General features: G+C 74.0%; 50 protein-coding genes and 1 riboswitch (2 of these 51 only partly in view). Of the genes, 8 read left to right on the top strand and 42 right to left on the bottom strand.

Annotated features, from left to right (window positions below; translation table 11 throughout):
* The 19 genes from PIR53_12440 to PIR53_12530 all read right to left on the bottom strand — a co-directional run.
* Positions 1-713, bottom strand: the 5' portion of a protein-coding gene (locus tag PIR53_12440; GenBank protein ID WZH50831.1) for an MmgE/PrpD family protein. Its footprint begins 670 nt before the window's first position; 713 of the gene's 1,383 nt are visible here — the first part of the coding sequence; it begins with the start codon at positions 711-713; its stop codon lies beyond the left edge, outside the window.
* Entirely contained in the window at positions 710-2,077 is a 1,368-nt protein-coding gene (locus PIR53_12445; protein ID WZH50832.1) for an MmgE/PrpD family protein, read from the bottom strand. Before PIR53_12445 ends, PIR53_12440 begins: the two co-directional genes overlap by 4 nt.
* Complete coding sequence (locus PIR53_12450) at positions 2,074-3,450, bottom strand: FAD-dependent oxidoreductase (GenBank protein WZH50833.1); 1,377 nt, start codon at positions 3,448-3,450, stop codon at positions 2,074-2,076. Before PIR53_12450 ends, PIR53_12445 begins: the two co-directional genes overlap by 4 nt.
* A complete protein-coding gene (locus PIR53_12455) occupies positions 3,447-4,130 on the bottom strand; it encodes an isochorismatase family protein (GenBank protein ID WZH50834.1) in 684 nt (227 codons plus the stop codon). The genes PIR53_12450 and PIR53_12455 overlap by 4 nt, the downstream gene beginning before the upstream one ends.
* Positions 4,127-5,551: an amidohydrolase family protein gene (locus tag PIR53_12460; GenBank protein WZH50835.1), complete on the bottom strand. Its 1,425-nt coding sequence runs from the start codon at positions 5,549-5,551 to the stop codon at positions 4,127-4,129. The genes PIR53_12455 and PIR53_12460 overlap by 4 nt, the downstream gene beginning before the upstream one ends.
* Positions 5,548-6,465, bottom strand: a complete 918-nt coding sequence (locus tag PIR53_12465; protein ID WZH54447.1) for an oxaloacetate decarboxylase — start codon at positions 6,463-6,465, stop codon at positions 5,548-5,550. The genes PIR53_12460 and PIR53_12465 overlap by 4 nt, the downstream gene beginning before the upstream one ends.
* Positions 6,466-6,537: 72 nt before the next feature.
* On the bottom strand, positions 6,538-7,230 hold the full coding sequence (locus PIR53_12470; GenBank protein WZH50836.1) for a GntR family transcriptional regulator: 693 nt from the start codon (positions 7,228-7,230) through the stop codon (positions 6,538-6,540).
* 56 nt (positions 7,231-7,286) lie between these two features.
* The gene (locus PIR53_12475) at positions 7,287-8,618 is read right to left on the bottom strand and encodes an MFS transporter (GenBank protein ID WZH50837.1); all 1,332 of its coding nucleotides are present in this window, start codon (positions 8,616-8,618) and stop codon (positions 7,287-7,289) included.
* 144 nt (positions 8,619-8,762) lie between these two features.
* Positions 8,763-9,530, bottom strand: coding sequence for an SDR family NAD(P)-dependent oxidoreductase (locus PIR53_12480; GenBank protein ID WZH50838.1), 768 nt, complete (start codon positions 9,528-9,530; stop codon positions 8,763-8,765).
* Positions 9,527-10,282 (bottom strand): SDR family NAD(P)-dependent oxidoreductase, encoded by a 756-nt coding sequence (locus PIR53_12485; GenBank protein WZH50839.1) that lies wholly within the window; start codon positions 10,280-10,282, stop codon positions 9,527-9,529. The genes PIR53_12480 and PIR53_12485 overlap by 4 nt, the downstream gene beginning before the upstream one ends.
* Positions 10,279-11,433 (bottom strand): alkene reductase, encoded by a 1,155-nt coding sequence (locus PIR53_12490; GenBank protein ID WZH50840.1) that lies wholly within the window; start codon positions 11,431-11,433, stop codon positions 10,279-10,281. Before PIR53_12490 ends, PIR53_12485 begins: the two co-directional genes overlap by 4 nt.
* Positions 11,430-12,125, bottom strand: a complete 696-nt coding sequence (locus PIR53_12495) for a GntR family transcriptional regulator (GenBank protein ID WZH50841.1) — start codon at positions 12,123-12,125, stop codon at positions 11,430-11,432. The genes PIR53_12490 and PIR53_12495 overlap by 4 nt, the downstream gene beginning before the upstream one ends.
* Positions 12,126-12,133: 8 nt before the next feature.
* The gene (locus tag PIR53_12500; protein WZH50842.1) at positions 12,134-13,621 is read right to left on the bottom strand and encodes an aldehyde dehydrogenase family protein; all 1,488 of its coding nucleotides are present in this window, start codon (positions 13,619-13,621) and stop codon (positions 12,134-12,136) included.
* Positions 13,622-13,680: 59 nt separating this feature from the next.
* Positions 13,681-14,790, bottom strand: a complete 1,110-nt coding sequence (locus tag PIR53_12505; protein ID WZH50843.1) for an NDMA-dependent alcohol dehydrogenase — start codon at positions 14,788-14,790, stop codon at positions 13,681-13,683.
* Positions 14,791-14,859: 69 nt separating this feature from the next.
* Entirely contained in the window at positions 14,860-15,909 is a 1,050-nt protein-coding gene (locus PIR53_12510; GenBank protein WZH50844.1) for an ABC transporter permease, read from the bottom strand.
* Complete coding sequence (locus tag PIR53_12515; GenBank protein ID WZH50845.1) at positions 15,906-17,432, bottom strand: sugar ABC transporter ATP-binding protein; 1,527 nt, start codon at positions 17,430-17,432, stop codon at positions 15,906-15,908. The genes PIR53_12510 and PIR53_12515 overlap by 4 nt, the downstream gene beginning before the upstream one ends.
* A gap of 1 nt (position 17,433) precedes the next feature.
* On the bottom strand, positions 17,434-18,570 hold the full coding sequence (locus PIR53_12520) for a sugar ABC transporter substrate-binding protein (GenBank protein ID WZH50846.1): 1,137 nt from the start codon (positions 18,568-18,570) through the stop codon (positions 17,434-17,436).
* 86 nt (positions 18,571-18,656) lie between these two features.
* Positions 18,657-19,520 (bottom strand): MBL fold metallo-hydrolase, encoded by an 864-nt coding sequence (locus tag PIR53_12525; protein ID WZH50847.1) that lies wholly within the window; start codon positions 19,518-19,520, stop codon positions 18,657-18,659.
* Entirely contained in the window at positions 19,517-19,936 is a 420-nt protein-coding gene (locus PIR53_12530; protein ID WZH50848.1) for a cupin domain-containing protein, read from the bottom strand. The genes PIR53_12525 and PIR53_12530 overlap by 4 nt, the downstream gene beginning before the upstream one ends.
* A gap of 399 nt (positions 19,937-20,335) precedes the next feature.
* On the opposite strand from PIR53_12530, the gene PIR53_12535 reads away from it, so the two are divergent.
* On the top strand, positions 20,336-21,211 hold the full coding sequence (locus tag PIR53_12535; protein WZH50849.1) for a hypothetical protein: 876 nt from the start codon (positions 20,336-20,338) through the stop codon (positions 21,209-21,211).
* A gap of 146 nt (positions 21,212-21,357) precedes the next feature.
* A complete protein-coding gene (locus PIR53_12540) occupies positions 21,358-23,637 on the top strand; it encodes a SpoIIE family protein phosphatase (protein WZH50850.1) in 2,280 nt (759 codons plus the stop codon).
* 12 nt (positions 23,638-23,649) lie between these two features.
* Here PIR53_12540 and PIR53_12545 read toward each other — a convergent pair whose 3' ends face one another.
* From PIR53_12545 to PIR53_12640, 20 genes are all read right to left on the bottom strand, one after another.
* On the bottom strand, positions 23,650-23,964 hold the full coding sequence (locus tag PIR53_12545) for a multidrug efflux SMR transporter (GenBank protein ID WZH50851.1): 315 nt from the start codon (positions 23,962-23,964) through the stop codon (positions 23,650-23,652).
* Positions 23,965-23,973: 9 nt separating this feature from the next.
* Positions 23,974-24,039, bottom strand: a riboswitch (guanidine-III (ykkC-III) riboswitch).
* A 41-nt stretch (positions 24,040-24,080) separates the two neighbouring features.
* Positions 24,081-25,733: a SpoIIE family protein phosphatase gene (locus PIR53_12550; protein ID WZH50852.1), complete on the bottom strand. Its 1,653-nt coding sequence runs from the start codon at positions 25,731-25,733 to the stop codon at positions 24,081-24,083.
* Positions 25,734-25,785: 52 nt separating this feature from the next.
* Positions 25,786-26,496 (bottom strand): YoaK family protein, encoded by a 711-nt coding sequence (locus tag PIR53_12555; GenBank protein ID WZH50853.1) that lies wholly within the window; start codon positions 26,494-26,496, stop codon positions 25,786-25,788.
* Between the two features lie 7 nt (positions 26,497-26,503).
* Entirely contained in the window at positions 26,504-28,360 is a 1,857-nt protein-coding gene (locus tag PIR53_12560; protein ID WZH50854.1) for a gamma-glutamyltransferase, read from the bottom strand.
* A 111-nt stretch (positions 28,361-28,471) separates the two neighbouring features.
* A complete protein-coding gene (locus tag PIR53_12565) occupies positions 28,472-29,824 on the bottom strand; it encodes an ammonium transporter (GenBank protein WZH50855.1) in 1,353 nt (450 codons plus the stop codon).
* A 34-nt stretch (positions 29,825-29,858) separates the two neighbouring features.
* The gene (locus PIR53_12570; GenBank protein ID WZH50856.1) at positions 29,859-30,899 is read right to left on the bottom strand and encodes a DUF3445 domain-containing protein; all 1,041 of its coding nucleotides are present in this window, start codon (positions 30,897-30,899) and stop codon (positions 29,859-29,861) included.
* Positions 30,896-31,888, bottom strand: coding sequence for a PDR/VanB family oxidoreductase (locus PIR53_12575; protein ID WZH50857.1), 993 nt, complete (start codon positions 31,886-31,888; stop codon positions 30,896-30,898). Before PIR53_12575 ends, PIR53_12570 begins: the two co-directional genes overlap by 4 nt.
* A complete protein-coding gene (locus tag PIR53_12580) occupies positions 31,885-32,412 on the bottom strand; it encodes a dimethylamine monooxygenase subunit DmmA family protein (GenBank protein ID WZH50858.1) in 528 nt (175 codons plus the stop codon). The genes PIR53_12575 and PIR53_12580 overlap by 4 nt, the downstream gene beginning before the upstream one ends.
* 151 nt (positions 32,413-32,563) lie before the next feature.
* A complete protein-coding gene (locus tag PIR53_12585; protein WZH50859.1) occupies positions 32,564-33,598 on the bottom strand; it encodes a DUF3445 domain-containing protein in 1,035 nt (344 codons plus the stop codon).
* Positions 33,595-34,617: a PDR/VanB family oxidoreductase gene (locus tag PIR53_12590; protein WZH50860.1), complete on the bottom strand. Its 1,023-nt coding sequence runs from the start codon at positions 34,615-34,617 to the stop codon at positions 33,595-33,597. The genes PIR53_12585 and PIR53_12590 overlap by 4 nt, the downstream gene beginning before the upstream one ends.
* Complete coding sequence (locus PIR53_12595; protein WZH50861.1) at positions 34,614-35,216, bottom strand: dimethylamine monooxygenase subunit DmmA family protein; 603 nt, start codon at positions 35,214-35,216, stop codon at positions 34,614-34,616. Before PIR53_12595 ends, PIR53_12590 begins: the two co-directional genes overlap by 4 nt.
* A gap of 10 nt (positions 35,217-35,226) precedes the next feature.
* Positions 35,227-35,610, bottom strand: coding sequence for a hypothetical protein (locus PIR53_12600; protein ID WZH50862.1), 384 nt, complete (start codon positions 35,608-35,610; stop codon positions 35,227-35,229).
* Positions 35,611-36,071: 461 nt separating this feature from the next.
* Entirely contained in the window at positions 36,072-36,902 is an 831-nt protein-coding gene (locus tag PIR53_12605) for an ATP-binding cassette domain-containing protein (protein WZH50863.1), read from the bottom strand.
* 4 nt (positions 36,903-36,906) lie between these two features.
* Positions 36,907-37,824, bottom strand: coding sequence for a carbon-nitrogen hydrolase family protein (locus tag PIR53_12610; protein ID WZH50864.1), 918 nt, complete (start codon positions 37,822-37,824; stop codon positions 36,907-36,909).
* Positions 37,824-38,528 (bottom strand): carbon monoxide dehydrogenase subunit G, encoded by a 705-nt coding sequence (locus PIR53_12615; protein ID WZH50865.1) that lies wholly within the window; start codon positions 38,526-38,528, stop codon positions 37,824-37,826. The genes PIR53_12610 and PIR53_12615 overlap by 1 nt, the downstream gene beginning before the upstream one ends.
* Entirely contained in the window at positions 38,525-41,035 is a 2,511-nt protein-coding gene (gene cutA / locus PIR53_12620; protein WZH50866.1) for an aerobic carbon-monoxide dehydrogenase large subunit, read from the bottom strand. The genes PIR53_12615 and cutA overlap by 4 nt, the downstream gene beginning before the upstream one ends.
* On the bottom strand, positions 41,032-41,568 hold the full coding sequence (locus PIR53_12625) for a (2Fe-2S)-binding protein (GenBank protein ID WZH50867.1): 537 nt from the start codon (positions 41,566-41,568) through the stop codon (positions 41,032-41,034). Before PIR53_12625 ends, cutA begins: the two co-directional genes overlap by 4 nt.
* Positions 41,565-42,455: an FAD binding domain-containing protein gene (locus PIR53_12630; GenBank protein ID WZH50868.1), complete on the bottom strand. Its 891-nt coding sequence runs from the start codon at positions 42,453-42,455 to the stop codon at positions 41,565-41,567. Before PIR53_12630 ends, PIR53_12625 begins: the two co-directional genes overlap by 4 nt.
* 88 nt (positions 42,456-42,543) lie before the next feature.
* A complete protein-coding gene (locus PIR53_12635; protein ID WZH50869.1) occupies positions 42,544-43,962 on the bottom strand; it encodes a solute carrier family 23 protein in 1,419 nt (472 codons plus the stop codon).
* A gap of 126 nt (positions 43,963-44,088) precedes the next feature.
* Positions 44,089-45,840 (bottom strand): PucR family transcriptional regulator ligand-binding domain-containing protein, encoded by a 1,752-nt coding sequence (locus PIR53_12640; GenBank protein WZH50870.1) that lies wholly within the window; start codon positions 45,838-45,840, stop codon positions 44,089-44,091.
* An 84-nt stretch (positions 45,841-45,924) separates the two neighbouring features.
* Here PIR53_12640 and PIR53_12645 point away from each other — a divergent pair, with 84 nt between their 5' ends.
* Genes PIR53_12645 through PIR53_12660 form a run of 4 tightly spaced genes read left to right on the top strand, consistent with a single transcriptional unit; the run spans position 45,925 to position 50,910 of the window.
* On the top strand, positions 45,925-46,818 hold the full coding sequence (locus PIR53_12645) for a DUF2877 domain-containing protein (protein WZH50871.1): 894 nt from the start codon (positions 45,925-45,927) through the stop codon (positions 46,816-46,818).
* Positions 46,815-48,329, top strand: a complete 1,515-nt coding sequence (locus PIR53_12650; protein WZH50872.1) for an FdrA family protein — start codon at positions 46,815-46,817, stop codon at positions 48,327-48,329. The genes PIR53_12645 and PIR53_12650 overlap by 4 nt, the downstream gene beginning before the upstream one ends.
* Complete coding sequence (locus tag PIR53_12655; GenBank protein ID WZH50873.1) at positions 48,326-49,744, top strand: DUF1116 domain-containing protein; 1,419 nt, start codon at positions 48,326-48,328, stop codon at positions 49,742-49,744. Before PIR53_12650 ends, PIR53_12655 begins: the two co-directional genes overlap by 4 nt.
* Positions 49,741-50,910 (top strand): MFS transporter, encoded by a 1,170-nt coding sequence (locus PIR53_12660; GenBank protein ID WZH50874.1) that lies wholly within the window; start codon positions 49,741-49,743, stop codon positions 50,908-50,910. The genes PIR53_12655 and PIR53_12660 overlap by 4 nt, the downstream gene beginning before the upstream one ends.
* A gap of 416 nt (positions 50,911-51,326) precedes the next feature.
* Here the strand turns inward: PIR53_12660 and PIR53_12665 are convergent, their stop codons facing one another.
* The 3 genes from PIR53_12665 to PIR53_12675 are packed head-to-tail and all read right to left on the bottom strand — an operon-like array spanning position 51,327 to position 54,476.
* Positions 51,327-52,454 carry an XdhC family protein gene (locus PIR53_12665; protein WZH50875.1) on the bottom strand — a complete coding sequence of 376 codons (1,128 nt, stop codon included), beginning with the start codon at positions 52,452-52,454 and terminating at the stop codon, positions 51,327-51,329.
* Positions 52,447-53,631 carry a VWA domain-containing protein gene (locus tag PIR53_12670; GenBank protein ID WZH50876.1) on the bottom strand — a complete coding sequence of 395 codons (1,185 nt, stop codon included), beginning with the start codon at positions 53,629-53,631 and terminating at the stop codon, positions 52,447-52,449. The genes PIR53_12665 and PIR53_12670 overlap by 8 nt, the downstream gene beginning before the upstream one ends.
* A complete protein-coding gene (locus PIR53_12675) occupies positions 53,628-54,476 on the bottom strand; it encodes a MoxR family ATPase (GenBank protein ID WZH54448.1) in 849 nt (282 codons plus the stop codon). The genes PIR53_12670 and PIR53_12675 overlap by 4 nt, the downstream gene beginning before the upstream one ends.
* 368 nt (positions 54,477-54,844) lie before the next feature.
* Here PIR53_12675 and PIR53_12680 point away from each other — a divergent pair, with 368 nt between their 5' ends.
* The gene (locus PIR53_12680) at positions 54,845-56,962 is read left to right on the top strand and encodes a hydantoinase/oxoprolinase family protein (GenBank protein WZH50877.1); all 2,118 of its coding nucleotides are present in this window, start codon (positions 54,845-54,847) and stop codon (positions 56,960-56,962) included.
* Positions 56,959-57,671 carry the 5' end (the start) of a hydantoinase B/oxoprolinase family protein gene (locus PIR53_12685; protein ID WZH50878.1) on the top strand. It continues 1,273 nt past the right edge of the window, so only the first 713 of its 1,986 coding nucleotides appear in the window; its start codon is at positions 56,959-56,961; its stop codon lies beyond the right edge, outside the window. The genes PIR53_12680 and PIR53_12685 overlap by 4 nt, the downstream gene beginning before the upstream one ends.

Raw genomic sequence — 57,671 nt, forward strand, 5'->3', positions numbered from 1 at the left:
TAGAACCCGTGCGGCCCGTCCAGCACCGCCGCGGGGCCCGTCACGCCGGCCCGCGCGAGCGCGGCCGCCCACAGCCCGGAGTGGGCCGCCCAGGCGGGCTGCGCCGCCTTGACGGTGTCGCCGTCGGCGAGGAACGCGAACGTCCCGCCCGGTTGGCTCCCGGCGATCCCGAGCGCGTCGACCCCGTGCCCGACCCCGTGCCCGACCGCACCCTGGAGCAGCACCGCGACGAGCGCGGCCGCGAACGGGCCTGCGGCGCTCGTCGTCTGGAACCCCCGCGCCTGGAGCGTGCCGGGGCTGGCGAGGCCCATCCGCACGAGCACCTCCCACCCGACGGCGTACGCGGCCACCAGGTCCGCTCCCCGCGCCCCGGACTCCTCCGCCGCGGCCAGGGCGGCCGGGGTGAGGGTGGCGCTGCCGTGCATGACGGAGGCGACGTGGGTGTCGTCGTACTCGAGCGAGTGCACGAACGTGCCGTTGACGAGCGCGGCCACCTCGGGTGCGGCGCCCTCGGCACGGCCGAGCACGGTGGCCGGACCGGGGCGGCCGACGGCCAGTCGCTCGAGGCCCTGCAGCGGTCCCCGGTGGGCGGCGAGCAGTCCGACGCCCAGGCTGTCGAGGAGGTGAAGCCGCGCCGATCGGTCGACCTCGGCGGGCAGGCCCGCCGCGGCCGCGGCGCAGGCGGCGTCCACGAGACGCTGGGTCAGGCTCATCGGTCGTTCCCGTCGTCGAGGAGGGCGGTGAGGACGTCGGCCCAGGACTCCTGCCCGTGGCCGCCGTCGACGAGCCGGGCGGCAACGGACGCGAACCCCGGGGCGCTCGACTGCGTGAGGTCGGCCGCCTTGGCGAGCACCTCGTCGGGGCCCAGCGGACGGTCGGGACCGCCCACGGCGCTCAGCACCTCGCGCGTGTGCTCGCTGCCGTCGCTCAGCCGCACGGTCACCCGTGCGGGGCGGTCGTGCGGGGCGGGCGGGAGGTCGCCGTACGGCGCGAGCACGACCCGCTCCCGCAGCCGGGCCACCGTCGGCTCCGTGAGCCCGGGCGCGGCGTAGACGTCGGCGTCGGCCCGCCCCGCCGCCAACGTGGCGGCGACGACGTGCGGCACGGAGAACTTGCCCCCGAGGGCCGTGCGGGGCGCCGTGCCGTCGAGGGCGAGCGCCAGCGGGTGGGTGGCGACGGTGATCGCCTCCACCCGGGCGAGCGCGTCGCCGGTGACGCCGTCCGCGCCGAGCGCGAGGGCGCACTCGAGCGCGGCGTGCGTGTACTGGCAGGCCGCGTAGCGCTTGTGGTAGCCCTCGAGCACCGCCCAGTCCGTCGCCGGGTCGGCGAGGAAGGCCTCGTCGGGCACCTGGCCGTAGGCGTCCCGCAGCACGTCGAGGAGCGTCGTGGCGTCCGCCCCCAGCCCGCTCGCGGCCGCGTCGGCGGCGAGGAAGCCGAGCACCGCACCGCCCGCCGCCCAGGCGTTGCGGGCCTGCAGGCCGTCGGTGGCGTGCCGGAACGGCCCCACCATGCTCATCGAGGCGGCGACGTCGGCCGCGGCGAGCACGGCGGACGGCGACGACGTGCGCAACCAGGTGACCGCGGCGGCCGCACCGATGGGCGACAGCGTGGCATGGGGGTGCAGGCGCAGCGGCCGGGGCGCGGGGACCGCCCGCGCGACCTGCGTCGCGACCTCGTAGCCCACGACCACCGCGCGCAGCAGCGCGTCGGTGCTCGCACCGGTCGCCTCCGCCTCGGCGATCGCGGCCGGCACGGCGTAGAGGCCGCCGTGGCAGGTGGCCGGACGGAACCCCTCGTCCAGCTCGTCCCAGCCGGCCGCGACCGCGTTGGCCGCCGCCGCGCGCTCGCGCGGGGCGGAGCCGCCGGCCAGCACGCGCGACTCCCCCGAGCCGCCGCGCACCTGGAGACCGGCGAACGCGGCGACCTCGGCGTGGCGCCCCCCGAGCACCGTCGCGGCGAGGTCGTCGACGAGCACGAGGGCGGCGCGGCGGCGTACGGCGGGGTCGGCGAGCGGGTCGGCGGCGAGGCGCCGCTCCAGCCCGTCGCGCCACCCCGCCCAGCCGACGGGCACGCTCACGGGCGCTCCGCGGCGGCCGCCGCACCGGCCAGCCGGCCGAGGCCCACCGCGGTGAGCAGACCGTTGCCCGAGGAGTAGCCCCGGCCACCCGTCTGGCCGGACACGCCCGCGGCGACGCCGCCGACGGCGTACAGCCCCGGCACCGGACCGGCGTCGGTGAGCACCCGGCCGTCGACGTCCACGTCGAGCCCGCCCTGCGTGTGGAAGAGGCCCGGCGTCACGCGGGAGACGACGTAGGGCGCCTGGAGCGGCGCGTGCGCGAAGTCGGTGCGCCCGTGCTCGTCGGCGCGCTCGCCCCGGGCGGCGGCGTCGTACGCCGCGAGCGTGGCCCGCAGGGCCTCGAGGGGCGCGCCGGTGACGGCGGCGACCTCCTCCACGTCGGCGCACTCCTTCGCGCCGCCCATGTCGACGAGGTCGCGGTACTCGTCCTCCTTGAGCGTGATGTCGCGGATGCGCGCGTCGTAGACCGCCCAGATCGGGCCCTCGCCCGCGACGACGGAGGTCGTGAAGCCCGAGTAGCCGACGATCTCGTCGCCCAGTCGCGCACCGGTGGCGTCCACCAGCACGCCGCCCATCTCGACCGTGGTCCAGGACAGGATGCTGCCGTGGGGGTAGGCGACGGCGGCGTACCCCTGGAAGGCCTCCTGGTTGCGCAGCCGCCCGCCGAGCTCGACGCCCCACGCGAGGGCCTCGCCGGTGGAGCCGTGGGCACCGAAGTACTCCAGCCCGGCCAGCCCGGGGGCCCAGCGCTCGACGAGCTCGCGGTTGGCGGCGAAGCCGTTCGCCGCCAGCACGACGGCGTGGGCGCGGATCGTGTAGGGCTCGATGCGGTCGCCCGCGACCTCGACGCCCCGCACGACGCCGTCCTCGACGACGAGGCGGGCGACGGGGTTGCCGAGCACGATCTCGACGCCCGCGCGCTCGACGGCCGCGACCAGGTCGGCGGTGAGGTCGTGGCCGCGGCGCGACGCCGGGGCGTGCAGCCGGTTGACCGAGTGCCCGACGTGCTTGTAGTCCATGATGAGCTTCAGGCCGACCTGGTGGCTCTCGACGAGCCAGTCGACGAGCTCGCCGGACGTCTCCGCCAGGCGGCGCGTCAGGTGCTCCGCCTCGTGCGGGCCGCTCTGGCGCAGGAGGTCCGCCGTCATCCGGTCCGGGTCGTCGTCGACGCCCTGCTCGCGCTGCTGGCGGGTGCCCGCGCCGGGGATGGAGCCGGTCGAGAGCGACGTGTTGCCGCCGACGCGGTCGAGCTTCTCGAGCACGACGACGCTGGCCCCGGCGTCCGCGGCCGCCAGGGCGGCGACGAGGCCGCCACCGCCGGCCCCGACCACCACGACGTCGACGTCGACCTCGGGGACGATCTGCTCGGTCATGCTGCTCCTCCCTCGGGCAGCGCGGCGAGGCGCTGCAGCAGGCTGTCGGTGGTGTCGACGTCGGCGTACTTCTGGCCCATGTCGAAGAGGTTGACCTCGTGCACGAGCGGGCTGCGGTCGTAGACCGCGTCGCTCGGCACCGCCACCTTGTAGTTGTAGGAGAACGCGTCGACGGCGCTGCCGCGCACGCAGCCGGACGTCGAGCAGCCGGTGACGACGAGCGAGTCGACGCCGGCCTGCACGAGGTAGCTGAGCAGCGGGGTGCCGAAGAAGGCGCTCGGGTGCCGCTTGGGCAGCAGGATCTCCCCGTCGAGCGGCGCGATGTCGGGGTGGAACTCGTAGCCCTTCTCGGGGATGGCCATGATCCCGGGCACCTTGGCGCCGAGCGCACCGGCGTCGAAGGCCTGCTTGGGCGCGACGTAGGGGTACAGCACGGGCCATCCCTGGGAGCGGAAGAGCTCGAGCAGTCGCTTGATGTTGGCGACCGCGTCCCAGGCGACCTCGCCGCAGCTGGTGGTGAACTCCTCGAGGGCCTCGTCGAACGGCACCGGCTGCGTGCCCGTGGTGCGGTACTGCACGTCGATGATGAGGAGCCCCGGGCGCTTGCCGAGGCCGACGGGGCGGCCGAAGCCGGCCGCGTCGTACCTCTGCCGCGTCAGGTCGTCGATGATCTCGGTCATGCGGGGGTCCCCTTCTGCTCGGGAGCGGTGTCGATCGCAGCCAGGGCGGCGGCGCCGCTCTTCTCGCGGCGCAGGTAGCGACCGGTCGTGCGGTCGGCGAGCACGCCGTCGCGCAGCGCGAACTCGCCCCGCACGATGGTGTGGACGACGCGCAACGGGACCTCGGTGCCCTCCCACGGGGTGTAGTCGGCGCCCGAGTGCTGGGTCGCGGCGTTGATCGTGTAGCTGCCGTCGAGGTCGACGACCGCCAGGTCGGCGTCGGACCCGACGCGGATGGTGCCCTTCTGCGGATACATCCCGAACAGCTGCGCCGACCGCGTCGACGTGGCGTCGACGAGCCGCTCCAGCGGTACGCCGCGGCGCAGCCCCTCGCTGAGGGTCAGGGGCAGCACGCCCCCGGTGCCGGGGAAGCCGGCGGAGGCCGACCAGACGTCCTTCTCCTTGAAGGAGCGGTGCCGGGCGTTGTGGTCGGAGCCGACGGTGTCGACCCGGCCCTCGGCGAGGCCCACCCACAGCGCCTCGAGGTCCGCCCGCTCGCGGATGGGCGGGTTCACCTTGCCGTAGGTGCCGCAGCCCGCCTCGGTGGTGAGCGTCAGGTACTGCGTGCAGGTCTCCACGAACAGGTTCTCGTAGGACCGGCGCTGGCGCTCCATGGCGTCCAGCGCGAGCTGGCTGGAGGTGTGCACCGCGTAGACCGACGCGCCGGTGATCTGGGCCATGTAGGCCACGCGCTGCACGGCCTCGGCCTCCACGAAGGAGGGCCGCGAGGCGTTCCAGGCGTGGAGGGGGCCGCGGGACTCGTCGATCGGCCGGTTCTTCAGCTTCCAGACCAGCTCGATGTTCTCCGGGTGCGGGTTGATCATCGCGCCGGAGTCGGCGGCCATCCCCAGCACGTCGTACATGTAGCCGTCGTCGTTGCCGGGCAGGCCGAGGTAGGCACCCTCCTCGCCCTTGAAGTTCATGAAGAACTTGAAGCTGGAGACGCCGAAGTCGCGGATGTAGGCCGGGATGTCGTGCACGTGGTCGTCGGTGCCCACGCAGATGTGGAAGCCGAAGTCGACGTAGGAGTCCTGCTCCATCACGGCCTGCGCGCCCGGGACGATGTTCTCGTAGCCCTCGCCGCTCATGAGGTAGACGAGCATCGAGGTGATGCCGCCGGCGGCGGCCGACGCCGTCTCGAGGCGGGCGTCGTCGGGGTCCCGCGGGATGCGGATGTCCTTGCCGAGGTGCACGTGCGGGTCGATCGCACCCGGCAGCACGAGCTTCCCGCCGAGCTGCACGACCTCGCGGGCCTCGGCCGGCGCGCCGCGGTCGACGATCCCCGCGATGCGGCCGTCCGTGACCAGCAGGTCCACCGGGGTGACGCCCGTCCCGTGGAGGTAGACCTCCCCGCCGGCGAGCCTGAGGTCGTAGGTCGTCATGCCACGTCTCCGTCCTGCTCGGAGCCGTCCGCCCCGGGCGTGTTGGCCTCGGCGGCGTAGCGCCGCTCGAGCTCGTCGTAGTCCGGCTTGCGCACGAGCGACTGGCGGTCCTGCCAGCTGATCATCAGCTCGCTCGCCCGGGTGGTGTCGCCGTGCTCCGCGAGGTGGTCGAGCACCTCGCGCATCCCGGCGACGGCGCCGCGCATCGCGGCGTTGGCGTAGAGCGCGACGGCGTAGCCGATCTCGCCGAGCTCCTCGCGGGACGTCAGGGGGGTCAGCCCGCCCTCGACCATGTTGGCCATGTGGACGCCGGGCACGCTCCGCACGACGTGACGCATCTGCTCCGCGCTGCGGGGGGCCTCGACGAACAGGATGTCGGCGCCGGCGTCGCGGTAGCGACCGATGCGGTCGACCGCCTGCTCGAGGCCCTCGGTGGCCAGCGCGTCGGTGCGGGCCACGATCGCGAAGTCGTCGTCGATGCGGGCGTCGACCGCGGCGCGGACCTTCCCGACCATCTCGTCGGCGGAGATCACGTCCTTGCCCGAGAAGTGGCCGCACTTCTTGGGGCTGACCTGGTCCTCGAGCTGGAGGCCGGCGGCGCCGGCCCGCTCGAGCACCCGCACCGTGCGCTGCACGTTGATGGCGTTGCCGAAGCCGGTGTCGGCGTCGACGATGGCGGGCAGCGCGACGGCGTCGGCGATGGCCCGCACGTGGTCGGCGAGCTCGTTGAGCGTGAGGAGGCCGAGGTCGGGAGCGCCCAGGAACGTGTTCGTCACGCCCGCGCCGGACACGTAGACGGCCTCGTAGCCCGCCTCCTCGACGACGCGCGCCGTGAGAGCGTTCGGTGCGCCCGGCAGCATCAGCGGCGGACCGCTCCGCGCGATCAGGTCGCGCAGTCGCCTCGGGCTCGACATCTCGTTCACGTTCACTCCCGTTCAGGTGTCTGGTTGCATCACGGCCCGCCGCAGGGGACGGACCGCTCGGGATCAGCTGTCGTCGATCCCCAGGGCCTCGACGGCGCTGCGACGCGCCCGGTCGAGGTGACGGCGCATGGCCGCCGCGGCGGCGTCCTCGTCGCGGCGCTCGAAGGCCGCGACGAGCTCTTCGTGCTCGCCCTGCGCCTCGCGGGCGCGTGCCGGCACCTGGGCCGACATCCGACGGGCGAGCGAGATCTGGCGCTGGGCCTCCACCGTCGCCCGGCCGAGCGTCGCGTTGCCCGCCAGGTCGATGAGGCGCGAGTGCAGGTCCGCGTCGGAGGGGTACGGCGCGTCCGGCGCGCTCGACATCTCCGCAGCCGCTGCGTCCACCAAGGCTCGGAGCTCGGCGACCTCGGCGTCCGAGGCCCGCTGGCAGACCAGGCGCGCGACGTACATCTCGAGCGCGGAGCGCATCTCGTAGAGCTCCTCCACCTCGCGCCGCGCGAAGGTGCGCACGAAGGCGCCGCGGTGGCTGATCACGGTGACGAGGCCCTCGCCCACGAGGCGCTGGATGGCCTCGCGGAGGGGCCCGCGGCTGATGCCGAGCGACTGGGCGATGAGCACCTCGTTGAGCCGCTCGCCCGGGGAGAGGGTGCCGTCGAGGATCATCGACCGCACCGCCTCCTCCGTGCGGCGGGAGAACGTAGCGTCGCGCTCGAGCGGTGTCGAGCTGGGACGGTCGCTCCTGGGGGCCTTCGGCATGGACGTGTTCCTCTCGCGGTCCGTGCCGGCGGCGCGAGCGGGGAGGGTCGTCGTGCTCATCGCCGCGCCACCGGCATGTCAACTGTCGACACAGTCTCACGAACCGCGCGCTCGTGGCGACGCATTGCCAGGCCCGCGCAGGTGGCCGCCACGAGGCAGAGCACCACGATGTAGCCCGCCATCGGCAGGTTCGACCCGGTGCGGTCGTAGAGGTAGGTCGCGATGAGCGGCGCCGTGCCGCCGACCACCGTCGTCGGTAGGGCGTAGCTGAGCGAGGCGCCGGTGTAGCGGGTGCGGGCCGGGAACAGCTCGCTGTAGACGGCCGGCTGGGGTGCGTAGGCCGCGGACTGCACGACGGCGAGGCCGACGACCATCGCGACGAGGATGACGAGCGAGCTGCCGGTCTCGATGAGGAGGAAGTACGGCACGGTGAACCCGGCAGCGGCGAGGGCGGCCAGCATGACCTGGCGCCGCAGGCCGACCCGGTCGGACAGCCAGCCGAAGAGCGGGATCGAGACGAGGTAGCAGAGCGAGACGATCGTCAGGTGGTTGAGCACCTGGCCCTCGGTCACGTCCGTCTGGGTGGTGACGTAGGCCAGCGTGTAGGTCGCCACCGTGTAGTAGAGCGCGTTGTTGGCCGCACCCAGCCCGGCACCGAGGAGCACCTCGCGCCACTGGTGGCGGAGCACCTCGACGACCGGCACGTTCGTCGTCTCGTCGTGGGCCTGGGCCGCGGCGAAGTCGTGGGACTCGGCGAGGCCGCGACGGATCCAGAACCCGACGAGCACGATGACCGCGGAGATCCAGAACGGGACGCGCCAGCCCCAGCTGTCGAAGGCGTCGCCGCTGAGGCCGGCCGCCGCAGCGACGACGAGGCTGGCGAGCAGCAGGCCCGCCGGCGAGCCGACCTGGGTGGAGGAGCCGAAGAGGCCCTTGCGGCCCTCGGGGGCGTTCTCGACGGAGAGCAGCGCGGCACCGCCCCACTCGCCGCCCAGGGCGACGCCCTGGCCGATGCGGCAGAGCACGAGGAGCGCCGGCGCCCAGGCGCCGATGGCGTCGTAGGAGGGGATGCAGCCGATGAGGACGGTGGAGACCCCCATGAGCAGGAGCGTCGTCATGAGGACGTTGCGGCGGCCCAGCTTGTCGCCGTAGTGACCGAAGAGGATCGAGCCGATCGGGCGGGCCGCGAAGCCGACCGCGAAGGTCGCGAAGGCGGCGAGGGTGCCGACGACGCCCTCCTGGGTCGGGAAGAAGACATCACCGAAGACCAGGGCGGCGGCCGTGCCGTAGATGAAGAAGTCGTACCACTCCAGCGTCGTGCCGGCGAAGCTGCCGAGTGCCGCGCGCCGCTGCTGACCCACCGAGGGGCCGGCGTTCGTCGTGGACATGCGGGGCTCCTTTCGTGGGCGAGGGGAGGGAGGGAGAGGAGCAGGGTCGGGCGCGGGACCCGCTCGGGGGGCCGGACGACCGACCCCCCGAGCATCCGCCTTCAACTGTCGATTGTCAACAGTTAGCAGTTGACGGCTACAAGATCACGCCGTGGGTACCTTCGCCATGAGGCCGCCGTCGACCAGCACGGACGTCCCCGTCACGAACGCGGCGTCGTCGGAGACGAGGAACGCGATCGTGCCCGCCACGTCGGCGGGGCTGCCCATGCGACCGAGCGGCGCCGCGGCGGCCGAGCCGGCAGCCGCCCCCGCGGGGTCGGCCTGGGCGTCGAAGTACCCCTGCAGGTTCGGCGTCAGGATGAAGCCCGGGCACACCGCGTTGACACGGATGCCGTGCGGTGCCCCGTCGAGCGCCATGGCCTTGGTCAGGGCGAGCACCGCCCCCTTGGTGGCGACGTACGCCGCGTCCTGGGGGAACGCCGCGAACGAGGCCGTCGAGGCGACGAGCACGATCGCCCCGCCGCCCGGGACCATCGCCGGCCACAGGTGCCGGTTGAGCGAGTAGATGCTCGTCAGGTTCACGTCGAGCTGCCGGTGCCACTCCTCGGGCGTCAGCGCGTCAAGCGCGCCGACGACCGTCTGCCCGGCGTTGTGCACGACCACCGACGGCGCGCCGTGCTCGGCGATGACGCCGGGCAGCACCGCCTCCACCGCGGCGGCGTCCGTCACGTCGAACGCGGCGTACCGCGCGTCCGGGCCGCACGCGGCGGCCGCCTCCGCGAGCCGGCCCTCGTCGCGGCCCAGGAGCACGACCCGCGCCCCGTCGGCCGCGAGCCGCTCCGCCGCGCCGCGGCCGATCCCCGAGCTCGCGCCCGTCACGTAGGCGACGCGCGGTGCTCCCCCGGCGCTCACGCGTCGCCGCCCATCGGGAGCGCAGGCTCGCCCGCGGTCCAACCGCCGTCGACGGGCATGACGACGCCCGTGACCGCGGAGGCCGCGTCGGAGGCGAGGAACGCGATGACCGACGCGATCTCGTCGGGCTGGAACATCCGGCCCAGCGGGACGCGGCGCGAGACCGCGGCGTCGAGCTCGGGCGTCATCTGCTGCACGGCCATCGGCGTCAGGGTGAAACCGGGGCACACCGCGTTGACGCGGACGCCCGCCTCGGCCCAGTCGACCGCCATCGCGCGGGTGAGCGCGGCGACCGCGCCCTTGGAGGCCGTGTACGCCGACTGGTGCGGCAGGCTGACGAGGGCGGCCTGGCTCGCCACGTTGACGATGGCGCCCTTCGACTCCACCAGCGCGGCGTGCACGGACTGGCTGGCGTTGACGAGGCCGACGACGTTGACGTCGAAGCACTTCCGGAAGTCGGCCGCGTCCGTCTGCTCGAGCGGCAGGTTGGGCGTGATGACGCCCGCGCAGTTGACCAGCGCGTGGACCGCGCCGTGCTCGGCCACCACCGCGGCGCCGGCCGCGCGGACCGCCTCCCCGTCGGTGAGGTCGAGCGGGCCGGCCTCCGGCGTGCCGCTGATGTCCCAGCCGACCACCGTCGCGCCCTGGCGACGCAGGAAGTCGACGGTGGCGGCGCCGATGCCGGACGCCGCGCCGGTCACGACGACCACGCGGTCGCCGAGGGGCGCGGGGACGGTTGCTGCGGTGCTCATGCGGGTGCTCCTCTGCGGGTGGGTGCGCTCGACTCGTCCGAGCCGTCGGGCTCGTGCCAGGCGGGGTAGTCGGTGTAGCCGCGCTCCCCGCCCGTGTAGAAGGTCTCCTCGTCCCACGCCGCTCGCGGGCGGCCGTGCCGCCAGCGCTCGACGAGGTCCGGGTTCGAGATGAAGAGGCGGCCGACGCTGACGAGGTGGGCCGCGCCCTCCGCGACGATGGGCGCGACGTCGTCGAGCTCGCTGCCGCCGTTGTAGCCGGTGTTGAGGACGTACGTCGTGGGCCAGGTCTCCCGCAGCGTGCGGTGCAACGGGGTGCTGCGGCGACGCAGGGTGTGGAGGTACGCCGGACGCAGCTCGCCGATCTCCGCGGCCAGCCGCACGTAGGTGTCGTCGTTGTCCTGGTCGTCCATGTCGTTGAACTGGCCGCCGGGCGAGATGCGGATGCCGACGCGGTCCGCCCCGATCCGCTCCGCGACCGCGCGCGTGACCTCGACGACGAAGCGGGCCCGCCCGGCCGGGGTGCCGCCGTACGCGTCGGTGCGGTGGTTGGTGCCGGGGGCGAGGAACTGGTGGAGCAGGTAGCCGTTGGCCGCGTGCAGCTCGACGCCGTCGAGCCCGGCGGCGACCGCGCGGGCGGCGGACGAGGCGAACCCCTCGACCACCTCGGCGATGTCGTCGGGGGTCATCTCCGCCGGCTCGGGGGCCGGGACGCTGCGGCCGTCGGCGGTCTGCACCTCGAGGTCGGCGCGGACGGCGCTGGGCGCGACGATCCGGGCACCGGGCGGGATGAGGCTCTCGTGGCTGATCCGGCCCGTGTGCATGAGCTGGCAGAAGATGCGCCCGCCACGGGCGTGCACGGCATCGGCGACCTGCGCCCACACGGCTTGCTGGACGTCGGTGTGCAGCCCCGGCGTGCCGGGGTAGCCCTGGGCGGCCGCGGTCGGCTGCGTGCCCTCGGTGACGATGAGACCGGCACCGGCCCGCTGCGCGTAGTAGTCGATCGCCACCTCGGGCAGCACCCCGTGCTCGTCCGCGCGGTTGCGCGTCATGGGCGCCATGACGACCCGGTTCGCCAGCTCGATCCGGCCGAGCTGCCAGGGGTCGAGCACGGAGGGGCTGGTGGTGGGGCTGGTGGCGGGACTGGCCGTCACGTTCGGTCCTCCTCGGTCGGGCCCTGCAGCGTCTGCAGGGTGTTGAACAGCGCGGCCGACAGGTGCTCGCGCATGGCCGCCCGCGCGCCGGTGGCGTCACCGGCGACGAGGCAGCGGATGAGGCGGCGGTGCTCCTCGCGGGCCTCCGCCGCGCGGTGGCCGCCCGCGCCGGACCGGGAGCGGGCGAGCCGCAGCTCGACGTTGACCTGGCGGACCATGCGGGCCAGCTGGTCGTTGGCCGCGTGCAGCACGATCAGGTCGTGCAGGTCGTGGTCGTCGAACACGGCGGTGAGACCGGAGTCGGCCTCGCCGTCCGCGAGCCGCTCCAGGTCGATGAGCCCGGCCCGGCCCGCGTCGTCGATCCGGCGGGCCGCCAGGGCGGCGGCCTCGCACTCGAGCGCGATGCGCACCTCGAAGAGCTGGCGCACGTCGCTGAGGTCCAGGTGGCGCACCGAGGCGCCACGGTGGGACTCGACGACGACGAGCCCCCGGTGCGCGAGGCGCCGCAGCGCCTCGCGCACCGGTCCCCGACTGACGCCGAAGGAGCTCGCGATCTCGCTCTCGCTCAGCCGCGCCCCCGCCTCGAGGGCTCCGCTCACGATCTGCTCGTGGAGCAGGGCCTCGACCCGGTCCGCCAGGGTGAGGCTGGTGCGGTCGAAGGGCACCAGCCCGGGAGGTGCGGTGTCGGTCATCGGGGAGGTCAGTCCGCGATGTTGACGCACACGGTCTTGAGGTCCGTGTAGTCGTGGAGCACCTCGTGGCCCATCTCGCGGCCCCAGCCCGACTCCTTCATGCCGCCGAACGGCATGCTCGGGTCGAAGACGCCGTAGGCGTTCACCCAGACCGTGCCCGCCTGCAGCCGCCCGGCGACGCGGTGCGCCCGCGCCACGTCGCGGGTCCAGACGCCCGCCGCGAGGCCGTAGCGGGTGTCGTTGGCCGCCCGCACGACCTCGTCCTCGTCGGTGAATCGCGTCGCGACGACGACCGGTCCGAAGATCTCCTCCTTCACCACGCGGGCGTCCGCAGCGGTGTCGGCGAAGACGGTGGGCTCGATGAAGAAACCCTCCTCGCCCTTGCGGACGCCGCCCGTGAGCACGGAGCCCTCCGCGCGACCCACCTCGAGGTAGGACCGCACGCGGTCGAACTGGGCCTCGTTGGCCACGGGGCCGATCTCGCTCGACGCGTCGAAGCCGTCCCCGACCTTGATCTGCTCCGCCTTCTTCACCAGGCCGGCCACGACCTCGTCGTACACGCTGTCGTGCACGTAGAGCCGCGAGCCCGCCGCGCACGCCTGGCCGGCGTTGTAGAAGATCGCGTTGCTGGCGCCGTCGATCGCGGCCTCCAGGTCGGCGTCGCCGAAGATGATGTTGGCGCTCTTGCCGCCCAGCTCCAGCGTGACGCGCTTGAGGTTGCCGCCGGCCGCGTCGAGGATGCGGCGGCCCGTGGCCGTCGAGCCCGTGAACGAGACCTTGTCGACGTCCGGGTGGGACGCGAGCGCGGCGCCCGTGGTGTGGCCGAAACCGTTGACCACGTTGAGCACGCCGGGCGGGATGCCCGCCTCGAGCGCCAGGTGGGCCAGGCGCAGCGCGGAGAGCGGCGTCGACTCGGCGGGCTTCAGCACCACGGTGTTGCCGGCCGCCAGGGCGGGCGCCACCTTCCACGCCGTGATGACGAGCGGGAAGTTCCACGGGACGATGAGGCCGACGACGCCGAGGGGCTCGCGGCGGGTGTAGGTGTGGTACTCCCCCGGGGCCGAGATCGGGATCGTCTCGCCCTCGATCTTCGTCGCGTAGCCCGACATGTAGTGGAACAGGCCGGCAGCGGTGGGGACGTCGCCGTCCCGCGCGCCCAGGTAGGGCTTGCCCATGTCGAGCGTCTCGACGCGACCCATCTCGGCGGCGTCCGCCACGATGAGGTCACCGAGCCGCCACAGGGCCGCCGCCCGGTCCTTCGGCTTCATGCGCGCCCACGGTCCGTCCTCGAACGCCGCGCGGGCGGCGGCGACGGCCTTGTCGACGTCGGCCGCCGACGCCTCGGCGACCTTCGCGAAGGCGCGCCCGGTGGACGGGTTGATCGTGTCGAACTCCTTGCCGCCCTCACCGTCGACCCACTCGCCGCCGATGTGGAGGCGGGTGTGCTCGATGGGGCGGTCGGCGTCGACGTCGAGCGCCTGCTGGGTGGTGGTCACGTGTCGTGTCCTCTGCTCTCGTGCTCGGGTTCTGGGTGCGCGGGCCGGCTCGGCGCGGCTCAGTGCTCGTGGACGACGACGCCGCGGATGTTGCGACCGGCGTGCATGTCCTCGACCGCCTGGTTGATCTCGTCGAGGCCGTAGCGGCGGGTGACGAGCTCGTCGAGCTTGATCGAGCCGCGGCGGTACATCTCGAGCAGCCGCGGGATGTCGCCCACGGGGCTGCAGTTGCCGTACATGACGCCCTGGATGGACTTCGCGAAGTTGGTGAGGTCCTGCGGGCTCACGGCGATCGACATCTCCGAGGAGCCGACCGAGACCAGCACGCACGTGCCGGCCTTGCCGACGGCGGCGAAGGCCTCGCCGATGATGTCGCCGTCGACGCGACCGACCGTGATGATCGCGACGTCGACGCCCTGGCCGTTGGTCAGCTGGTCGATGAGCGGACGCGCCTCGCCGATGGAGGCGAAGGAGGCGGTGGCGCCGAAGTCGGCGGCCCGCTCCTGCTTGTAGTCGACGGGGTCGACCACGATGACGTGGTCCGCACCCGCGTGGCGGGCCCCCTGCACCGCGTTGGCGCCCACCCCGCCGAGGCCCAGCACGAGCACGACGTCGCCCGGCTTCACGCCGCCGTTGACGGCCGCGCCGTACCCGGTCGCGACGCCGCAGGAGACGAGGCACGCCAGGTCGAAGGGGATGTCCTCGGGCAGCTGCACCGTCTGCGACTCGTGGCAGACGAGGTAGTTGGAGAACGTGCCCAGGCGCGTGACGCCGCCGACGGGGTTGCCGTCGGTGTCGTGGAACCGGTAGGTGCCGTCCATCGCGCGGCCCGTCTCCATGCCGGCGCCGTTGTTGCAGATGTAGCTCTGGCCCTTGGCGCAGTAGCGGCAGGTGCCGCAGGCGGGGATGAAGAGCGTGGCGACGTGGTCGCCGGGCTTCACCCGGGTGACCTTGGCGCCGACCTTCTCGACGATGCCCGCGCCCTCGTGGCCCCCCACCATCGGCAGGGGCACGTCGAGGTCGCCGGTGACGAAGTGGTCGTCGGAGTGGCACAGCCCGGAGGCCATGACCTTGACGAGCACCTCGTTCTCACCGGGCTCGGCGACCTCGAGGTCCTGGACCTGCCACTTGCCGTTGACCTCGTGGATGACGGCTCCGCGTGCCTGCATGGTCGTGCTCCTTCGTGCCGGGGTGGTGCTGGGTGGATGGATGTCTGGATCGGGCTCGGTCTGGCCGGGTCAGGCGGTGGCGGCCATGCGCCGGCGCTTGCGCTCGCCGCGGGTGCGCACCAGCTTGGAGAGCACGACGGCGATCACGAGGGCGCCGCCGTAGAACAGCTCCTGGACGTACTGCTGCGCGCCCATGAGCTGGAGGCCGGTGATGCCGGTGACCAGGAAGTAGACGGCGATCAGGGTGCCCCACGGGTTGAACCGACCGATGCGCAGGACGGTCGAGCCGAGGAAGCAGGCGGCGAACGCCGGCAGCAGGAACGACGCACCCGAGACGGGGTCGGCGCTGGCGGTCGTGCCCGCGTAGACCACGCCGGCGAGGCCCGCGAAGCCGGCGGAGATGACGAGCGACGTCCAGCGCATCCGCGCCACGTTGACGCCGTTGAGGCGGGCCACGTCGCGGCTCTGGCCGACGAACAGCAGGCGCTGGCCGAAGGCCGAGTGGTCGAAGACGTACCAGACGAGCACGCACAGGGCGATCGCGTAGTAGAAGCCGAGCGAGATGACGATCCCCGGCTGGGTCAGCACGGCGTCGGTCAGCGTGCGGTCCACGCCGCTGATCGTCATCGAGCTCGAGATCAGGAAGATCAGGCCCTGCACCACCGTGCCGACACCGAGGGTGACGATGAACGGGTCGATGTCGAAGACGGTGACGATGAAGCCGTTGAGGAGGCCGACGCCGAGGCTGACCACGATGGCCGCGACGACCGCGAGCCAGATGTTCCACCCGTGGTTGACGTTCAGCAGCGCCACGGTCATCGCCGAGAGCCCGAGGGTGTTGGCCACCGACAGGTCGTAGTCCCCGGCGCGCAGCGGCACCAGCAGGCCGAGCGCGAGGATCAGCAGCACGACCTGGGTCGAGAGCATGTTGGAGACGTTCGCCGTGGTCGGGAACGTGTCCGGCACGATGAGGCTGAAGGCGACGATGAGGGCGGCCCACACCCCCAGCAGCGCGAAGCGCTCGGGCTCGGCGGGCTTGCGCACGACGTCGGCGCGGGCCCCGCGGCCCTTCCCGTCGTCCCCGGGCGTCACCGGGCGCTCCTGGTCGATGGCAGTCATGAGGCTTCCTCCGCGTAGACGGCGGACGCGAGCGCGTCCTTGGTGATGTCGTCGCCGTGCAGCTCGGTGCGCGCGCGACCGGCGTCGAGGACGACCACGCGGTCGGCCATCTCCACCAGCTGCTCGTAGTCCGAGGTCGCGCAGAGCACGGCCATGCCGTCGGCGACCGCCGAACGGATGAGCTTGAAGATCTCGCGCCGGGCGCCGATGTCGACGCCCTGCGTGGGCTCGTTGAGCAGGAGGACGGTCGGTCCGGTGTCCATCCACTTGCCGATGAGCGCCTTCTGCTGGTTGCCGCCCGACAGGTGCCCGAAGAGGGCCCGCGGGTTGGGCGGCACGACGTTGAGGCGCTCGCACGTGTCCTGCGCCTGGCTCTCGAGGCCCTTCCAGTCGACCTTCGCGCCGCGTGCGCTGCGGTCGAGGAAGGGCAGGGAGACGTTCTCGAGCACCGTGAGCCCGAGCGCGCCGCCCTGGCCCTTGCGGTCCGCCGGGATGAGCACGACGCCCGCGTCCATGGACCGGGCCGGCGTCGGCCGGCGCACCTCCTGGCCCCCGTGCACCAGCGTCCCGCTCGAGGCGGCGCGCGAGCCGAAGAGCAGGTCGGGCAGCTCCTCGAACCCGGAGCCGGCCAGGCCGGTGACCCCGACGACCTCCCCCGGGTAGAGGTCGAGGTCGAGGCCTTTCACGCGGGCGCCGGACAGCGCCCGCGTGGAGAGCAGCGGCTCCTGGTCGTGCCGGACCGTCGCCGCCCCACGGGCCACGTGCTCGTCGCGGGCGCCGAGGATGAGCTGCACCAGGTCGTCGCGGGTCGAGCCCTGCGTCTCCCGCGTGCCGGCGAGCACGCCGTTGCGGAAGACGGTGACCCGGTCGGTCACCTGCAGGATCTCGTCGAGGTCGTGGGAGACGAGCAGCACCGCGTCGCCGCGCTCGCGCAGCCGGCGCAGCACGCCGAACAGCAGGTCGACCTCGTTGCGGGGCAGGAACACCGTCGGCTCGTCGAGGACGAGGATCTGTCCCCCGTCGACGCCGCCGGCCTCCTGGGCGCCGACCGCACGGACGACGGCGACCATCGCCCGCTGCACCGGCGAGAGCATGTCGATCGTGGCTTCGGGGCTGACCCCGATGCCGAACCGCTCCAGCAGCTCGGTCACCCGGGCCCGCTCGGCGCGCCAGCCCACCCGGCGCCAGCCCGGTGCGCTGCCCTCGTGGTCGAGGGCCATGTGCTCGAGCACGGTGCCCGCGGGCGCGAGGCCGAGGTCCTGGTGCACGAAGCCCAGGCCCTCGTCCCGCAGCCCCCGGGGGCCGAACGGCGTGGAGATCTCGCGCCCGCGGACGGTCACCGAGCCGCCGTCGGCGTCGTGGACGCCGGCGAGCACCTTGATGAGCGTCGACTTGCCGCAGCCGTTGGCGCCGAGCAGGCCGTGGATCTCGCCGGGCCGCACGTCGAGGTCGACCCCGCGGAGCGCGGGGACCCCGTTGAACGACTTGCGCAGGTCGCGGACCTGGAGCAGGGAGGTGCTCATGTCAGGACAGGCCCCACAGCTCGAGGTACGCCGCGGCGTACTCGTCGCCGAAGCCCTTGCCGCTCTCCGGCGGGTTGCCGGTCTCGGCCACGTTCGACTCGTCGATGAGGCGGATCGGGCCGGACTCGCCGGGGATGGGCTCCTCGCCGAGGATGGCCCGGAACGCGACGTCCATGTTGACGTAGGCGACCCAGTCGGGGTTCTCCGCGATGTTCACGGCCACCTCGCCGTCCTGCACCATCCGCAGGATCGAGGGCGTGCCGTTGAAGGTGTAGATGGGGACCTCGCGGCTGCCGGCGGCCTGGCGGATGCCGGGCGAGGCGTACAGGGCCATGGAGTCGTAGATCGGGAGCACGGCGTTGATGTCCTGCTCGCGCACCAGCGCCGACTGCACCTGGCTCTGGATCTGGGTCGACCACTGCGGGACGGCCACGTTGATGACGGTGGCCTCCGAGCCCTCGGGGCCCGACTCCTCCAGCGTCTCCTCGATCGTCTCGACCATGCCGGCCGCCGGGCCGGTCTCGGAGGACTGGATGACGAGGGCGTGGACCGGCACGCCGTCGGCGTCCGCGATGGCGGCGAGGGCCATCAGGCGGGCGGCCTGGTTGAAGGGGGCATAGGCCTCGTACTCGAGGCCCGGGGTGCCCTCGCCCTCGCTGTCGCTGATGTGGAGCGGGATCACGGGGATCCCGGCGTCCTTCGCCGCGTCGATCGACGGGCCGAGCGTCTCCGCCAGGGGGCCGTTGAGCAGGATGGCCGACGCGCCGGCGTTGATGGCCTGCGCGATGCCCTGCTGGTAGGAGGTCTGCGTGCCGTCCGAGGGGAAGGTCACGTAGTCGATGCCCGCCTGCTCCGCGACCGCGGCCATGGCGCGCTCCCCCGCGGTGTAGAACTCCGCAGTGCTGTCGATCGGGATGCTGTAGATCGTCTCGCCCGCGAGCGAGCTGACGTCGATGGGGTCACCGAGGTCGTCGGTCGTCGGGACAGCCTTCGCCTCGTCGACGAGCTCGGCGGCCGCGTCGGCGCGCTCGCGGCCCTCGTCGGTGGACTCCCCACCGGACTCGAGCGAGCTGGTGCACGCGGTCAGGGCGGTCAGGGCGAGGGCGGCCACGCCGACCTTGAAGGTGGTTGTGCGCATGTGGGACTCCGTTTGCGGGTGCGGGTTCGGGACGTCCGAGACGGGGTGCTGCGGTGGTGCCGGGAGGTGTGGGCGGCGGAGCCGGCTCAGCGCTGGGCGAGCTCCGGGCGGAGGTCGAGGTCCTCGTAGATGCGGGCGATCGAGCGCCGCTGGAAGACCTCGACGAGGGAGTCGGGGTAGCCGACGTAGTCCTCGGTGTCGACGTGGATGTTGTCGGGGAAGCGGATCTCGTCGCAGGCCTGCTCGAGGCTGTGCCCGGCGCTCTTGGCAGCGGCCACCTCGCCGACGACCTCGCGGCCCCACTGGCGGTACTGCTCCAGCACCGCCCGGTCGGCGACCTCGCCGTGGCCGGGGACGAGCACGGTGAAGTCGTAGGCGGCCACCGCGTCGATCGCGTCGAACCAGTTCCAGATGCGCGAGTCCTGGAACGAGGGCAGGCCGGCCTCGCAGACGATGTCGCCGGTGAACACGACGCCGTCCTCGGGCAGGTAGGCGATCAGGCTGTTGGCCGTGTGGCCGGGCTGGAAGGTGAGCTCGAGGTGGAGCTCACCGAAGTGGAGGTCGAGCGCGTCGTTGAAAACGACCTCGGGCACGCGCACGGCGTACTCGTCGAGCATCGCCACAGCGTCGGGGTCGATCCGGGCGAAGAGGTCCTTGAGGTAGTCGTAGGTCGGCGCGTCGTGGAGCAGCCGTTCCCGGGTGCCCCGGTGCGCGACGACCTCGCCGCCCATCCAGAAGTTGCCGATCGTGTGGTCGGGGTGGTGGTCGGTGTTGACCACGAAGCGCGTGCGGCCGAACCCGTCGACCACCTTCCGCCACGCGATCGCGTCCGTCGGCCGGTGCGGGGTGTCGACCAGGGCCACGCCGTCGGCGCCCACGATGATCGAGTTGTTCGAGCCCAGGTTGGCGGTCTCGACGTGGACGTGCTTGCTGACCTGCTGCAGGGTCACTGCTGCTCCTCACGGGTGGACGGGCGGGCGGTGGCGGTCTCGGGAGTGCTCTCGGGGACCGGCATGGAGGCCCCGCCGAGGAAGCCGACGAGGTTCTCGATGCGGGTCGGGGCGAAGATCTCGACGAAGGTCGCCTCGCCCTCGATCGACCGGCCGCCGTGCACGACGTCGCGAGGGACGACGAGCACGTCGCCGACCGACAGCTCCATCTCCTCGCCGCCGACGGTGAAGGCGATCCGGCCGCTCGTCATGACGACGGCCTGCTCCGCGTCGGGGTGCGTGTGCATCGGCAGCACCGTCGGGTGCACCCAGCGGATCCGGTTGATCCCCATCTCCTTGCCGGTGACGGCGGTACGGAAGTTGCCGGGCAGCACCTCGCGCTCCGGCAGGTCCGACCAGGCAGACACGAACGACATCGGGGGCTCCTCCTCGGGGTGCCGGGACCGCTGGTGAGCGGGTGACGCAGACCACGTCACGGGCATGCCGACGAACCTAGGTTGCCAACTGACAACTGTCAACAGTTTGCTGATCGGGGATGTGTAACGGCTCTGTGAACGGGCCCGAAAGCGTCCTCCACACCCACTCGCACGCGGCGCGGACCGCGAACGGTCGACTGCCGACCGTCGACCGATGAGCCGCGTGGCGTGCGGGGCGCGACCAAGGGTGGCGGAGGTGTACGGCTGGGGCAGGTCCGGCCTCGACCCCGGCCGCACCCAACGCACCATTCCCCATCCAGCGGCGGGTCCGGATCACCCAGCGCCCCAGGTACGGCGCGGGGCTCGCCAGCGGCGTACCGCTCCCCTAGCGTGCGAGGGGTGAGCATCGACCTCCCCGCCGCCGTGACGTTCATCGAGGCCAACGCCCGCCTGCTGGACCGGCGCCGCGCGGAGCTGCTGCTGGGCACCGGTACGAAGGAGCGGGTGGTGGCGGCGCTACGGCCCTACGCCAATGCCGACGGGGGATTCGGCAGCGCGCTGGAGCCCGACGTGCGCGGACCGCACAGCGAGCCGACCGCCGCCCTGGCCGCGCTCGAGGTGCTCGCGGAGGTCGGGATGCTCGATGCGCCGGCCACGGCCGACCTCGTGCGCGACGTCGCGGCGTGGGTCGCGGGGGTCGCGGAGGCGGGCGGCGGGGTTCCCTTCGTGGTGGCGGCGACGGCGCGGCACCCGCACGGCCCCTGGATGCAGCCGACGCCCGGTGGCTCGCACCTCACGTTCGGGCTCGCCGGCGCCCTCCACGGCCGCGACCTGCCGTGGGTCGGCGTGGGGACGGCCTGGTGCTGGTCACGGCTGGAGGCGGAGGAGCCGCTCGACGCCTACAGCGTGAAGTTCGCCCTCGACCTCCTCGACGCCGTGCCCGACGACCACCCCGACGCGGCGCGCGCGGACGCCGCGGTCGAGCGTCTGCGCCCGCTCGTCGGCGCGGACGGGACGATCCCGGTCCCGGGCGGCACCGACGGTGAGCGGCTGCACCTGCTCGACGTGGCGCCCCGCCCGCGGGGCCGCAGCCGCAGCCTGTTCACGCCGGAGCAGGTGGCCGCCGACCTCGACCGCCTCGAGGCGGGCCAGCAGGACGACGGCGGCTGGACCTTCGACTGGCTCGCCTGGTCGCCGGGGCAGAGCGCCGAGTGGCGCGGCCTCGTGACCCTGCGGGCGCTGCACGTGCTCGCGGCGCACGGGCGGCTGGGCTGACCGCCTGCCGCGAACGACTCACCCCCACGGGTGAGTGTCACCCGCTCGCGTGGCGCCGTCCGCTGCTCGCACCCTAGGGTCGAGCGGACTGATCGCCGGCCCGGACCTCCCGGGGCGCCAGGTGCGCTCGGGGAAGGAGCAACGCCGTGGACCCCGTGCCCCAGCCGGTGGTGCGTCCCCACGGCGTGGCCCACACCCCGGCCTACCCCGAGGCCGACCTCACCAACTGCGACCGCGAGCCGATCCACGTGCCCGGCGCCATCCAGCCGCACGGCATCCTGCTCGCCCTCGACGAGCACCTCGGCTCGGTCGTGATCGCGTCGGCCAACGCGGGCGAGCTCCTCGGCGTGCCCGCCGACGCGGTCGTCGGCGCCACCCCCGCCGACCTCCTCGGCTCCGACGCCACGGCCACCATCGCTGCGCGCGTGGCCGCCGGCCTGCCCACCGAGCCGCTGGTGCTGGTGCTGCCGGAGGGCCCCGGCGCCCTCCGCGGCACGGAGCTCGACGTCCACGTCGTGCGCAGCGGGGACCGCGTCGTGGTCGAGCTCGAGCCGGTCGTCGGCACGGGCAGCCTGTCGTTGTCCTACGGCTCGGCCCGCGGCGCCATGGCCCGCCTGAGCGGCACGGAGTCGATCGCCGACCTCGCCGACCACCTCGCCCGCGAGGTGCGGGAGCTGCTCGGCTTCGACCGCGTGATGGTCTACCGCTTCGACCCGCAGTGGAACGGCGAGGTGATCGCCGAGCAGCGGCGCCCCGACCTCAACCCGTTCCTGGGGCTGCACTACCCCGCGACCGACATCCCCGCCCAGGCGCGGCGGCTCTACACGGTCAACTGGACGCGGCTGATCGCCGACATCGGCTACACCCCCGTGCCGCTCGACCCCATCTTCGACCCGGCCACCGACGCGCCCCTCGACCTGTCGTTCTCGCGGCTGCGCAGCGTCTCGCCGATCCACGTCGAGTACCTCGGCAACATGGGCGTCAGCGCCTCCATGTCGATCTCGCTCGTCGTCGACGACCAGCTGTGGGGCCTCATCGCCTGCCACCACTACTCCGGTCCGCACCGACCGGCGCAGGACGCCCGCGGCGCCGCCGAGTTCCTCGCCCAGGTCGCCTCGCAGCTCGTCGGCGAGCGGGAGCGCGCCGAGGGCCGGGAGGCCGCCCTGCGCGCCCGCACGATGCTCGCCGGCATGGTCACCCGCATCACCACCAGCCCCGAGAACCCCCTCGAGACGCTCATCGCCGACCCCGAGCTGCTGACGCTCATGGGGGCGACCGGCGCGGCGCTCGCCCACGACGACCTCCTCGCCACGGCGGGCGACGTCCCCGGCGAGGACGAGCTCCGGGCCATCGCGCGGGTGCTGGCCGACAAGGAGAGCTACGCGACGTACACCGACGACGTGTCGGCGCTCGAGCCACGGCTCGGCGACCTCCCCGACGTGGCCCGGTACGCCGCGGGAGCGCTCCGCATCGGCGCCGAGCCCGACCGGTGGATCCTCTGGCTGCGGCCCGAGCAGGAGCAGACCGTCGACTGGGGCGGCGACCCGCGCAACAAGCAGGTGGCCGCGGCCGAGGGGCCCGAGGTACGGCTCAGCCCGCGGCGCTCCTTCGAGAAGTGGCGCCAGGTGGTGCGCGGTCGGTCGCTGCCGTGGGAGCCGTGGCAGGTCGAGGCGGCCGACGCGCTCGGCGTGCACGTCACGGGCCTCCTGCTCTCCCGCGCCCGCGAGCACGTGCAGGTCGCCGAGTCGGTCCAGCAGAGCGTCGTGCTCGGCGAGGTGCCGCAGTTCGACGGCCTGGAGGTCGCGGCGCGCTACCTGCCCGCGTCCACCGTGCAGATGGGCGGCGACTGGTGGGACGCGTTCGAGATCGCGCCCGGCCGGGTCGTCATCGTGCTGGGCGACGTCGCCGGCCACGGGGTGGAGTCCGCCTCGGCGATGATCCAGCTGCGCACGGCGCTGCGGGCCTACATGTACGCGGGCTCGACCGTCGCCCAGACGCTCGACCAGCTCGACCACCTCATGCTCAACCTGCTGCGCGACCACGTCGCGACGGCGGTGGCCGCCGAGGTCGACCTGGCCACCGGCCGGGTCGACCTCGCCGCCGCCGGCCACCTCCCGCCCCTGCTGGCCGCACCCGGCGGCACCGCGGACCTCACGATGACGGCCCGGCCGCTCCTCGGCTTCGGGGCCTCGGAGGCGCCGGTCACGACCTTCACGCTCGCGCCCGGCGAGACGCTCATGCTCTACAGCGACGGTCTCGTCGAGCGCCGGGGCGTCGACATGGGCGAGCGCACGGCGGTGGTGCGCTCGCTCGCGACGTACGACCCCGCCGTGGCCCTCGACGACTGGATCGACCGGGTGCTGACGATCCGCGACGGCACCGAGGACGACGACACGACGGTGCTGGCGGTGCGGCGCCCCCTGTGACCCCCGCGCGGGTCAGTGGACGAGCTTGAGGCCCACGACGCCGGCGACGATCATCACGAGGAAGAGCACCTTCGCGACCGACACCGGCTCGCCGCCGGTCGCCATCGCCCAGGCGACGGTGAGGACGGCGCCGATGCCGACCCAGACCGCGTAGGCCGTGCCCACCGGCAGGTCGCGCATCGCGAGGGCGAGGCCCGCCATGCTCGCGACGAGCGCGACGCCGAAGACGGCGGTGGGCACGGGCTTGCTGAAGCCCTCCGAGCGACCGAGAGCGGTGGCCCACACCGCTTCGAGCAGACCGGACAGCACGAGGACGAACCAGGACACGACAGCCTCCACGGGCCGTCTTGTCGCTGACCGGGTACGGCACCCCTCGTCCGGAGCCTCCTGGCGAGGCCTGCCGCCGAGGGTGGCACACGGGTGCACCCCGGGCAAGCCGCGGCTCAGGACACGACGCGCAGCACGACGAGGGCGACGTCGTCCTCCTCCTCGGAGGGCACGACGAGCGTCGAGAGCAGGTGGTCGCTGAGCGCCTCGGCGTCGAGGTGCGCCCCCGCGGCCAGCGCCGTGCAGAGCTCCTTGATGCTCACGTCGAGCGGGATGCCGCGCCGCTCGATGAGGCCGTCCGTGTAGAGCACGACCGTCGAGCCCACCGGGAGGTGGACGGCGAGGTCGGTGCGCACGGTGGTCGGGTCGATGCCGAGGATCGTCTCGCCGCCGGCGTCGAGCACCTGCGTGGTGCCGTCGGGGCGGAGCAGCACGGCGGGCGGGTGGCCGGCGCGCGACCACACGAACCGCCAGCGGTCGCGCTGCGCGTCGGGGTCGAGCTGCTCCAGGAGCTCGAGCGGCTCGACCCGCGCCACGATGGCCGTCGCGATCGAGCGCACCTCGAGCAGCTCGAGCGCACGGTCCAACGCCTCGAGCACCCGCGCGGGGCCGTCGACCGTCGCCACGGCGATCCCGCGGGTCAGGTTGCGCGCCTGGGCCATGGTGCCGGCGGCGGCGAGGTCGTGCCCGGCGACGTCGCCGATGGCGAGCACGAGGGCGCCGTCGTGCTGAAGGAACGCGTCGTACCAGTCCCCGCCGATCTGGGCGACGTGCGCCGCGGGGACGTACCGCACCGCCACCGCCAGCCGCTCGTGCTCCGGCGGCGGCGTCAGCAGCGCGCGCTGCAGCGCGATGGAGACGTTGCGCTCCGCCTCCGCCTGCCGGCGCTCCGACGCGAGCAGCTCGATGCGGGTGAGGGCCTGCGTGAGGGCGTTCGCGATGCCGCGGAGGAAGTGCCGGTAGTGGTAGTCGAACGGCAGCCGGCCGCTCTGGCGGGCCACGAGCACGGGGACCTCCTCCCCCGGGGCCGGCCGGCCGAGCTGCAGCCAGACGACGCGGCCGGCGGCGGTCTCCTCGACGTACGCCGCGGTCGGCACCAGCAGCGTGGACGGCGCCACCGGCAGGCCCGCGTCCGTCCCGGCGGTCGCGTCCAGCGGCTCGCCCGGCAGCCGCAGGTCGATCGCCGCGAACTCCTCGGTGATGCCGCGCAGCAGGGCCAGCGACCGCGAGCGCAGGTCCTGCGCGGTCGTCGCACCGGCGAGCACGTCGGCGAGCCCGGTGAGCGTGATCGCGCGTCGCTGGGCGAGCACCATCGACGAGATCTCCACGGCGATGTCGAGCACGCCCTCGATGCGGCCGCCCGTGCCCTGGACGGGCGAGTAGGAGTACGTGAACCAGCAGTCCTCGAGGAAGCCGCGACGGTGCAGCGGCAGGAGGGTCTGGTCCACGCGGAACGACCCGCCACCGTCGAGCACCCCCTGCATGAGCGGCCCGATCTCGTCCCACGCCTCCGGGAACACCGACTCCGCCGTGCGACCGAGCGCGGTCGGGTGCTTGTCACCGATGAGCTCGACGTAGGCCTCGTTGTAGAGCAGCACGAACTGCTCGCCCCACAGCAGCACGGCGGGGAACCGGGAGTTCACGATGGTGCGCAGGGCACCGCGGAGCGTGCCGGTCCACTGCTCGGGCGCGCCGAGCGGGGTCGACGCCCAGTCCACGGCGTCGTAGCGCGCATGCAGGTCGGGGCCTGCCCCCTCCCAGAGCGTCACCTCAGCAACCTACCGAGTGCCCCCCGAGGACCCTGCGCCGACCGGTCCTCGCTCACCCCTTCGAGCGAGACCAGTACGCCGCGAGCCCGGCCACCACGAGGGTGAGGACCGCCGACAGCGCGAGCCCTGCCGCGAGGTCCACCCGCAGCAGCAGGGCCCCCACGGCGGCACCCGCCGCGATGAGGAGGATGGCCAGCAGGCGCCGGATCCACGGCTGGCCCGTGCGCGCCCCCAGCCAGGAGTCGGCCGCGAGACCCGTGATGGTCGAGGTGACGACGACGGTCGTCACGTCCTTGACCGCAACGTGCCGTGCGAGCGCCGCCTGCAGGCCCATCGCGACGGCGACGACCGCGGCGACCCCGACCGTCGGGGCGCCGCCCTCGCCGACCTGCGGCTCGACCGCGGCGTAGCCGGCGGTGACGGCCAGCAGGGCCGCCACGCCGAGCATCAGCACGGAGACCCGGCGCCCCCAGCCGGCGTCGTGGCCGCGCACGCAGCGTCCGCCCACCGCCGCCCCGGCCATGAACGCCGCGAGCGCGCAGACCGGGCCCACCACGGGGAGGTCGTCCGCGCCCGCCGCGCCCATGCCGAGGATGACGACGTTGCCGGTCATGTTGCCGGTGAAGACCTTGTCGAGGCCGAGGTAGCCGACCGCGTCGGCCACCCCGGTCGAGAACGTGAGCACGAGGAGCAGCGCGAGGCTGCGGGGGTGCTCGAGGAGCGAGTCGGTCCGGGGCGGAGCAGCAGCAGCGGGCGCGGTCACGCGGCCATCATCGACCGGCGGCGTACCCCTGCGCACCGCGGGGGTTGGCCGCGCCGAACAGCCAGCCCGTCTCGGGGTCGCGGCCGACGGTCGAGATGCGGCCGAGCGTCCAGTCCCCCGCCACCGTGAGCACGTGGCCCCGGTCGCGCAGCTCGCCGAGCACCGCCTCGCCGAGGCGGGCCTCCGCGACGACGCCGCCGGGCTCCCAGGTGCGCGGCCAGAAGGAGCTCACGGCCGCGGTCGTGTGGAACGCGGGCGCGTCGATGGCGGCCTGCGGGCTCCACCCGCCGACGAGGAGCCGCAGCAGGTAGAGCAGCTGCCACTGGTCCTGCTGGTCGCCGCCGGGCGTGCCGAGCGCGGCGAACGGTCGTCCGTCGCGGCTCAGCACCGTCGGGCTGAGCGTCGTGCGCGGCCGGGCGCCGGGGCGCAGCGCCGACGGGCTCGACTCGTCGAGCCACGTCATCTGCAACCGCGTGCCGAGGCAGAAGCCCAGCTCGGGGATCGTCGGGGACGACTGCAGCCACCCGCCCGACGGCGTCAGCGCCACCAGGTTGCCGGCGGCGTCGACCACGTCGAGGTGGCACGTGTCGCCACGCGTCGTGCCGTGGCGGGCGACCGTCGGCTCCCCGACGCCTACGGGCGCGGGTCCCGGCTGCCCCGGTCCCCGCGGCCCGGTGACGACCACGTCCGCCGGGGTGCGCAGCGGCGGCGCGAAGGGCGTCGCCCCCGGGACCACCCCGGGCCGGTGCTCGAGCGAGGCGGTCTCGCCGACGAGCGCGGCCCGCTCCGCGGCGTACGCCGGCGTGAGCAGGTGGGCGAGCACCGCCGGGTCGGCGCCGGAGCCGTAGTAGGCGTCGCGGTCGGCGAGCGCCAGCTTGAGCACCTCGATCACCGTGTGGGCGCCGAGGGCCGTCGACGGGTCGAGCTGCTCGTCGGGCAGCCGGTCGAGGATCGCGAGGCACTGCAGCAGCACGGGCCCCTGGCTGGAGAAGCCCGCCTTGTGGACCGTCGTGCCCCGGAAGTCGAGCGTGAGCGGCTCCGCGAGCCGCACGTGGTCCGCGGCGAGGTCGGCGAGCGCGAGCACGCCCGCGTGGTCGGTGCCCGACGAGTGCCGGTGCGACCGCGCCGCGCCTGCGACGAGCGCCTGCCCGACGCGCCCGGAGCGCCACTCGTCGCGCGCCGCGCGGATGCGTGCGACCCGCGCGACCTCGTCGGTGCCGGCGCCGAGGGCCGTCCCCGCCGCCACGAGGGCCCGCAGGGTCGCGGCGTAGGCCGGGTTGCGGACGACGTCGCCGGGCTCGGGCACCCGGCCGTCGACCAGCCACAGCGCGGCCGAGTCGGGCCAGTGCTCGGTGAAGTGCTCCTGCATCGTCGCGAGGGTGCGGCACAGCTGGGCACCGGCGGGGTGCCCGTCCTCCAGGTAGTGGATCGCCGGGGCGAGCACGTCGCCCAGCTCCCACGTGCCGTGGTCCTCGAGCAGTCCGAGGAGCGCCTCGACGGCGGCGGGGACGGCGGCGGCGAGCGCCCCGCTGCCGGGCACGTCGGCGAGGCCCTCGGCCCGCAGGTGCTCGATCGTCGCCCCGGCCGGTGCCGGACCCTGCCCGTCGACGACCACGGGATCGGCTCCGGCCGGCGCCACGATGCCCATGAGGTCGCCGCCCGGGCCGTTGAGGTGCGGCTCCACGACGTGGAGCACGAAGGCGCCCGCCACGGCCGCGTCGAACGCGTTGCCGCCGCGCTCCAGCACCGACTGCGCGCTCGCCGCGGCGAGCCAGTGGGTGCCGGCCGCCATCCCGAACGACCCCGTGAGCGTGGGGCGCGTCAGGTCGGCGGGCGGCGGGGTGAAGGCGGTGGAGGAGCTCATCCGTCGAGCATGCCACCCGACCCCGACGGCCCCGCCGCCCTCCTCCACGGGCGCAGGGGTACGCCGCGGCCCGCGCCGCGCCGTACCCCTGCGGGTGTGTCGAGGGAAGGATCAGGCCCGGGCCGACTCCTCCGCGGCGGCGGACTCCTTGGCCAGGGCCGCGATGCGGTCCGTGGTGGGCGCGCCGCCCGGACGCTCCGACCACGTCTGGCCGAGGCCGCCGCCGGAGCGCTCGATGTCGTAGGCGTTCTCCGCGTGCTGCGACAGGTCGAGCCCGGCGAGCTCGTCCTCCTCGCTGACCCGCAGACCGATCGTCTTGTCGAGCACCTTCGCGATCACCCAGGTCACGACGAAGGCGTAGCCGCAGGTGGCGCCGATGGCGACGACCTCGCGCCAGGCGATGTCCCAGCTGCCGCCGAACAGGACGCCCTCGATGCCGGCGGGCGAGCCCGAGAACCCGATGAGCACGACGCAGAGCGAGCCGACGATGCCGCCCATGCCGTGCACGGCGAACGCGTCGAGGGTCTCGTCGACGCCCAGCTTGGTCTTCCAGGTGCAGGCCCAGGCGACGAAGGCGCCCGAGGCGACGCCGACGACGATCGCGCCGAGGGAGTCCACCGCGTCGGCCGACGGGGTGATGCCGACCAGGCCCGCGATGATGCCGGAGGCCATGCCGAGCGTGGTGGGCGCGCCGTCGCGGATCTTCTCGACGAGGCAGAAGCCGATCATGCCCGTCGAGCCGGCGATGAGGGTGGTGAGCACGGCGTACTGCGCCAGGAAGTTCGCGCCGCCCGCGGTGCCGCCGTTGAAGCCGAACCAGCCCATCCACAGCAGACCCGCGCCGAGGAGCACCAGCGGCAGGTTGTGGGGGCGGTTGCCCATGTTCTTGCGAGGACCGAGCACCATCGCGAGTGCCAGCGCGCCGAGACCCGCGGACATGTGGACGGCCGTGCCGCCGGCGTAGTCGTGGAGACCCAGGTCGTTGCGCATCCAGCCGCCCACGGTGCCCTCGCCGTCGTAGGCGAACACCCAGTGGCCGAGCGGGAAGTAGACGAGCGTGACCCAGATGGCGGAGAAGACGATCCACCCGCCGAACTTCATGCGCCCGACCGCGCCGGAGGCGACGATCGCGACGGTGATGGCGGCGAACAGGATGTAGAACGCGAACCAGTAGGGGTCGACGAGCTGGGCCTCGCCCGGGTCGTCGTAGATCCCCAGGAAGCCGAGGTAGCCGTCGGGGTTGCCGATGAGGCCGAGCCCGCCGACGGAGTCACCGACCACGAGGCCGTGGCCGAAGAGCACGTAGAGGACGGTGGTCGTGCCGAGCGTGCTCATCGTCATCATGATCATGCTGAGCGCGTTCTTGCTGCCCACCATGCCCCCGTAGAACAGGGCGATGCCCGGGAACATGATGATGACGAGCGCCAGTGCGGCGAGCATCCACGCGACGTCTGCTGCGGGCATGCGGTTCTCCTTCTCGGGGGTGGAGCGGGGGGCTTCAGGGGGTCGGGGCCTGCGCGCGCAGCCACGCCGCTGCACGGTCGCGGTAGGTCGCGATGCCCTTGTAGTCGGCCATATCCTCGGGCAGCTCAGCGATCACGGCGGCTGCCCGCTCCCGCCACTCCTCGACGCGCGCGAGCTCGTCGAAGGGCAGCAGGTAGCTGCGGATGAGGAACATGACGGCGCCCGACTCGGGGAGTCGGACCAGGTGCTGCACCTCGGTGCGGAGGTGCACGAGACGCCCGAACGTCTCGTCGTCGACGGTCAGGACCATCGGGCGGTCGGGACCCCACGCGGGGTAGGTCTCGGTGGAGACGTCGAGCCGGCGGTGCACGGTGAGGGTCCAGTTGGTGCGGCGGTAGGTCTCGTTGGGCTGGAGCCGCTTGATGAACTCGTGCGCCCGCGTGATGACGCCCTCGGAGTGGATCCGCGGCACGGGGCCGTGGATCTCGAGGAAGCTCATCCCGACGTCGAAGCCGAAGGACCAGTCGGCCGCGAAGGTGACCACGCCGGCGTCGCCCCACAGCACCCCGTCGCGCTCGTCGAGCAGCACGACGTCCTCCTGCACCTGCGCGGTGATCCAGCGCAGCGGCTCGTCCGGCAGGGTGCTCGCGTCGCCGAGCACGAAGGTGTGGTCGATGCCGAGCAGGTCGTTGCGCCACCGGTACGCCGCGCGCGAGCCCCCCTCGAGGTCGTCGAGCACCTCGAGCGTGAACGCGTCGGGCCGCGCCAGCGCCAGCTCGCGCATGAGGCAGAGCATCGCGTCCCAGCACGCCACGTCCATGTGGGGCAGCACCGCGTGGCGGGACGGGTCCCGCTCGAGGATCGCGGCCCGCTCGGCCAGCTCCTCGCCGTACGCGGAGTCGACGTCGACGACCGCCGCGCCCCACTGGCCGGCCGGGGTGGTGACGACGCCGCGCGCAGGCTCGACGTTGGTCGTGTAGCGGTAGGTCGGGTTCGGGAACGGGAACGGGAAGCCGGCGACGAGGTCGGGCGCGGTCGTCGGGGCCGCCGGGGACAGGGTCGGGGGCGGGGTCACAGGGTCACCTCCAGGTGGGCGCGGCCGTCGGCCGCGGGCACGGCACGGGAGACGCAGGCCATGAGGCAGTCACCCGCGCCCCTCGTCTCCTCGTCGAGGAACAGGTCGCGGTGCAGCAGCGGGCTGCTCCCGGGAGCGACGTCGACGCGGCACTCGCCGCAGACGCCCTGGCGGCACAGGTTGGGCACGACGTGGCCGGCGTCCTCGAGCGCCTCGAGGAGGCTGGTGCCCGACGGGACCTCCAGCACCTCCCCGGCGACCCCCACCGTGAACGGGTCGCCCGGGTCCAGCGCCGCGACGCCGAACGGCTCGAGGTGCACCCGGCTGGACGGCCAGCCGAGCTCGGTCGCCAGGTCGACCACCGCGTCCATGAACCCGGCGGGACCGCAGGTGTAGAGGTGGGTCCCGAGCGGCTGGTCGGCGAGCCGCACGACGAGGTCCTCGGCGAGGCCGGCCCGGTCGGCCAGGAACGTGACCCGGTCACCACCGAGCTCCTTGAGCTCGTCCACGTGGGCACCGTGGCCGTCGCGGAAGAGGTAGACCAGCTCCGCCTCCCGGCCCCAGCGCACGTGCGAGCGGAGGTGGGACAGCAGCGGCGTGATGCCGATGCCCGCGCCGACGAGCAGGTGCCGCGTGGCCAGGTGGACCGGCGCGAACGCGCTGCGGGGCGGGGTCGCGGTGACCCGGTCGCCGATCACCAGCTCGTGCACCCAGGCGGAGCCGCCGCCGGCCGTCCCGCCCTCGGCGACGGGCGCGCAGCGCAGCACCGAGATCGCGTAGTGCCGCGGGTCGATGCTCTCGCCGGTCAGGGAGTAGGCGTTGGCCGCGCGCCGCGGCCGGCCCTCCCCCGCCGGGACGTCGAGCACGAGGTGGCTGCCGGGCGTGAACGAGGGCAGGCGTCCACCGTCCGGCGCGGCCAGGGTGAGCGAGCGGATGCCCGGCACGGCGTCGTCGACAGCCGCGACGACGAGCTCGATCCGGGCATTCACGCGACCGCCCCCTCGGACGCCGGGGTCTCGGCGTCCACCATGAACCCGAGGTGCGCGCCGGACAGGCGGGACACGTGGGGGTAGACGAGCAGCCGCCGGTCGCAGCCCGCGCAGGGCACCACGGCGTCGATAGCGACGGCGGCGTGCGTCGTGGCGTCGCAGTGCACGCACCAGACGGCCCGCTCGGCGGTGTCGACGACCCCGAAGGTCATCTCGTCGTCCCCCAGCCCGGCCCGCACACCGACGGCGCGCACGGCGAGGCACTCCCGCGCCGTACCGGCCACCAGCACGCGGTGTCCCACCCGCGCCGCCGCGAGGTCGGCGCGCAGGGCGCCGACGGCGGCGTCGACGTCCCCGCAGTCGTGACGCCGTACGTCGCGCCCCGCCAGCGTCGTCGTCCACCGGTCGACGACGTCCCCGGCCCCGGGGAGCACGAGCAGCGAGAACACGCGACCGCGCGGGTCGGGCTCGGCAGCGGGCGCGGACGCGTCCCACGCCCAGCGCGGCACGCTGGTCTGGGTCATGCTGACCACGACGATCCCCCCTCTCCACCTCGGCCGCCCCGGTCGGTGCCGTGGCGGGTAGTCGAACGTGACGGTGTTTCTCCCGGGTGTCCGCGGCGTTCCGCCGGACGCACGGGTGCGGTGATCCCTCTCACGACCGTCGTCACCGCGCTCACGGGCGGGTCAGCCACGCCATGGCGGGCTCGCGGTAGTCGAGGAACCCCTTGTAGGCGGCCAGGTCCTCCGGCAGCTCGAGGACGACGCGCGCGAGCTGGTCACGCCACGCGGGCACCTGCCGGATCTCCTCCAACGAGGTCATGTGGGTGCGGATGTTGAACGTGACCGCCCCGGTCATCGGCAGCCGGATGAAGTGCTCGACCTCGATGCGCAGCTGGAGCCGGCCCCAGTCCTCCGCGGCGACCAGGGCGGGGATGTCGCCCGCCCAGGCCGGCAGCTCCTCGAGGCTGACGTCGAGCAGGCGGGAGCCGGAGGCCGACAGCGTCCAGTTGACGCGCCGGTAGACCTGGTCGACCGGCAGCCGGCGCAGGAACTGCTCGGCCCGCGACGTGATGCCCTCCCGGGTCAGCCGCGGCACCGGGTTGTGGATCTCCGCCATCGTCATCCCGACGTCGAAGGAGACCGACCACGCGGCCGCGAACGTCACGAGCCCGGCGTCGAAGCAGAGCTCGCCGTCGCGCTCCTTGACGAGCAGGAGGTCGTCGGGGACCTCACGACCGAGGAACGTCATCGGGTCCCACGGCAGGCTGGCGGCGTCCCCGAGCACGAACGTCTGGTCGGTGCCGAGGGCGGCGTTGCGCCAGCGGAACCGGTCGGGGTCGCGGGGGTCCTCGTCGAGCCGCATGATCGCGGGGTACGACGCGGCCAGGTCCCGCAGGTAGTAGAGCAGCAGGTCCCAGCAGGCCGGCAGCATCCCGGGCATGATCCGCACCCGGTGGGGATCGGCGTCGAGGATGCGGCGCCGCTCGGCCATGATCGCGCCGTACTCCTCGCCCCCGAGGTCGACGATCGTCGCGCCCCACTCGCCCGCGGCGGTACGGCGCAGGAGACGCGCGGGCTCGACGTTGACGGAGTAGCGGAACGCGTCGAGGTCGTCCGGGAACGGCCACGGCAGGCGCGCGGTGTGCCCGCGCACGGGGAAGGCGGGGACGTCGGTGGCCGCGGTCGGGGCAGCGGGGGCGAGGGTCACAGGTCCACCTCGATGTCGTCGTCGGCGCGGGCCGCGCGCGAGACGCAGGCCAGCATGCGGTCGCCGCACTCCTTGGCGGCGTCGGACAGCACGAGGTCGCGGTGCTCGACCGCGCCGCGGCGTACCGGCACCTCGCACTCGCCGCAGACACCCTGGCGGCAGAGGTTGGGCACGGCGCGACCCGTCGCGAGCAGGGCCTCGAGGAGGCTGGTGCCGGGCGGTACGGCGATGCGCTCGCCCGTCGACGCCAGCGTGGCGGTGAAGGGGACGCCCGGGTCGAGCTCGGGCGCCGTGAACCGCTCGAGGTGCACCCGGTGCTCGGGCCAGCCGGCGGCGCGGGCCGCGTCGACGTATGCCTCGAGCATGGGCACCGGGCCGCACGCGTAGGCGTGGGTGCCGAGCGGCTGGTCCGCGAGACGGGCGGCGAGGAGGGCGGCGGTCGCCGCGACGGTCGTCGCCTCGTGCAGCGTCACGCCGTCGCGCTCCGCCAGTGCCCGCAGGTCGTCGAGGTGGGCGGCGTGGCCGGGACGGTGGGAGTAGAGCACCTCGACGCTCCCGCCCCAGCGCGCGATCGCGCGGGCGTGGGAGAGCACCGGCGTGACGCCGATTCCACCGGCGACGAGCAGCGCGTGGCGCTGGTCGTGGCGCGGGGCGAACGCGGAGCGCGGCCCCTCCACCTCGACGAGGTCGCCGGCCGCGAGCCCGTGCACCCACGCGGAGCCCTGGTCGCGACGCAGCACCGAGATCGCGTACCGGCGCGGGTTGAACCCGTCGTCCGTCAACGAGTAGGCGTTCCGCTTCTCCCCCGGCCCGCCCGGGTCGGTCGTGAGCACGACGTGCGCACCCGGCTCGTGCGGCGCCAGGTGGCCGCCGTCGGGGTCGACGAGCACGACGTGGCGGACGTCCGCGGTCAGCGCCCGCACCTCCGCGACGCGGAGGAGCCGGGGACCGGTCCGGTACGCCGCGTGCTGGTGGGCCGCGTACCGCACGGGCGCCTCGGGAAGCAGCGTGGCGCTCATGCGGCGGCCTGCTGGTCGGGCTCGGCGCCGGTGTCGGGCTCGGCGTCGGCGTCGGGCTCGGTGCCCGTGTCCGAGGCGAGAAAGCTGCCGCGCACGGCCGAGTGGTGGGGGTGGATCTCGAGCAGGCGCGCGCAGCCGGGACAGACGGCCGTGCCGCCCGGTTCACCGTGGAGGCGGTGGGTGGCGCGGCAGTGGGCGCAGTAGACCGGGAGGTCGGTGGGGCCCTCCGCGTCGACGACGAACGCCCGCAGCTCCGCCCCGCTCGCCCCGTGGGTGCGGCACCGGGCGAGGGCGAGGAGCACGTCGTGCTGGGGACCGACGACCATGATCCGCACGCCGATGCGCACGGCGTCGAGGGCGGCGACGACGTCCTCGTGGCCGCTCGCGAGGTCGTCCGCCACCACGAGGCGCGTCGGCACCCGACCCTCGGCCTCCCGCACCCAGGCTCCAGCGACCTCCGCCGTGCGGGGGTGGCCGCCGAGGGCGAGCACCAGCACGGAGGCCGCCGACGGGTCGACCGGCTCCGGCGCGGCCGGCCAGTGCGGCAGGCCGAGCGGGACCCCGGTCGCCGCGGTCGCCGCGATCTCCACCGTCGTCATCGGGGCCCGGTCAGAGCAGGTCGGCGTTGCGGTCGCCGGCGTAGAACGCCAGCGCGTAGGACGGCGTCGAGAACGCGATGCGCGACCCCTTGGGGAAGAAGATGGCGTCCTTGGCGCGGGCCACCGTCTTCTGGCCCGTGTCCACGTTCTCGAGGAGGAACTCGCCCTCGAGGACGACCTTCATCTCGTCGTACTCGTAGAGGTACACCAGCGGCTCGTCCGTGTGCTTGAGCTCGAAGAACCCGGAGCACATGCTGCTGCCCTCGGGGTTCTCGTAGACGTCGCCGATGTACCCCTCGCACGCGGGGTACTCCTCCATCCGCGGCAGGCCCTTCCACGCCTCGGACGTGACGAGGAAGGGGGCCGTGGCGGGTGCGTCGGGGGTAGTGGTCATCTGAGCCGCTCCGATCATGCGAGGAAACGTTGTCTGCTCAGATGAAACTCAGCGGGTGTTTCGAGGGTCGCGGGGTTGCGTAACGATCGCGTGACGCCCGGGCCCGGCGGGGCACTGGCCGACCCGAGCCCCGGGGGCCCGTGGGGGCCGGAGAAAGAAAACGCGGACGGGACCCGGCCCGGGACAGGAAAACGCGGACTCCCCGGGGCCTCCGGTCCGCGTTTTTCTCAGACGGGGCGGGTACGCCGCGGGCGAACCCCCGCCGTCCCCCCGACGTCATGCGGTCCGGCGCCCGGCCCGACCGCTGCGCATGACGTCCGACGGGCAGGGGCGCGAGGGGCCGCGAGGGGCGCCGCAACTGTGCGCTTGGTGCAGCCCGGACCGCGCGGGACCGGCCCCAGCCGCACATCTCAGCCCCCCGGGGGACGGCCCCGACAGCCAGCGCAGCCGCGCCTCGCGCCTCAGGCCCCCGACGCGTGCCAGCGGCCGTGGGTGCGCTCGACGCGGATGGGGTGCGCGAAGGCCTCGGAGACGCCCGCGCTGGTCAGCACCTCGTCGACCGGTCCCGCGGCGACGATCGCGCCGTCGCGCAGCAGCGCGGCGTGGCTCGTCGTGCTCGGCAGCTCCTCGAGGTGGTGGGTCACCAGCAGCGTGGAGGTGGCGGGTTCCTCGGCCACGACGCCGTCGAGCGCGGTCAGGAAGCGCTCGCGGGCGGCGAGGTCGAGCCCGGTCGTGGGCTCGTCGAGCAGCAGCAGCTGCGGGCGGCCGACGAGGGCGCGGGCGATGAGCGCCCGGCCCCGCTCGCCCTGCGACAGGGTGGGCCAGCGCAGGCCGGCCCGGTCGCCCATGCCGACGCTCGCGATGAGCTCGCGCGCGTGCTCGGACTGGTCGGGCGTGGGCTCCCAGCGGCGCGGCAGGTCGGCGCTGCCGGTGAGGCCGGTCAGCACGACCTGCTCCACCGTGAGCGGCGAGGCCACCCGGTGCCGCGGGTCGACGTGGCCGATCATCTTGCGCAGCGCCTGCAGCTCGATCCGGCCGAGCCGGTGGCCGAGCACGTGGACGGTGCCGGTCGTCGGGTGCTGGTTGGCGCCGCAGAGGCTCAGCACCGTGGACTTCCCGGCGCCGTTCGGGCCGAGGACCGCCCAGTGCTCGCCGGCCTCGACCCGGAGGTCGATGCCGTGGAGGATCTCCTTGCCCGCGCGGCGCAGCGTCACGCCGGCGAGCTCGAGCACGGGCGGCCGACCGTCCGCCGCACCAGGAGCGTCGAGGGGGGCCAGGTCGGTCGTCGTCACGCCCCTACGATCCCACTCGGCCACCACCGAGCGGGAACGGGGTGTTCGCCGGACCGGCCAGCTCCTCGGCGTAGTTCGCCAGCAGCGCCAGGTTCCGCTCGTCCAGGTGGTCCCACTTCTGGGGCACGCTGGAGCCGGGCGTCAGCGTCGCCATCGCCTGCTGCGGCTTCAGCGCGGCGCTCACCCAGCCCTCGTGGCTCGCGCCCCGAGCGACGACCTCGGCGATCGGCGTGACGATGAGGGAGTTGCCGAAGTACGGCGCGCCCGCCGGGTCCACGCCGGTCGCGTTGGCGCCGATCACGTATACGTGGTTGTCGTACGCCCGCGCCCGCGTCGTCAGCTCCCACAGGTCGGCGCTGCGCAGCAGCGCGGAGGGCCGCGCGATGATCTCGGCGCCCTTGACGGCGTTGATGCGGGAGAGCTCCGGGTAGTCCCCGTCGAAGCAGATGATCAGACCGATCGTGCCGATCTCCGTCTCGACGACGGTGACGGTGTCGCCCTTCGTGACCCAGCCGCCGCGCTCGATGTCCTCGGTCCCGAACGGGTGCGTCTTGTGGTAGGTGCCGAGCACCGACCCGTCCGGCCCCGCGAGGTGCGCGGAGTTGTAGACGACGCCCCGCTCCTCGCCCGGCTCGTAGGCGCCCCACACCAGGTGGATGCCGAGCCGGCGGGCGAGGTCGGTGTACGGCGCGGTGCCGGCGCCCGGCGACGCCTGGAGCAGGTCCCACAGCTCCTCGGCACCCATCGCGGGACCGAAGCCGGTCGTCACGGTCTCGGGCAGCACGACGAGCTCGGCACCGGTGGCCTCGACGGAGCGCTCGACCCAGGTCAGCGCGCGTTCGGTGTTGCCCGCGATGGACTCGGGCGTCAGCGGCGCCGAGCTCGGGGCGACCTGGACGGCGGCAGCGACGACGTCACGCATCAGCGGGACCGCCGTCCGAGCAGGGCGCCGACGACGACCCCGACGAGCACGAGGCCGGCGCCGGTGAGGGTGCCCTTGAGGAAGGCGTCCGGCGAACCGCCCGCGGAGGGCGCGGACGCGGCCGCACCCGGCCGCGAGAAGCTGCGCTGGCCCTCGGCCCCGGTCGAGGCCGAGGCCGCGGCGTTGCCCGCCCCGCCCTCGCGCGTCTCGGCCGCGGTCTGGTCGGTGGGGCTGATCGCGGAGGCCGTCGGGCCGACGGGCGCCGGGCCGTTCTGGAGGTGGTCGTCGATCGCCTTGAAGAACTCGGCCGCGAGGCGCTTGCCGACGCTGGCGAGCATCCGCTGGCTGACGCCGCCGATCATGCCGCCGACGACGGCGTCGGCGACGAAGCGGATGAGGGTGCCCTCGCCCTGCGCCTCCATGTCGACGTCGACCTCGACCTGGATGGTGCCGGGGCCCCCGGCGCCGGAGGCGACCATCTTCAGGTAGTGCGGCTCCCGCTTGTCCTTGAGGTGCACCTCGCCCTCGTAGGTGCCGCGGATCGCGGCGACGCCGGCGCTGATCGTCATCCGGTAGGAGTCCTCGGTGACCGTCTCGAGCTGCTGGCAGCCCGGGATCGTGGCGACGAGGACGGCCGGGTCGTTGAACGCCGCCCAGAGGGCGTCGATGCTGCTGGTCAGCGTTGCTTCGCCGGTGACCTTCACGCGCGGGCCTCACTTTCGGTGGATGCTGCGGGGGTTGCCGCAGAGGAGTGCTCGGGGAGGACGGACGCCGGGTCGACCCAGCGCACGCTCTCCGTCCCCGGCATGGTGTTGACGAGCGGCTCGGGGTACGCCGCGGCGCGGCGCAGGTCGAACAGCTCGGACGGCGAGATCGGCATCCGCACGATCGGGATGCCCTCGGCGTCCTCGATGGCCGCCGCGATGGCCGCGGAGGTCGGGATCACGCCGGCCTCGCCCGCGCCCTTGATCCCCAGCGGGTTGAGCGGGGAGGGCGTCTCCAGGTGGTCGATGTCGATGCTGGTGGGCACCTCGGAGGCGTACGGCATGAGGAAGTCCATGAAGGACGCGTTGGCCAGCTGGCCGGCCTCGTCGTACGCCATGATCTCGTAGAGCGCGCCGCCGACGCCCTGGGCGACGCCGCCGTGGATCTGGCCCTCGACGATGCGGGGGTTGATCATCTTCCCGCAGTCGTGCACGACGGCGTACTTGAGGATCGAGATCTCCGCCGTCTCCGGGTCGGTCTCCACGATGACGGCGTGGGCGCCGGCCGCGAAGGTCGAGTACGGCGGGGAGTAGTAGTCCGTCTCGTCGAGGCCGGGCTTCTCCCCCGGCGCGACCGGCGGCTTGGCGTAGTCGACCGGGCCGCCGCTGAACTGGGTGGCGGCCTTGCTGGCCTCGTCGAACGCGTAGCGCAGCGGGTTGGACAGCACCGCGACGGTGCCGATGCCCACGGCGGTCGAGGGGTCGCCCTTGACCTGCACCATGCCCTCGACGATCTCGAGGTCGCCCGGGTCGGCCTCGAGCGCGTCGGCGGCGAGCCGCAGCGTGCGCTCCTTGACCTTGCGGGCGGCGAGCGCGATCGCGCTGCCGCTCATGACGGCACCGCGGGACGCGAAGGTGCCGACGGAGTAGCCGAAGCGGCGCGTGTCACCGGTCGTGACGATGACGTCCTCGAACGGCACCCCGAGCTCGGTCGCGACGATCTGCGCGAACGCGGTCTGGTGGCCCTGGCCCTGCGACGTGATGCCGGTCGCGACCTTGACCTTGCCCGAGGTCAGCACCTGCACGTGGCCACCCTCGTACGGGCCGGGGCCGGTGCCCTCGACGTAGAACCCCAGGCCGATGCCGACCTTGCGGCCCTCGGCGCGGGCGTCGGCGCGGATCTTCTCGAACTCGTCCCAGCCCACCAGCGTGCGCAGCTTGTCGGCGAGCGCCGGGTAGTTGCCCGAGTCGTAGCGCAGCGGCCGCCCGTCCTGGAACATCAGGCCGAAGTCGACCGGGAAGTCCTCGGGCTGGATGAAGTTGGCGGCGCGCACGTCGAGGCGGTCCTTGCCCAGGTACTGCGCGATGCGGTCCATCGTGCGCTCCATGGCGTAGACGCCCTGGGGCCGGCCGGCGCCGCGGTACGGCGTCACGAGCACCGTGTTGGTGTAGAGGCTCGTGAACGTCACCCGGTAGGCGCCCGGCCGGTAGGGGCCGAGCAGCTGCGTGGAGGCGTTGATCGGCACGATGAGGCCGTAGGGGATGTAGGCGCCGTGGTCGTGGAGGATGTCGACCTCTAGCCCGAGGACGCGACCGTCGTCGTCGAAGCCGACCTGCACGGTGAGCAGCTGGGCGCGCTCGTGGGCGCTGGAGACGAAGTGCTCGCGCCGGTCCTCGGTCCACTTCACGTCGCGGCCGAGCCGGATCGCGGCCCACGGGACCATGATCTCCTCGGGCCACGGGTGCACGATCTTCACGCCGAAGCCGCCGCCGACGTCGGGGGTCACGACGTCGACCTGGGTCAGCTCGAGGCCGAGCTTCGCCGAGACCGCGCCGCGCACGCCGGTCGACGTCTGCGTCGCCGTCCAGAGCGTCAGCTTCTCCTCGTGGGCGTCCCAGCGGGCGTGGACGCCCTTGCCCTCCATGGGCATGCAGGCGCTGCGCTCGATGTCCCACTCGAAGGTCAGGCGGTGCGGGGCCTCGGCCACCGCGCTGGCGGCGTCGCCGTACGCCTGGGTCGAGACCGCGGCGGCGTTGCCGGGGATGTCGTCGTAGACGAGCTCCTCGGCCGCGGCCGCCTTGCGGAGACCGACGACGGGCTTGAGCACCTCGTAGTCGACCTTCACGAGCGCCGCGGCGTCCTCCGCGACGTACCGGTCGCGGGCGATGACCATCGCGACGGCCTCGCCGACGTGGTTCACCGCGTCCTTCGCCAGGGCGTAGCCGGTGCGCGGGTGGGTGAGGTCGGGGTGCGGGATGAGCAGCGGCAGGGGCTCCGCGGCCGGGCCGGAGAGGTCGTCCCACGTGTAGACGGCGACGACGCCCTCGAGCTCGTAGGCCTCGTAGGGGTCGATGTCGCGGATCCGGGCGCGGGCGTGGGGCGTGCGCACGAACGCGGCGTGGAGGGTGCGGTCGTCGCCGATGTCGTCGACGTAGCGGCCCTTGCCGGTCACCAGGCGCGGGTCCTCGACGCGCTTGACGGGCTCGCCGAAGCTGCGGGTGCTCACGCGTCGCTCCCCTCGGTGGACCCGGCGCGCTCCTTCTGGATCTCCGCGGCGCGGAGCACGGAGGCGACGATGTTCTGGTACCCGGTGCAGCGGCACAGGTTGCCGCCGACGGCCTCGCGGGCCTCCTCGGGCGTCGGGTCGGGGTTCTCCTCGATGAACGCGGAGACGGTCGTGAGGAAGCCGGGCGTGCAGAAGCCGCACTGCAGGCCGTGGCAGTCGACGAACGCCTGCTGCGTGGGGCTCAGCCGACCGTCCGGCTCCGTGAGGCCCTCGACGGTGGTGACGTCGTGGTCCTCGGCGCTCACCGCGAGCATGAGGCAGCTGCGCACGGGCTCGCCGTCGAGCAGCACGGTGCAGGCGCCGCAGACGCCGTGCTCGCAGCCGACGTGGGTGCCGGTCAGGCCGAGGTCCTGGCGCAGGGCGTCGCAGAGGGTGCGGCGCACCGGCAGCTCGACGCGGCGGGGCATCCCGTTGACGCGGAGCCGCACCTCGAGGTGCTGCTCGCCGACGTCCGTGTGGTCCGTGCTCGTCATGCCCGTGCTCCTTCGGTCGTCGTGATCGCGCGCGCCGCGGCCTCGCGGGTCAGGCGCTTCGTCAGCACCGACGCGAGGTGGCGGCGGAAGTCGGCGCTCGCGTGGAGGTCGCCCGGCGGGTCGATCCGGTCGCGCACCCAGTCGCCGAGAGCGGCGTGGTCCACCTCGTCGTACGCGGTGCCGCGCACCACCTCGGTCAGGTCGAGCACCTCGGGGACGTCGTGGACGGAGACGAGGGAGAGCTGCAGCGAGACGTACTGCTCCGCCTCGTCGAGCACCGCCACGACGCCGGCGCCGCACATGGCGTAGTCGCCGTGGCGACGGCAGATCTCGTCGAAGGCGGTGCCGAAGCGGCCCTCCGGGGCGGGGAAGTACGCCGCCACCGCCAGCTCGTCGTAGGCGAGGCACGACTCCATGGGGCCCACGAAGAAGTCGGCGGCGTCGATGGTGCGCTCGCCGCGGACGGAGCGCGCGACGACGTGCCCGCCGAGGAGGGCGAGCACGGTCGGCATCTCGGCGGAGGGGTCGGCGTGGGCGAGGCTGCCCACGGTCGTGCCGCGGTTGCGGATCGTCGGGTGGGCGACGTGGCGCAGCGCCTGGCCGACGAGCGGCACGGCCGCCGCGGCGGCCTCGTCGCGCTCGAGACGAGCGTGGCGCACGAGGGCGCCGATGCGGACCCCGGCGTCGTCCACCTCCAGCGCCGACAGCTCGTCGGTCAGTCGGTTGATGTCGACGAGGTGGGCCGGCGAGGCCAGGCGCATGGCCATGACCGGCACCAGGCTCTGACCTCCTGCCAGCACCTTCGCGTCCGTGCTGTGCTCCGCGAGCACGTCGAGAGCCTCGGCCACGGTGCGGGGTGCGTGGTAGGTGAACTTCGGGGTCTTCATGGTCTCCCTGTCCGGTGAGGGAGGCCTGCACCCTCCTGCAGGCCTCCCCGTGTCCGTGCGGTGTCCGGCTGAGGGCCGGTGGCGACGCTCAGCGGGCGACGGGTCCGTCCGCCGGGCCGCCGGTGGGGCCGGGGGTGCCGGCCCGGTCGTCGCCCGCGTGGTCGCCGAGCCAGTCCGCGGGCGCGAACGGCTTGACGGCGTGGTAGGCCACGATGGTCACGATCGTGCCGAGAGCGATGCCGGTGATCGAGAACGAGTCGGTGAACGTGAGCGCCACGTCGCCGATGCCGATGACGAGACCGGCGGCCAGCGGCACCAGGTTGAGCGGGCTGCCGAACGAGACCTTGTTGTCCACCCAGATCTTCGCGCCCAGCAGGCCGATCATGCCGTAGAGCACCACGGTGATGCCGCCGAGCACGCCGCTGGGGACGGCCGCGACGACCGCGCCGAACTTCGGCGAGAAGCCGAAGAGGATCGCGACGACCGCGGCGACGTAGTAGGCCGCCGTCGAGTAGACGCGGGTGGCCGCCATGACGCCGATGTTCTCGGCGTACGTCGTGGTCGGCGAGCCGCCGACGAGGCCGGCGAGCGCGGTGCCCGCACCGTCGCCCATGAACGCGCGGCCCATGTAGGGGTTGAGGTTGCGCTTGGTCATCTCCTCGACGGCCTTCACGTGGCCGGCGTTCTCGGCGACGAGCGCGATGACGCCCGGGATGATGAGCAGGATGAACGTGGCGCTGAAGGTCGGCAGGTGCGCGCCCGAGAGCACGGTGCCGTCGGGCTGCGTGATGCTCTCCGGCAGGCCGATCCAGTTCGCGGCGCCCACGGCGGAGAAGTTGATGCGATCGGCCTCGGAGCCGTCGGCCGCCGTCAGCGGGCCGGACACCGTGTCGAGGAACCACGAGAACGCGGTGCCGAAGATGAGGCCCATGAGCACGGCGACGCGCGAGATGAAGCCGCGCACCACGACGGAGACGACGATGACGAAGACCATCGTGGCCAGCGCGGTCCACTGGTCGGCGGGCCAGTAGATGTCGGCGACGACCGGCGCCAGGTTGAAGCCGATGAGCATGACGACCGCGCCGGTGACGGCGGGCGGCAGGACCTTGTCGATCATGCGGCCGCCGACGAAGTGCACGAGCACGCCGATGCCGAACAGGATCACGCCGGCCACGAGGATCGCGCCGGTGACGTCGGAGCTCTCGCCGCCCTGCGCGCGGATCGCGCCCGCCGCCGCGACGAACGCGGCGCTGGTGCCCAGGTAGGACGGGATCTTGTCGTTGACGATCAGCAGGAACAGGATCGTCGCGATGCCGGACATGAGCACGGCGAGCTGCGGGTTGAGGCCCATGATGATCGGGAACACGAATGTGGCGCCGAACATCGCGACCACGTGCTGCGCACCGAGACCGATGGTCCGCGGCCACGACAGGCGCTCGTCCGGCGCGACGACCCCGCCCGGGGGCGGCGTGCCACCGTCTCCGTAGAGCGTCCACTTCAAAGCCATCGCAGTCTCCTCTCAAGGGCGGCACGTCCTGCGTGCCCTGGTGCCGTGCTGCCCGAGCATCGGACCGACGTGTGGCCTCGACCACACGCGGTCCGCTGAGCCTACGGAGACGCCACCCCCGCTACATCATCGACTTCTGCCAGCGTCACCGCTGCCGCGTTGTGCACTTCTGGCCACGGGGACACGTTGCGGCAACACCTCGCTCACCGACCGCAACGAGAGCGCCTGCAACGCGACGGCGATGTTGAGCCGCAGGTGCGCGTCGGTGGTGAACGGCCCGATCATCCGCTCCAGCTTGGTGATCCGGTAGCGCAGGGTGTTGTAGTGGAAGAGCAGGTGCCGCGCGGTCTCCGCGACGTTGAGGTTGTGGTCGAGCAGGGCCTGCAGCGTCGTGCGCAGGTCGTCGCTCTCGGCGTCGTCCGAGGCGAGCTCGCCGAGGGTGTCCGCGACGAAGCCGGCCAGCTCCCCGGGGTCGGAGACGAGGCTGAGCAGGCGGTGGATGCCGAGGGAGTCGAACTCGACGACCGCGCCCGGCCCCTGCAGCCACCGTCCGACCCGGACGGCGCTCCGCGCCTGCTCGTACGCCGCGGGCAGGTCCCCCACGTCGGTGAAGACGCGCGAGAGACCGGTGCAGAAGGTGCGTCGGCCGCCGCCCCCGTCGCCGGCGACGCGCGTGACGAAGGGCCGCACGAGGTCGCGCACGCTGCCGCCGCGGTCGGGGTCGACCCCGAGCACCACCACGACCTCCCCGCCGAGGCCGACGACGGCCGCGCCGGGATCGGCGGAGCGGACGACGGAACGCCAGGCGGCGAAGAACCGGTCCTGCGGGGGCGCGGCGCCAGCCGCCGGCCGGAAGGGCGGCGGCGGGTCGTCGTGCTGCGCGACGAGCACGACCGCGGGCCGCTCGAAGCGCCAGCCGAGCATCGCGGCGTGGGCGACGACCTCGTCGGGGTCGCCGGCGCGGCCGGCCAGCACGTCGCGCAGGAAGTCGCCCTCGTACTTGCTCTCGACGGCCGCCAGCTCGCGCTGCTTGGTGATGCTCAGCGCCATGACCGTGGCGGCGCGGCGCAGCGCGTGCTCGTCGGCCGGCTCGAGGCTGCGCCGCGTGGCCGTGGCGACGAGGCGGCCGTGGTCCTGGCGTCCGGCGACCACGGGCACGACGATGCGCTGCGGGGGGCCGTCGCTGAACCCGTAGGCCAGCGTCTCCACCCGCACGCGCCCGGTGGGGTCGCGCTCGAGCCCGTCGTCCTCGCTGATGTCCTCGGGCCCGTGCGCGGCGCGGCCGGGCTCGGTGCGGTCGGTCTCGACCAGCACCCGGCCGTCGGCGGTCGTCACCAGCACGCGCGCCCCGACGAGCCGCGACACGTGGTCGGCGACCTCGGCGAGACCCTCCCCCGCGGTGATCCGCTGGAGGAGCTCGTGGTGGAGGTGCTCGGAGCGGGCCAGCAGCACGCTCTGGCGGTTGAGCACCTCGGACAGCACGACGGAGAGCACGTCGTCGAAGCCGAGGTCGGGCAGCGTGAGCACGGGGAACGAGCGCCGCTCGGCCTCCTCCAGCACGCTCGCGGGGAGGGCGTCGATGTAGCGCCCGAGCTTGATCCCGAGCCCCGCGGCGCCGCGCTCGTCGAGCTCGACGACGAGGTCGACGAGCTGCTCGGGGTCCTCCCGCAGCGGGTAGCCCGTGGTCAGCAGCAGCTCCTGCTCCCGCATCCAGGGCCCGATGTCGGGCACCTCCATGACGTTGAGGCGCTCGATGCGGCGGCGCAGCCCGGCCGCCCCGGCGACGCAGGTGGTGCCCGCCAGCTCGGGCAGCTCGAGCATCTGGGCGACGGAGATCCCGTAGCCCCAGGACTCCTGCACCGGGCGGTCGAAGATCATGGGCGACACTTGTCCAGAGTCACCGTGATCCTTGGCACTTTCGTACATGGGGGGACCGTACCCGCTCCGACTAGCGTCCGTGCGGTGACCTCCCCCGCCGACGCCGACCTCGCGCTGAGCGGCCGCGTGGCCGCCCCGGCCCGCGAGCTGCGGGTCGCGCTGGCGGCCCGCGCCGCGGCGTACCTCGTCGACGCCGGCAGCGGTCAGCCCGTCTGTGCGCTCGTCGAGCACGACGCCGTCGTCGTGCCCGACGCGGTGCGGCTCCCGCCCGGGCTGGCCTGGGAACAGGTGCTCGCGGCCCGCACCACCCACCCGATCCTCCTCGGCGACGACGTCCTGCGCTGCGACGACGTGGTCGTCCCCGTGCGCGCCGCCACGGACAGCCGCCTGCGGATCGCCGGGGTCGACGCCGCCGACCCCGCCGCCGCGGCCCGACGCCTGACCGCGGCACGGGACCGCGTCGCGGCGCGGACCGCGGCCACCGACTCCCCCTGGCCCGCCGTGACCCACGCCTGGACCGGCGGCCACGCCACCCCGGCCGCCCTGGCCACCGACGCCCCCGGGCTGGTCGGCCGCGGCCCCGGCCTCACGCCGACCGGCGACGACCTCTGCTCCGGCGTGCTGCTCGTGCACCGGGTGCTCGGGACGCCCGGCACCGACGCCGCGGCCGCCGTCGTGCTCGACCTGGCCCGCACCCGCACCACCACGGCCTCCCGCCTGCTCCTCGCCGCCGCCGCCGAGGGGCGCGCGACCCCCGCCGCACGGCGCGTGCTCACCACCCTGCTCGCCCCCGCTCCCGGGGGCCCCGAGGTCACTGGCGCCCTCGGGGTCCTCGACCGCCACGTCGCCGCCCTGCTGGCCCTCGGCCACACGTCGGGCGCCGACCTCGCCGACGGGATCCGCGACGGCCTGCTCGCCGCCTCCGGCTCCCGCTCCCTGCTCTCCCCCGTGCCGTCCACCGAGAGGAACTGCGCATGAGCGCCACTGGTACCGACGTCCACCACGTCGAGGTCCGACGGGGGCGGTACGTCGACTCCGTCTCCCTGATGCAGGTCTCCGCGACCGTGGCGGCGACGCCCGGCGTCCACAAGGCCCAGGTCGCGATGGCGACCGAGCTCAACCTGGACGTGCTGACCGGCATGGGGTTCGAGATCCCGGCCGACGCCGGCCCGAACGACATGATCGTCGCCGTCTCCGCGGAGGGCGACGAGGCCGTCGCCGCCGCACTGGCCGTCATGGAGGACGCCGTCGCGTCCATCGGTCGCGGCGGGGGCTCCGGTGACACGTTCGGCGGCGAGCCCGCCCCGCGCACCACCCGCTGGGCGGTCGAGCGCAGCGGCGCTCCCCTCGCGGTCGTCTCCGTGCCGGGCGAGCACGCGTTCGCCGAGGCCATGGGCGCCCTCGACGCGGGCAGCTCCGTGCTCGTCTTCAGCGACAACGTGCCGCTCGAGCACGAGGTGCTCCTCAAGCGCACGGCCGCCGACCGCGGCCTGCTCGTCATGGGCCCCGACTGCGGCACGGCCATCGTCGGCGGCGTCGGCCTCGGCTTCGCCAACGTCGTGCGCCGCGGCCCGGTCGGCGTCGCCGCCGCCTCCGGCACCGGCGCCCAGCAGTTCACCAGCCTCCTGCACACCGCGGGCGTCGGCGTCTCCCACTGCCTCGGCCTGGGCGGGCGCGACCTGTCCGAGGCCGTCGGCGGCCTCTCGGCCCGCGCGGCGCTCGCCGCCCTCGACGCGGACCCCGCCACCGAGGTCATCGTCGTCGTCTCGAAGCCCCCGCACCCGGCCGTCGCGGCCGACCTGCAGGAGTACGCCGCCACGCTCGCCACCCCCGTCCACCTCGTGCTGCTCGGGGCCGGCCAGCCGACCATCACGGCCGGCGTCGAGAAGGTGCTCGCCGAGCTCGGCGTGGACCGCCCGGACTGGCCCACGTGGGGCGTGCCCGACGAGGCACCCCGGGTCAGCGGGGCCCTGCGCGGCCTCTTCGCGGGCGGCACCCTCTGCGACGAGTCCATGCTCATCGCGGCCGAGACCCTCGGCGACATCCGCTCCAACATCCCGCTGCGGCCCGAGCTGGCCCTGCCGGCCGGTCTCGAGCACGACGGCCACCTGATGATCGACTTCGGCGACGACACCCTCACCCAGGGTCGTCCCCACCCGATGATCGACCCGGGCCTGCGCCTCGCGCGGCTCGAGAAGGAGGCGGCCGACCCGGCCACCGGCGTCGTGCTCCTCGACGTGGTGCTCGGCCACGGGGCGCACGCCGACCCGGCGGGCGACCTCGCCCCGGCGGTCACCGCTGCGCGCCGTACCGCCGCCGACGCGGGCCGCGAGCTCGCCGTCGTCATCTCCCTGTGCGGCACCGACGCCGACCCGCAGGGTCTCGAGGCCCAGGCCGCCGCGCTCGCGGCGGCCGGCGCCTCCGTCTTCTCGTCCAACGCCGCGGCGACCCGCTACGCGGTCGCCCTCGTCTCCGGAGGCCAGCGATGAACACCCTCGACCTTCTCGACGGCACGCCGTCCGTCGTCGGCACCGGCGTCGCCCTCTTCTCCGACGCGCTGCGCGCCCAGGGCGTCGACGTCACCGACGTCGACTGGACCCCGCCGCCCGCCGGCACCTCCGCCGCCCTGGCCCGCGTGCTCGCCGACCCGCGCCGCGTCGAGGCGAACCGCCTCGCCGCGGAGCGCATGCTCGCCGCGGGCGCCGAGCTCGTCGACGTGCGCCTGGCCAGCGAGGCGCTCGACCTCCAGCCCGGCCACTTCCTGCACGCCGGTCCCCCGATCACCTGGGAGCGCGCCTCCGGGCCGCTCCGCGGCGCGCTCATCGGCGCGGTGCTGTTCGAGGGCCTCGCCAGCGGTCCCGAGGAGGCGGAGCGCAAGCTCGCGTCGGGGTCCTTCACGTGGGAGCCCTGCCACCACCGCGGCGCCGTCGGCCCCATGGCCGGTGTCGTGAGCCCGTCGATGTGGGTCTTCGAGCTCACCGACCCGTCCAGCGGGCGCACGTCGTGGTGCTCGCTCAACGAGGGTCTCGGCAAGGTGCTGCGGTACGGCGCCTACAGCGAGGAGGTCATCACCCGCCTCCGCTGGATGAGCGAGGTGCTCGGCCCCGCCCTGCAGAGCGGCGTGCGCCGCGCCCGCGACCGCGGCGCGGAGCTCGACATGCTGGCGATCGTCGCGCAGATGGTGCAGATGGGCGACGAGGGCCACAACCGCAACCGCGCCGGGACGCTCATGTTCATGCGCGACCTGCTCCCCGACATCCTCGAGGCCGGCGTGGACCCGCTGCGCCTGGCGGAGGTCGTGCGGTTCATCGGCGGCAACGACCACTTCGCCCTCAACCTGGTGATGCCGACCTGCAAGCTCATCACGAGCGCCGCGGCCGACATCCCGGGCTCGACCGTCGTCACCGTCATGGCCCGCAACGGCACCGACTTCGGCATCCAGGTCTCGGGCACGGGGCAGCAGTGGTTCACCGGCCCGGCGCAGACGCCGAGCGGCATGTTCCTCGGCGACTACGGCCCCGACGACGCCAACCCCGACATCGGCGACTCGGCCATCACGGAGACCGCCGGCATCGGCGGCTTCGCGATGGCGGCGGCCCCGGCCATCGTGCGGTTCATCGGCGGCGAGGTCGGCGACGCGCTGACGGCGACGCGGCTGATGTACCAGATCACCACCACCGAGAACCAGCGCCTCGGCGTGCCGATCCTCGACTTCCGCGGCACCCCCACGGGCATCGACGTCACCAAGGTGCTCGCCTCCGGCGTGCTCCCGCAGATCAACACCGGCATGGCCGGTCGCGTCGCGGGCGTCGGCCAGGTCGGCGCGGGTCTCGTGACCCCGCCGATGGAGTGCTTCGAGGGCGCCGTCCAGGCCCTGGCGGCGGCCGCGCCGACGCTCGGGTGAGCCGCGCCGGGCGCCTCGCGGTCGTCGCCGCCCTGGTGGCGGTGGCCGCGAGCACCCGGTCACCCCTGACCTCGGTGCCGCCCCTCGTGGGCGAGCTCGAGGACGCGCTCGGCCTGAGCAGCGTCGCCGTCGGACTGCTGACCGCGCTCCCCGTGCTCTGCATGGGGGTGCTGGCGCCGGCGGCGACGCTGCTCGCGGCCCGTCTCGGTCTCGAACGGGCGCTGGCCGTGGGCGCCGTCGCCATCGCCGTCGGTGTCGCGGTGCGCCCCTGGGGCCCCGCCGCCGTGCTCCTCGCCGGCACGCTCGTCGCCGGCGCGGGCATCGCGATCGTCGGCGCGCTGCTGCCCGGGGCCGTGAAGCGGCACTTCCCGCGACGACCGGGCGCGATGACCGGCGCCTACATGGCCGCGATGATGACGACGGCCGCGGTGGCCGCCGCCCTCGCCGTACCCCTCGCCGACGCCGTCGGCTGGCGCACCTCGCTGGGGATCTGGGCGGTGCCCGCGGCCGCGGCGGCCGTCTGGTGGGTCGTGCGCGCGGGCCGTCGACCGGTCCCCGTGCGCTCCGCGGCCGGTCCCGCGGCCACGGCCCGGCTGCCGTGGCGCAGCCCGGCCGCCTGGCTGGTGACGGGCTACCTCACCACCAGCTCGATCATGTTCTACGCGTTGCTCGCCTGGATCGCGCCGTCCTACACCGACCGCGGCTGGGACGAGGCCGCCGCCGGCCTCCTCCTCGCGGGCTTCAGCGCGGCGCAGCTGGCCTCCGCCCTCGCCGTACCGCTCGTCGTCGACCGTGTGCGCGACCGCCGGGGCCTGTACGCCGCGGCCGGCACCGTCAACGCCGTCGCCCTCACCGCGCTGGTCGTGGCCCCCGAGTCCGTCCCCTGGGCGATCGTGCTGCTGCTCGGCTTCGGCAACGGCGCCGCCTTCACGCTGGGACTGACGCAGCTCGTGGAGCACGCCGGCACCGCCCACGACTCGGCACGGCTCGCGGGGATGGCGTTCCTGGTGTCCTACGGCGTCGCCGCCGGCGGGCCGACGGGGATCGGGGCGCTGCACGACGCGCTCGGCTCGTGGACCGTGCCGTTCCTGCTCCTCGCGGTCGTGGCCGCCGCGCAGGTCGTGGTCGGCGCGCTGCTGGGGCCGACGCGGCGGGTGGCGGCGTAGTCCGCACGGGCCAGCCTGGTGTGGCCCGGTCTCGCCCGCTCCGCCCAGCGCTCCCCCGCCCGCACTCCCCCGGCGCGCAATGTGCGGCTGCGACAGCGCGGATCGACTCGGACGTGTCCCAGCTGCACAGTTCGCGCGGCGGCTCGGGCGCGTCCGGCGCGGACCGCCGGGAAACGCGGACGGACTCGAGCCGGCGGAGGAAAACGCGGACCCAGCCCTCGGTCGGATCGATCCAGACGGCTCCTCAGCTGCCCGCCGTCCGCGTTTTCTTCACCCGGGCCAGGCCGGGCCGGGGCTGGCCCCCGGCCGGCCCGGAAGTGTGCAGCTGGGACAACCCAGATGCCTCAGACCCTGCCCCAGCCGCACATTTCGCAAAGTCGCGGCCGAGGCCGCACCCCCCGCGCCCCACCGCAGCCTCACGCCACCCCGGGCGGGTCGGCCCGCAGCAGTCCGGCGTGGATCGGCCCCTCGAGCTCGGTCAACGGCCGCCCGGTCCCTCCGCGGTGCAGCCCCACGATCTCGGCCGCGATCGACACCGCGGTCTCCTCGGGCGTGCGCGCGCCCAGGTCGAGGCCGATGGGCGACCGCAGCCGGGCGAGCTCGGCCTCCGTGACGCCCACCTCCCGGAGCCGGTCGAGCCGGTCGCGGTGGGTACGTCGCGAGCCCATCGCCCCGACGTACGCCGCGGGGCCGCGCAGCGCGACCTCCAGGAGCGGCACGTCGAACTTGGGGTCGTGCGTCAGCACGCAGAGCACGGTGCGCTCGTCGGTCGTGGTGCCGGACAGGTAGCGGTGCGGCCAGTCGACGACGACCTCGTCGGCCTCGGGGAACCGGGCCGGCGTCGCGAAGAGGGGCCGCGCGTCGCAGACCGTCACGTGGTAGCCGAGGACCTTGCCGATCCGCACCGTCGCCCGCGCGAAGTCGATCGCGCCGAAGACGATCATCCGCGGCGTCGGGGCGAAGACCTCGACGAGCACGGTGACGTCGTCCTCGAGCAGCTCGCCGCGGGGACCGGTGCGCAGCGTGCGCGTCTCGCCGACGCTGAGCAGCGCCCGCGCCTCGGCGGCCACGACGGCGTCGAGCGAGGCGTCGCCCAGCGAGCCGGAGGTCTCCCCCTCCCACACCGCGAGCCGCGCGCCGAGCGGGGCGGGGCCGTCGACGATCGTCGCCAGCGCGACCGGTCGCTCCGCGGAGATGCTGTCCGCGACCGCCTCGAAGACCCCGAAGGTGGCGGCGTCCACCGGCGCGACGAGCACGTCGAGGATCCCGCCGCAGGTCAGGCCCACCGCGGCCGCGTCGTCGTCGGAGACCCCGAAGCGCTGGAAGACGGGTTCGCCGGAGTCGATGACGTCGCGGCCCAGCTCGTAGACCGCGCCCTCGACGCAGCCCCCCGACACCGAGCCGACGACCGTGCCGTCCGGTCCGACGGCCATGGTCGCGCCCGCCGGGCGGGGCGCGCTGCGCCAGGTGGCCGCGACCGTCCCCAGCGCGAACCGCTCCCCCGCGGCCCACCAGCCCCGGGCCGCCTCCAGCACCTCACGCACGTCGGCCTCCAGCCGTCCCGGGCCTCGTGGACCCGGCGATCTCGTCGGTCAGCGCCTCGAGCGCGGCGACGCTGTGCCCGTCGACGAAGGCGTCGACGTGCGGCAGCGCGGCCACCAGCCCGGCGGTCCGCGGCGCGAAGCCGGGACGGGCGCGGTTGGGGTTGGCCCACACGACCCGGTGGGCGAGGCGGTGCAGCTGCTCCATCTGCTCGCCGAGCAGCGTCGCGTCCCCGCGCTCCCAGCCGTCGGAGACGACGACCACGACCGCGCCCCGCGCCGTACCCCGCCGTCCCCACCGGTCGAGGAACACCGCCAGCCCCTCGCCGAGACGGGTGCCGCCGCTCCAGTCGACGACGCGGCGGGCGACCTCGTCGGCGCTGCGCTGCGGGTCGGTGGACCGGAAGGCGCGGGTCAGGCACGTCAGCCGGGTGCCGAGCGAGAAGACCTCGGCGTTCGGCTGGCTGCGCACGAGGGCGTGGGCGAAGAGCAGGTAGGTCTCAGCGTAGCGCCGCATCGACCCCGAGACGTCGAGGAGCACGACGGTACGGCGGGGACGCGGCCACCGCTGCCGGCGCGGCCAGTGCACGGGGTCGCCGCCGGTGCGGACCGCCTCGCGCACCACGCGACGCAGGTCGACGCGGCCGTGGTGACCGGGGCGGGTGCGGCGCGACCGACGGTGGGCCGGCCGGTGCGCCATCCGACCGAGCAGGTGGGCGACGAGGGCCCGGTCCTCCGCGTCGAGCGCGGCGACGTCGCGGTGGCGGAGCACCTCCAGCCGGCTCGCCGTGGGCGGCGCGCTGGCGACCTCCACGTCGCCGGCGTCCGCCTGGTCGCCGGGCACGGGGACGTCGCGGTAGGTCGGGAGGGTGACCCCGCGGCGTACGTCGCCGGCCCACTCCGCCCGGTCGAACCACAGCGCGAAGACCTCGTCGAACACCGCGAGGTCGTCGGGGCGGGAGCAGAGGGTGAGGCGCGTGGCCCAGTAGGTCGCGGCCCGGCTCGGCTCACCGGCCGCCGGCCCCGGCGTCTGCGCCAACGCCGCCAGCGCGACGACGGCCGCCCGGGCCGCACCCGCCGGGATGTCGACACCCGCACGACGGAGCGCGTCGGCGAGCCCGGTCAGCTCGGCGGTGAGGTCCGGCCCGGGGGCGGGAGCGGTGGTGGGCGCGAGGCTCACGCCGGCTCCGCGAGCAGCTCGGCGAGGTGGGCGGCGACGCGCTGCTGGTCCTCGCGGTACTTGAGCACGGCGCCCAGGGTGCGCGCCGCGGCGGCGGGCTCGACCGTCGTGGCGCCGAGGGCGTGGAGCGTGCGCGCCCAGTCGATGGACTCGGCCACACCGGGGGCCTTGAGCAGGTCCTCGTCGCGCAGCCGGGCGACGACCCGGGCCACGCCCGCGGCGAGGGCCGCGTCGGCCTCGGGCACGGAGCGCCGCACGATCGCGGTCTCCCGCTCGAGGTCGGGGTGCTCGACCCAGTGGTAGTAGCAGCGCCGCTTGAGCGCGTCGTGCACCTCGCGGGTGCGGTTGCTCGTCACGACCACGAGGGGCGGCACCTCGGCGGTGACGGTGCCGTACTCCGGGATCGTCACGGCGAAGTCGCTGAGCAGCTCGAGCAGGAACGCCTCGAACTCGTCGTCGGCGCGGTCGAGCTCGTCGACGAGCAGCACGCTCGGCGCCTCGAGCGAGCGCAGCAGCGGTCGCGGCAGGAGGAAGCGCCGGCTCCACAGGTCGTGCTCGAGCGCGTCGGCGTCGACCCCGCCGGCCGCCTCCAGCGCGCGCACGTGGAGCAGCTGGCGGGGGTGGTCCCAGTCGTAGAGCGCCGCGGAGGCGTCGATGCCCTCGTAGCACTGCAGCCGCACGAGGTCGCGGCCGAGCACCTGCGCGAGCGCCGTCGCCAGCGAGGTCTTGCCGACCCCGGGCTCGCCCTCGAGCAGGAGCGGGCGGGAGGTGCGCCAGGCGAGCCACGCGGCCGTGGCCGTGCCCTCGTCCGCGAGGTACCCCACCCGCGCGAGGTCGTCGACCAGCGCCGCCACGGACTCGGGTCCCTGCACGTGCCGCCTCCTCCTGTGGACCTCGCGGTCGACCTCCGGGTCGGCCAGGTGGACCAGCGTAGGCACGCACCGCGCCGTACGGCAGGGCGGAGGGGTGCCGAAGCACCGCCCCGCGGCTTGGCGGGTTGTGCCAACGCCCCTCCCCCTCCCCCGGGTCGCGGTGTGAGCCCGTCACTTTCCGCAGGCCGGGCACCACGACGCGGGGCGGTGCGTTGGCAGATGTAACGAAGCGAGTCGGCAACTGACGAAGAATCGCGCCTTTTACGGCCAACTTTGACGAAGCCCCGGTCACGGCCCGCGGGGTTCAATGCACTGAACGCACCAACGAACCTGGAGGCTGCATGAGCGCCACGCGTCGCATCCGCATCGGCATCGACACCGGTGGGACCTTCACCGACGTCGTCGCCGTCGACGAGGAGACCGGCGAGCTCGTCACGACCAAGACGCCCTCGACCCCGGCGAACCCCGCCGACGGTTTCCTCAACGGCATCGACAAGGTCCTCGGCCTGCTCGGCCTCGAGGGCGACGCCGTGACGGCCGTCAGCCACGGCACCACCGTGGCCACCAACAAGCTGCTCGAGGAGAAGGTCGAGAACCTCGGGTTCATCACGACCGAGGGCTACGGCCACCTCCTCGAGATCGCCCGCCAGTCCGTCCCGGACGGCTACGGCAACTCGTACTTCTGGGTCAAGCCCGACCGCATCGTGCCGGTCGACCTGGTCCGCACGGTCGGCGGCCGCCTCGCGGTCGACGGCTCCGAGGTGCGCCCGCTGGTCGAGGCCGACGTCGTCGCCGCGGCCCGCTACTTCCGCGCGCGGGGCGTCACGACCATCGGTCTGTCGTTCCTCAACTCCTACGCGAACCCCGAGCACGAGGAGGCCGCGCTGGCCATCCTCCAGCGCGAGTACCCCGAGGCGGACTACTCGCTGTCCTCGCAGGTGCTGCGGGAGTACCGCGAGTACGAGCGCAGCGTCACCACGCTCGTCGACGCGGCGGTGAAGCCCAACATCCGGGCCTACGTCAACAACATCACCGAGCGCCTCAACTCGTTCATCGCGGGCGCCGAGGGCTCCCAGGACGGCGCGGAGACCGAGCACCGCGAGGTGCCGTTCTACGTGATGAAGTCCAACGGCGGCGTGCTGTCGGCCGAGGAGGTCGTGCGCCAGCCGATCACCACGGTGCTCTCCGGCCCGGCGGCCGGCGCCCTGGGCGCCGCGGTCATCGCGCAGCGCGCGGGCTTCGACAGCGTCCTCACCTGCGACGGCGGCGGTACGTCGACGGACGTCACCGTCGTCATCGACGGCCACCCGGCGCTGACCACCGAGGGCACCGTCGGTCCGTACCCCAGCAAGATCCCCATGATCGACGTCGTCACGGTGGGTGCCGGCGGCGGCTCCATCGCGTGGATCAGCCCCGAGGGCATGCTCAAGGTCGGCCCCCAGTCGGCCGGCGCCGACCCGGGCCCGCTCTGCTACCGCAAGGGCGGCCAGGAGCCCACGATCACCGACGCCCACGTGCTGCTCGGCCGGATCCCTCCCCACCTGCTCGGTGGCGAGATCCCCCTCGACGTCGACGCCGCGCGCGCCGGCATCGAGGACATCGCGGGCAAGCTCGGCCTCGGCGTGGAGGAGGCCGCCGACGGCATCCTCGAGATCTCCGCCTGGAACCAGGCCAACGCACTGCGCCAGGTGACGGTGAAGCGGGGCCTCGACGCCCGCGACTTCCGCATGGTCACGTTCGGCGGCTCGGGCTCGCTGCTGGCCTGCCGCCTCGTCGACATCCTCGGCCTCCAGGGCGTCATCGTGCCGCTCAACCCGGGCAACACCTCCGCCTACGGCCTGCTGACCGTCGACGTGCGCAACGACTACGTACGCACGGCGATCACGAAGCACGACGACCTCGACCGCGCGAAGGTCGCGGGCCTGCTCGAGGAGCTCGCCCGCGACGCCGACGAGGCCCTGGCCCGCGAGGGCTTCGAGCCCGCCGAGCGGCAGTTCCAGCGCACGGCCGACCTGCGCTACGTCGGCCAGGCCTTCGAGGTGCGGGTGCCTGTGCCGGACGGCCCGGTGGACGACAGCCTCGTCGAGGCCGTCGCCGACGCCTTCCACGCCGAGCACCACAAGCTCTACGGCTACGACTTCCGCGGCGACGCCACCCAGCCCGTCGAGTGGGTCAACCTGCGCGTCTCCGGCATCGGCCCGATCCGCAAGCCCGAGCTGCGCGAGATCGCGGACGGCACCGGCTCCGAGGGCGCCGTCACCGGCACCCGCCGCGTCTACTTCGACCAGTGGTACGACGCACCCGTCGTCGCCCGCGCCCAGCTCGGTGCCGGCGACGTCGTGACCGGCCCGGCGATCGTGGAGGAGTTCAGCTCCACCGTCCCGCTGCACCCCGGCTTCGTCGCCGAGGTCGACCGCTTCGGCAACCTCCTCATCACCCGCAAGGAGAACCTCTCGTGACCAGCGACGTCCTCAGCAACCCCGAGACCGACACCGCGACCGTGGTGGGCGTGCGCGCCCCGGGCGGCGACGCGCCGTACCGGCTCACCGACGGCGTCGACGTCGACCCCGTCGTCGTCGAGATCGTCGAGGGCTACCTGGCCTCCGTCGAGCAGGAGGTCGAGACCTCCATCGGCCGCACCAGCCGGTCGCCGATGATCCGCGACGCCCACGACTACCGCGCGGGCATCCACGACAAGCACGCCCGCAAGCTGACGGGCCGGTCCTACTCGGCGCTCGTGCAGCCGGTCATCCGCGACTACCCGGTCGAGACGATGAAGCCGGGCGACGTCTTCTTCCACAACGACGTCTACATGTCGGAGGGCGGCATCGGCCACCTGCCCGACCTGTGCATCACGGCGCCCGTCTTCCACGACTCGGGCGACGGTCCCGAGGTCGTCGCGTTCGTGCAGGCCTTCGGCCACCACGACGACATCGGCGGCTCGGTGCCCGGCTCGATGCCGAGCACCGCGACGAGCGTGTTCGAGGAGGGCCTCATGGTCCCCCCGATCAAGCTCTGGGACGGCGGCGTGCCCAACGAGGCGGCGCTCAAGATCATGACGCGCAACTCCCGCATGCCCGACTCGCTGGCCGCGGACCTCGACGCCGAGTGCTCGGCGTGCCTGCTCGGCGCCCGTCGCCTGACGGACCTGTTCGAGCGCTACGGCCG

It is taken from the genome of Nocardioides alkalitolerans (assembly GCA_038184435.1).
Classification (GTDB): Bacteria; Actinomycetota; Actinomycetes; order Propionibacteriales; family Nocardioidaceae; genus Nocardioides; species Nocardioides alkalitolerans_A.

Bases quoted from the DNA above. Each gene is read 5' to 3' on its own strand.
- PIR53_12640 (WZH50870.1), bottom strand. From the start codon at position 45,840: ATGATCTTCGACCGCCCGGTGCAGGAGTCCTGGGGCTACGGGATCTCC.
- PIR53_12580 (WZH50858.1), bottom strand. From the start codon at position 32,412: ATGACCCAGACCAGCGTGCCGCGCTGGGCGTGGGACGCGTCCGCGCCC.
- PIR53_12515 (WZH50845.1), bottom strand. From the start codon at position 17,432: ATGAGCACCTCCCTGCTCCAGGTCCGCGACCTGCGCAAGTCGTTCAAC.
- PIR53_12495 (WZH50841.1), bottom strand. From the start codon at position 12,125: ATGACCGACACCGCACCTCCCGGGCTGGTGCCCTTCGACCGCACCAGC.
- PIR53_12630 (WZH50868.1), bottom strand. From the start codon at position 42,455: ATGAAGACCCCGAAGTTCACCTACCACGCACCCCGCACCGTGGCCGAG.
- PIR53_12590 (WZH50860.1), bottom strand. From the start codon at position 34,617: ATGAGCGCCACGCTGCTTCCCGAGGCGCCCGTGCGGTACGCGGCCCAC.
- PIR53_12460 (WZH50835.1), bottom strand. From the start codon at position 5,551: ATGACGACCTACGACCTCAGGCTCGCCGGCGGGGAGGTCTACCTCCAC.
- PIR53_12520 (WZH50846.1), bottom strand. From the start codon at position 18,570: ATGCGCACAACCACCTTCAAGGTCGGCGTGGCCGCCCTCGCCCTGACC.
- PIR53_12655 (WZH50873.1), top strand. From the start codon at position 48,326: ATGAACACCCTCGACCTTCTCGACGGCACGCCGTCCGTCGTCGGCACC.
- PIR53_12505 (WZH50843.1), bottom strand. From the start codon at position 14,790: ATGCAGGCACGCGGAGCCGTCATCCACGAGGTCAACGGCAAGTGGCAG.
- PIR53_12530 (WZH50848.1), bottom strand. From the start codon at position 19,936: ATGTCGTTCGTGTCTGCCTGGTCGGACCTGCCGGAGCGCGAGGTGCTG.
- PIR53_12625 (WZH50867.1), bottom strand. From the start codon at position 41,568: ATGACGAGCACGGACCACACGGACGTCGGCGAGCAGCACCTCGAGGTG.
- PIR53_12635 (WZH50869.1), bottom strand. From the start codon at position 43,962: ATGGCTTTGAAGTGGACGCTCTACGGAGACGGTGGCACGCCGCCCCCG.
- PIR53_12560 (WZH50854.1), bottom strand. From the start codon at position 28,360: ATGAGCTCCTCCACCGCCTTCACCCCGCCGCCCGCCGACCTGACGCGC.
- PIR53_12455 (WZH50834.1), bottom strand. From the start codon at position 4,130: ATGACCGAGATCATCGACGACCTGACGCGGCAGAGGTACGACGCGGCC.
- PIR53_12610 (WZH50864.1), bottom strand. From the start codon at position 37,824: ATGCGTGACGTCGTCGCTGCCGCCGTCCAGGTCGCCCCGAGCTCGGCG.
- PIR53_12475 (WZH50837.1), bottom strand. From the start codon at position 8,618: ATGTCCACGACGAACGCCGGCCCCTCGGTGGGTCAGCAGCGGCGCGCG.
- PIR53_12595 (WZH50861.1), bottom strand. From the start codon at position 35,216: ATGACGACGGTGGAGATCGCGGCGACCGCGGCGACCGGGGTCCCGCTC.
- PIR53_12600 (WZH50862.1), bottom strand. From the start codon at position 35,610: ATGACCACTACCCCCGACGCACCCGCCACGGCCCCCTTCCTCGTCACG.
- PIR53_12650 (WZH50872.1), top strand. From the start codon at position 46,815: ATGAGCGCCACTGGTACCGACGTCCACCACGTCGAGGTCCGACGGGGG.
- PIR53_12485 (WZH50839.1), bottom strand. From the start codon at position 10,282: ATGAGCACCGCAGCAACCGTCCCCGCGCCCCTCGGCGACCGCGTGGTC.
- PIR53_12470 (WZH50836.1), bottom strand. From the start codon at position 7,230: ATGCCGAAGGCCCCCAGGAGCGACCGTCCCAGCTCGACACCGCTCGAG.
- PIR53_12565 (WZH50855.1), bottom strand. From the start codon at position 29,824: ATGCCCGCAGCAGACGTCGCGTGGATGCTCGCCGCACTGGCGCTCGTC.
- PIR53_12450 (WZH50833.1), bottom strand. From the start codon at position 3,450: ATGACCGAGCAGATCGTCCCCGAGGTCGACGTCGACGTCGTGGTGGTC.
- PIR53_12465 (WZH54447.1), bottom strand. From the start codon at position 6,465: ATGTCGAGCCCGAGGCGACTGCGCGACCTGATCGCGCGGAGCGGTCCG.
- PIR53_12510 (WZH50844.1), bottom strand. From the start codon at position 15,909: ATGACTGCCATCGACCAGGAGCGCCCGGTGACGCCCGGGGACGACGGG.
- PIR53_12680 (WZH50877.1), top strand. From the start codon at position 54,845: ATGAGCGCCACGCGTCGCATCCGCATCGGCATCGACACCGGTGGGACC.